The organism is Dyadobacter frigoris, assembly GCF_005280585.1.
Taxonomy (GTDB): Bacteria; Bacteroidota; Bacteroidia; order Cytophagales; family Spirosomataceae; genus Dyadobacter; species Dyadobacter frigoris.
The window spans coordinates 1-57,671 of the sequence record NZ_SZVO01000020.1 but is presented as its reverse complement, the minus strand read 5'-3'; the positions used below and the strand labels follow the sequence as shown (position 1 = coordinate 57,671).

The 57,671-nt window shown below is 39.2% G+C and carries 56 protein-coding genes and 1 other RNA gene (1 of these 57 running past the window's edge); 27 read left to right on the top strand and 30 right to left on the bottom strand.

The features are described from left to right. Nucleotides 1-696: the 5' portion of an alpha-L-fucosidase gene (locus FDK13_RS30340; protein ID WP_137343775.1), read on the bottom strand. 669 nt of this gene lie to the left of the window's left edge; 696 of the gene's 1,365 nt are visible here — the first part of the coding sequence; the start codon lies at nucleotides 694-696; its stop codon lies off the left edge, out of view. A 197-nt stretch (nucleotides 697-893) separates the two neighbouring features. Between FDK13_RS30340 and FDK13_RS30335 the strand changes: the two genes are divergently transcribed. Both FDK13_RS30335 and FDK13_RS30330 read left to right on the top strand, forming a co-directional pair. Continuing rightward, complete coding sequence (locus FDK13_RS30335; RefSeq protein WP_137343774.1) at nucleotides 894-1,532, top strand: ABC transporter ATP-binding protein; 639 nt, start codon at nucleotides 894-896, stop codon at nucleotides 1,530-1,532. After that, on the top strand, nucleotides 1,529-2,611 hold the full coding sequence (locus tag FDK13_RS30330) for a hypothetical protein (protein ID WP_137343773.1): 1,083 nt from the start codon (nucleotides 1,529-1,531) through the stop codon (nucleotides 2,609-2,611). Before FDK13_RS30335 ends, FDK13_RS30330 begins: the two co-directional genes overlap by 4 nt. Before the next feature lie 37 nt (nucleotides 2,612-2,648). Here the strand turns inward: FDK13_RS30330 and FDK13_RS30325 are convergent, their stop codons facing one another. The 3 genes from FDK13_RS30325 to FDK13_RS30315 form a co-directional block, all read right to left on the bottom strand. Next, the gene (locus FDK13_RS30325; RefSeq protein WP_137343772.1) at nucleotides 2,649-3,362 is read right to left on the bottom strand and encodes an SDR family oxidoreductase; all 714 of its coding nucleotides are present in this window, start codon (nucleotides 3,360-3,362) and stop codon (nucleotides 2,649-2,651) included. Between the two features lie 104 nt (nucleotides 3,363-3,466). After that, nucleotides 3,467-3,877 (bottom strand): putative toxin-antitoxin system toxin component, PIN family, encoded by a 411-nt coding sequence (locus FDK13_RS30320; RefSeq protein ID WP_137343771.1) that lies wholly within the window; start codon nucleotides 3,875-3,877, stop codon nucleotides 3,467-3,469. After that, nucleotides 3,874-4,089, bottom strand: a complete 216-nt coding sequence (locus FDK13_RS30315; protein WP_137343770.1) for a hypothetical protein — start codon at nucleotides 4,087-4,089, stop codon at nucleotides 3,874-3,876. Before FDK13_RS30315 ends, FDK13_RS30320 begins: the two co-directional genes overlap by 4 nt. Before the next feature lie 173 nt (nucleotides 4,090-4,262). On the opposite strand from FDK13_RS30315, the gene fabG reads away from it, so the two are divergent. The 10 genes from fabG (at nucleotide 4,263) to trmD (ending at nucleotide 15,060) form a co-directional block, all read left to right on the top strand. After that, nucleotides 4,263-5,009 (top strand): 3-oxoacyl-[acyl-carrier-protein] reductase, encoded by a 747-nt coding sequence (fabG, locus tag FDK13_RS30310; protein ID WP_137343769.1) that lies wholly within the window; start codon nucleotides 4,263-4,265, stop codon nucleotides 5,007-5,009. 309 nt (nucleotides 5,010-5,318) lie between these two features. Beyond that, on the top strand, nucleotides 5,319-7,400 hold the full coding sequence (locus tag FDK13_RS30305; protein WP_137343768.1) for a VWA domain-containing protein: 2,082 nt from the start codon (nucleotides 5,319-5,321) through the stop codon (nucleotides 7,398-7,400). Between the two features lie 104 nt (nucleotides 7,401-7,504). Next, nucleotides 7,505-8,422: a DUF2279 domain-containing protein gene (locus tag FDK13_RS30300; protein WP_137343767.1), complete on the top strand. Its 918-nt coding sequence runs from the start codon at nucleotides 7,505-7,507 to the stop codon at nucleotides 8,420-8,422. 98 nt (nucleotides 8,423-8,520) lie between these two features. Then, nucleotides 8,521-9,504, top strand: a complete 984-nt coding sequence (locus FDK13_RS30295; protein ID WP_137343766.1) for a Smr/MutS family protein — start codon at nucleotides 8,521-8,523, stop codon at nucleotides 9,502-9,504. Next, nucleotides 9,452-10,942 carry a DUF4403 family protein gene (locus FDK13_RS30290; protein WP_229216284.1) on the top strand — a complete coding sequence of 497 codons (1,491 nt, stop codon included), beginning with the start codon at nucleotides 9,452-9,454 and terminating at the stop codon, nucleotides 10,940-10,942. Before FDK13_RS30295 ends, FDK13_RS30290 begins: the two co-directional genes overlap by 53 nt. 103 nt (nucleotides 10,943-11,045) lie before the next feature. Then, nucleotides 11,046-11,441: RNase P RNA component class A (gene rnpB / locus FDK13_RS30285), an RNA gene on the top strand. 55 nt (nucleotides 11,442-11,496) lie between these two features. Beyond that, nucleotides 11,497-13,020 (top strand): OmpA family protein, encoded by a 1,524-nt coding sequence (locus tag FDK13_RS30280; protein WP_137343765.1) that lies wholly within the window; start codon nucleotides 11,497-11,499, stop codon nucleotides 13,018-13,020. Nucleotides 13,021-13,161: 141 nt separating this feature from the next. Beyond that, nucleotides 13,162-13,737, top strand: a complete 576-nt coding sequence (locus FDK13_RS30275; protein ID WP_137343764.1) for a 30S ribosomal protein S16 — start codon at nucleotides 13,162-13,164, stop codon at nucleotides 13,735-13,737. Between the two features lie 92 nt (nucleotides 13,738-13,829). Continuing rightward, on the top strand, nucleotides 13,830-14,396 hold the full coding sequence (gene rimM / locus FDK13_RS30270; RefSeq protein WP_137343763.1) for a ribosome maturation factor RimM: 567 nt from the start codon (nucleotides 13,830-13,832) through the stop codon (nucleotides 14,394-14,396). Next, nucleotides 14,386-15,060 (top strand): tRNA (guanosine(37)-N1)-methyltransferase TrmD, encoded by a 675-nt coding sequence (gene trmD / locus FDK13_RS30265; protein WP_137343833.1) that lies wholly within the window; start codon nucleotides 14,386-14,388, stop codon nucleotides 15,058-15,060. The genes rimM and trmD overlap by 11 nt, the downstream gene beginning before the upstream one ends. A 38-nt stretch (nucleotides 15,061-15,098) precedes the next feature. On the opposite strand, the gene FDK13_RS30260 is transcribed toward trmD, so the two are convergent. After that, entirely contained in the window at nucleotides 15,099-15,542 is a 444-nt protein-coding gene (locus FDK13_RS30260; protein WP_137343762.1) for a GNAT family N-acetyltransferase, read from the bottom strand. A gap of 51 nt (nucleotides 15,543-15,593) precedes the next feature. Continuing rightward, nucleotides 15,594-16,625 (bottom strand): RluA family pseudouridine synthase, encoded by a 1,032-nt coding sequence (locus FDK13_RS30255; protein WP_137343761.1) that lies wholly within the window; start codon nucleotides 16,623-16,625, stop codon nucleotides 15,594-15,596. 59 nt (nucleotides 16,626-16,684) lie between these two features. On the opposite strand from FDK13_RS30255, the gene FDK13_RS30250 reads away from it, so the two are divergent. Then, a complete protein-coding gene (locus tag FDK13_RS30250; protein WP_229216283.1) occupies nucleotides 16,685-17,644 on the top strand; it encodes a 1-aminocyclopropane-1-carboxylate deaminase/D-cysteine desulfhydrase in 960 nt (319 codons plus the stop codon). Between the two features lie 8 nt (nucleotides 17,645-17,652). Here the strand turns inward: FDK13_RS30250 and FDK13_RS30245 are convergent, their stop codons facing one another. The 5 genes from FDK13_RS30245 to rfaD form a co-directional block, all read right to left on the bottom strand. Then, complete coding sequence (locus tag FDK13_RS30245; protein WP_137343760.1) at nucleotides 17,653-18,042, bottom strand: type II toxin-antitoxin system VapC family toxin; 390 nt, start codon at nucleotides 18,040-18,042, stop codon at nucleotides 17,653-17,655. Beyond that, on the bottom strand, nucleotides 18,021-18,236 hold the full coding sequence (locus FDK13_RS30240; RefSeq protein WP_137343759.1) for a hypothetical protein: 216 nt from the start codon (nucleotides 18,234-18,236) through the stop codon (nucleotides 18,021-18,023). Before FDK13_RS30240 ends, FDK13_RS30245 begins: the two co-directional genes overlap by 22 nt. A gap of 100 nt (nucleotides 18,237-18,336) precedes the next feature. Continuing rightward, nucleotides 18,337-20,583, bottom strand: coding sequence for a monovalent cation:proton antiporter family protein (locus tag FDK13_RS30235; RefSeq protein WP_137343758.1), 2,247 nt, complete (start codon nucleotides 20,581-20,583; stop codon nucleotides 18,337-18,339). A 108-nt stretch (nucleotides 20,584-20,691) separates the two neighbouring features. After that, on the bottom strand, nucleotides 20,692-22,143 hold the full coding sequence (sufB, locus tag FDK13_RS30230; protein ID WP_137343757.1) for a Fe-S cluster assembly protein SufB: 1,452 nt from the start codon (nucleotides 22,141-22,143) through the stop codon (nucleotides 20,692-20,694). Nucleotides 22,144-22,299: 156 nt separating this feature from the next. After that, the gene (rfaD, locus tag FDK13_RS30225; protein WP_137343756.1) at nucleotides 22,300-23,265 is read right to left on the bottom strand and encodes an ADP-glyceromanno-heptose 6-epimerase; all 966 of its coding nucleotides are present in this window, start codon (nucleotides 23,263-23,265) and stop codon (nucleotides 22,300-22,302) included. A 188-nt stretch (nucleotides 23,266-23,453) separates the two neighbouring features. On the opposite strand from rfaD, the gene FDK13_RS30220 reads away from it, so the two are divergent. The 3 genes from FDK13_RS30220 to FDK13_RS30210 all read left to right on the top strand — a co-directional run bounded on the left by FDK13_RS30220 (nucleotide 23,454) and on the right by FDK13_RS30210 (nucleotide 25,781). Further along, the gene (locus FDK13_RS30220; protein ID WP_137343755.1) at nucleotides 23,454-23,873 is read left to right on the top strand and encodes a 6-pyruvoyl trahydropterin synthase family protein; all 420 of its coding nucleotides are present in this window, start codon (nucleotides 23,454-23,456) and stop codon (nucleotides 23,871-23,873) included. Nucleotides 23,874-23,875: 2 nt separating this feature from the next. Next, nucleotides 23,876-24,991 carry a lipid-A-disaccharide synthase gene (gene lpxB / locus FDK13_RS30215; protein WP_137343754.1) on the top strand — a complete coding sequence of 372 codons (1,116 nt, stop codon included), beginning with the start codon at nucleotides 23,876-23,878 and terminating at the stop codon, nucleotides 24,989-24,991. Nucleotides 24,992-25,139: 148 nt separating this feature from the next. After that, nucleotides 25,140-25,781, top strand: a complete 642-nt coding sequence (locus tag FDK13_RS30210; RefSeq protein WP_137343753.1) for a response regulator transcription factor — start codon at nucleotides 25,140-25,142, stop codon at nucleotides 25,779-25,781. On the opposite strand, the gene FDK13_RS30205 is transcribed toward FDK13_RS30210, so the two are convergent. From FDK13_RS30205 to FDK13_RS30160, 10 genes are all read right to left on the bottom strand, one after another. Continuing rightward, on the bottom strand, nucleotides 25,778-26,842 hold the full coding sequence (locus FDK13_RS30205) for a response regulator (protein WP_137343752.1): 1,065 nt from the start codon (nucleotides 26,840-26,842) through the stop codon (nucleotides 25,778-25,780). The two genes, FDK13_RS30210 and FDK13_RS30205, sit on opposite strands and share 4 nt — an antisense overlap. A 15-nt stretch (nucleotides 26,843-26,857) precedes the next feature. Beyond that, the gene (locus FDK13_RS30200) at nucleotides 26,858-28,078 is read right to left on the bottom strand and encodes a PAS domain-containing sensor histidine kinase (protein ID WP_229216282.1); all 1,221 of its coding nucleotides are present in this window, start codon (nucleotides 28,076-28,078) and stop codon (nucleotides 26,858-26,860) included. A gap of 137 nt (nucleotides 28,079-28,215) precedes the next feature. Next, entirely contained in the window at nucleotides 28,216-29,580 is a 1,365-nt protein-coding gene (gene hemN / locus FDK13_RS30195) for an oxygen-independent coproporphyrinogen III oxidase (RefSeq protein WP_137343750.1), read from the bottom strand. A gap of 132 nt (nucleotides 29,581-29,712) precedes the next feature. Further along, complete coding sequence (locus tag FDK13_RS30190; RefSeq protein ID WP_229216281.1) at nucleotides 29,713-30,420, bottom strand: sulfite exporter TauE/SafE family protein; 708 nt, start codon at nucleotides 30,418-30,420, stop codon at nucleotides 29,713-29,715. Further along, on the bottom strand, nucleotides 30,420-30,872 hold the full coding sequence (locus tag FDK13_RS30185) for a FixH family protein (protein WP_137343749.1): 453 nt from the start codon (nucleotides 30,870-30,872) through the stop codon (nucleotides 30,420-30,422). The genes FDK13_RS30190 and FDK13_RS30185 overlap by 1 nt, the downstream gene beginning before the upstream one ends. 54 nt (nucleotides 30,873-30,926) lie before the next feature. Beyond that, a complete protein-coding gene (gene ccoG / locus FDK13_RS30180; RefSeq protein ID WP_229216280.1) occupies nucleotides 30,927-32,354 on the bottom strand; it encodes a cytochrome c oxidase accessory protein CcoG in 1,428 nt (475 codons plus the stop codon). Nucleotides 32,355-32,397: 43 nt separating this feature from the next. Then, nucleotides 32,398-33,429 carry a c-type cytochrome gene (locus tag FDK13_RS30175; RefSeq protein ID WP_137343748.1) on the bottom strand — a complete coding sequence of 344 codons (1,032 nt, stop codon included), beginning with the start codon at nucleotides 33,427-33,429 and terminating at the stop codon, nucleotides 32,398-32,400. Between the two features lie 166 nt (nucleotides 33,430-33,595). Continuing rightward, nucleotides 33,596-35,740 (bottom strand): cytochrome-c oxidase, cbb3-type subunit I, encoded by a 2,145-nt coding sequence (gene ccoN / locus FDK13_RS30170; RefSeq protein WP_137343747.1) that lies wholly within the window; start codon nucleotides 35,738-35,740, stop codon nucleotides 33,596-33,598. A gap of 72 nt (nucleotides 35,741-35,812) precedes the next feature. Beyond that, the gene (ccoS, locus tag FDK13_RS30165) at nucleotides 35,813-35,983 is read right to left on the bottom strand and encodes a cbb3-type cytochrome oxidase assembly protein CcoS (protein ID WP_137343746.1); all 171 of its coding nucleotides are present in this window, start codon (nucleotides 35,981-35,983) and stop codon (nucleotides 35,813-35,815) included. 135 nt (nucleotides 35,984-36,118) lie between these two features. Beyond that, nucleotides 36,119-38,569: a heavy metal translocating P-type ATPase gene (locus FDK13_RS30160; RefSeq protein ID WP_137343745.1), complete on the bottom strand. Its 2,451-nt coding sequence runs from the start codon at nucleotides 38,567-38,569 to the stop codon at nucleotides 36,119-36,121. A gap of 192 nt (nucleotides 38,570-38,761) precedes the next feature. Here FDK13_RS30160 and FDK13_RS30155 point away from each other — a divergent pair, with 192 nt between their 5' ends. Next, a complete protein-coding gene (locus tag FDK13_RS30155) occupies nucleotides 38,762-39,697 on the top strand; it encodes an RpnC/YadD family protein (protein WP_137343744.1) in 936 nt (311 codons plus the stop codon). A 6-nt stretch (nucleotides 39,698-39,703) separates the two neighbouring features. Here the strand turns inward: FDK13_RS30155 and FDK13_RS30150 are convergent, their stop codons facing one another. From FDK13_RS30150 to FDK13_RS30135, 4 genes are all read right to left on the bottom strand, one after another. Next, nucleotides 39,704-40,336 (bottom strand): class I SAM-dependent methyltransferase, encoded by a 633-nt coding sequence (locus FDK13_RS30150; RefSeq protein WP_137343743.1) that lies wholly within the window; start codon nucleotides 40,334-40,336, stop codon nucleotides 39,704-39,706. Nucleotides 40,337-40,345: 9 nt separating this feature from the next. Next, nucleotides 40,346-41,257, bottom strand: coding sequence for a UbiA family prenyltransferase (locus tag FDK13_RS30145; RefSeq protein WP_137343742.1), 912 nt, complete (start codon nucleotides 41,255-41,257; stop codon nucleotides 40,346-40,348). A 109-nt stretch (nucleotides 41,258-41,366) separates the two neighbouring features. Next, nucleotides 41,367-42,617 (bottom strand): asparagine synthetase B, encoded by a 1,251-nt coding sequence (locus FDK13_RS30140; protein WP_170982953.1) that lies wholly within the window; start codon nucleotides 42,615-42,617, stop codon nucleotides 41,367-41,369. Nucleotides 42,618-42,712: 95 nt separating this feature from the next. Then, nucleotides 42,713-43,222: a lipocalin family protein gene (locus FDK13_RS30135; RefSeq protein WP_137343740.1), complete on the bottom strand. Its 510-nt coding sequence runs from the start codon at nucleotides 43,220-43,222 to the stop codon at nucleotides 42,713-42,715. A 154-nt stretch (nucleotides 43,223-43,376) separates the two neighbouring features. On the opposite strand from FDK13_RS30135, the gene FDK13_RS30130 reads away from it, so the two are divergent. Continuing rightward, nucleotides 43,377-44,861 (top strand): aminotransferase-like domain-containing protein, encoded by a 1,485-nt coding sequence (locus FDK13_RS30130; protein ID WP_137343739.1) that lies wholly within the window; start codon nucleotides 43,377-43,379, stop codon nucleotides 44,859-44,861. 26 nt (nucleotides 44,862-44,887) lie between these two features. Here FDK13_RS30130 and FDK13_RS30125 read toward each other — a convergent pair whose 3' ends face one another. Further along, complete coding sequence (locus FDK13_RS30125; protein ID WP_137343738.1) at nucleotides 44,888-45,067, bottom strand: hypothetical protein; 180 nt, start codon at nucleotides 45,065-45,067, stop codon at nucleotides 44,888-44,890. Nucleotides 45,068-45,473: 406 nt separating this feature from the next. Between FDK13_RS30125 and FDK13_RS30120 the strand changes: the two genes are divergently transcribed. The 4 genes from FDK13_RS30120 to FDK13_RS30105 all read left to right on the top strand — a co-directional run bounded on the left by FDK13_RS30120 (nucleotide 45,474) and on the right by FDK13_RS30105 (nucleotide 50,394). Then, a complete protein-coding gene (locus FDK13_RS30120; RefSeq protein WP_137343737.1) occupies nucleotides 45,474-45,977 on the top strand; it encodes a hypothetical protein in 504 nt (167 codons plus the stop codon). A 442-nt stretch (nucleotides 45,978-46,419) separates the two neighbouring features. After that, nucleotides 46,420-46,839, top strand: a complete 420-nt coding sequence (locus FDK13_RS30115) for a hypothetical protein (protein WP_137343736.1) — start codon at nucleotides 46,420-46,422, stop codon at nucleotides 46,837-46,839. Between the two features lies 1 nt (nucleotide 46,840). Beyond that, on the top strand, nucleotides 46,841-48,331 hold the full coding sequence (locus FDK13_RS30110) for an IMP dehydrogenase (protein ID WP_137343735.1): 1,491 nt from the start codon (nucleotides 46,841-46,843) through the stop codon (nucleotides 48,329-48,331). Nucleotides 48,332-48,855: 524 nt separating this feature from the next. Then, the gene (locus FDK13_RS30105) at nucleotides 48,856-50,394 is read left to right on the top strand and encodes a DHA2 family efflux MFS transporter permease subunit (RefSeq protein ID WP_137343734.1); all 1,539 of its coding nucleotides are present in this window, start codon (nucleotides 48,856-48,858) and stop codon (nucleotides 50,392-50,394) included. Nucleotides 50,395-50,443: 49 nt separating this feature from the next. Here FDK13_RS30105 and FDK13_RS30100 read toward each other — a convergent pair whose 3' ends face one another. After that, the gene (locus FDK13_RS30100; RefSeq protein ID WP_137343733.1) at nucleotides 50,444-50,818 is read right to left on the bottom strand and encodes a hypothetical protein; all 375 of its coding nucleotides are present in this window, start codon (nucleotides 50,816-50,818) and stop codon (nucleotides 50,444-50,446) included. A 454-nt stretch (nucleotides 50,819-51,272) separates the two neighbouring features. Between FDK13_RS30100 and FDK13_RS30095 the strand changes: the two genes are divergently transcribed. Further along, the gene (locus FDK13_RS30095; protein WP_137343732.1) at nucleotides 51,273-51,770 is read left to right on the top strand and encodes a hypothetical protein; all 498 of its coding nucleotides are present in this window, start codon (nucleotides 51,273-51,275) and stop codon (nucleotides 51,768-51,770) included. Between the two features lie 168 nt (nucleotides 51,771-51,938). On the opposite strand, the gene FDK13_RS30090 is transcribed toward FDK13_RS30095, so the two are convergent. Beyond that, on the bottom strand, nucleotides 51,939-52,754 hold the full coding sequence (locus FDK13_RS30090) for an alpha/beta fold hydrolase (RefSeq protein WP_220417464.1): 816 nt from the start codon (nucleotides 52,752-52,754) through the stop codon (nucleotides 51,939-51,941). A gap of 240 nt (nucleotides 52,755-52,994) precedes the next feature. On the opposite strand from FDK13_RS30090, the gene FDK13_RS30085 reads away from it, so the two are divergent. The 4 genes from FDK13_RS30085 (at nucleotide 52,995) to FDK13_RS30070 (ending at nucleotide 56,432) form a co-directional block, all read left to right on the top strand. Next, a complete protein-coding gene (locus FDK13_RS30085; RefSeq protein ID WP_137343731.1) occupies nucleotides 52,995-53,588 on the top strand; it encodes a Crp/Fnr family transcriptional regulator in 594 nt (197 codons plus the stop codon). A 135-nt stretch (nucleotides 53,589-53,723) separates the two neighbouring features. Continuing rightward, nucleotides 53,724-54,095, top strand: coding sequence for a DUF983 domain-containing protein (locus FDK13_RS30080; protein ID WP_137343730.1), 372 nt, complete (start codon nucleotides 53,724-53,726; stop codon nucleotides 54,093-54,095). Nucleotides 54,096-54,320: 225 nt separating this feature from the next. Further along, complete coding sequence (locus tag FDK13_RS30075) at nucleotides 54,321-55,424, top strand: Fic family protein (RefSeq protein ID WP_137343729.1); 1,104 nt, start codon at nucleotides 54,321-54,323, stop codon at nucleotides 55,422-55,424. Nucleotides 55,425-55,490: 66 nt separating this feature from the next. Further along, entirely contained in the window at nucleotides 55,491-56,432 is a 942-nt protein-coding gene (locus FDK13_RS30070; RefSeq protein ID WP_137343728.1) for a hypothetical protein, read from the top strand. A gap of 84 nt (nucleotides 56,433-56,516) precedes the next feature. Here the strand turns inward: FDK13_RS30070 and FDK13_RS30065 are convergent, their stop codons facing one another. Together FDK13_RS30065 and FDK13_RS36780 are read right to left on the bottom strand one after the other, a co-directional pair. Continuing rightward, nucleotides 56,517-57,272 carry a GDSL-type esterase/lipase family protein gene (locus FDK13_RS30065; protein WP_137343727.1) on the bottom strand — a complete coding sequence of 252 codons (756 nt, stop codon included), beginning with the start codon at nucleotides 57,270-57,272 and terminating at the stop codon, nucleotides 56,517-56,519. A 134-nt stretch (nucleotides 57,273-57,406) separates the two neighbouring features. Continuing rightward, on the bottom strand, nucleotides 57,407-57,671 hold a 265-nt coding region (locus FDK13_RS36780), incomplete at its 5' end, for a transposase (protein WP_170982952.1).

Sequence of the window (57,671 nt, the reverse complement as noted above, 5' to 3'; positions counted from 1 at the left end):
TTCCGAAGTTTGGTCCCATTCTCCGTCTGTCCAGAGAATATCTGGCTGATATCTTGTAACCAGATCCTTCATTTGGGGAATCATATGGTTGTCAACATAACGATTGACATCCGATTTATAGGTTGGATTATACCATTCATAAAGCGAATAATAAAATCCCATATGCAGACCTTTTTCTTTTACAGATTTTGTTAAATCACCCGCCAGATCACGATGGGGACCAACGTCCATGGAATTCCAGTTCCATGATTCTGCACTTGGCCAGAGAGCATATCCTTCGTGATGTTTGGAAGTTAAAACAACATATTTTGCACCTGCTTCTTTAAATAAATCGGCCCAGTCGTCGGGATTAAAAAGCTCGGCTTTAAATTCTCCTGCAAAATCCTGATACTTAAAATTTGGCCCGTAATTTTTTTCCTGAAAAGCGACAAATTCTTTATGGATTTTCAATTTTGGATCCATTAACCGTTGCCAATACCATTCCGAATATCCACTTCCAAAACCATCAGCACCGGATTTTGTTGCCCATGAGGGAACAGAATATAATCCCCAGTGAATAAAAATGCCAAATTTTGCGTCTTTAAACCAGATTGGCGTCTCACGTTTGTCCAAAGATTTCCAGTCCGCCTCGTATTGAGCCTGAGTGTTGGAGCTAACAGCAAAAAGGATTAAAAGAAGCAGAAGATTTTTTTTCATGAGTACCACTACAAAATAAAAAATAATAAAGGTGCTGCAATTTATTAAAAATTTTTAAAAAGTCAGGAAGTTAATTTATTTTGTCGTTCTGGCTATTGCTCTTTATCTTCTACTACTTTAATATAAAACGCAGAATTTTTAATTGCATATCAACGATTTCACTACCTTTGATATGAAATAAAATTATATATAACTTAATGATTCTTGAAATTCAAAATTTAACGCAGCGATACGGATCATTTCAAGTACTGGCAATTCCTTCATGGGCAGTTGATTATGGAATTTACTGGATTCAGGGAGAAAATGGTGCGGGGAAGTCGACTCTATTCAGAACTTTGGCTGGAATGTTACCAAGTTCGGGCGATATTATTTTGGATCAAAAATATAATCTTAAAGATCAGCCGGTCGACTATCGGTTAAGATTAAATCTGGGAGAAGCAGAACCATTATATCCTTCCTTTCTGACGCCGGGTGATTTGATAACATTTGTCGCAGAGGCAAAACAAAGTCCGGTCGGACAAACCGAAATGCTGATTGAAGCTTTGGGAATTAACTATTTGAAAAATTCCTTTGGAAGCTGTTCCAGTGGGATGGTTAAAAAAGTATCTCTTGCCGTGGCTTTCCTTGGAAATCCATCTGTTATCATTTTGGATGAGCCGCTTATTACAATCGATAAGGAAGCCAGATTAGCGCTTTTCAACCTTATCGAAAATTATCATGCAAAAGGCGTTACATTTTTAATTTCTTCACATCAGCTTTTTCAGCAGGAAGGGCTGAATGTCACGGCTAGTTTTGCTTTGAAAAACAAGAATTTAATCCGAATTGAAGCGGTATGAAAGTGTTAATGATTTCTACTGTGCAGGCATTTTTCCGGCAGCGTTCGGGAATGTTTTTCGTTTTGATGGGCTTACTTTTTGGATTTCTGAGCGGGAGAGAACATTACGCTTTCGCCGTGTTTTTTCTTACCGATCCATTTGGAATGCTTTATTTGGGCGGAATCTGGCTTTTGTACACATTATTATGTCTGCACTTTGTTAAAACATTATGGATTCAGCCAGAATATAATTTTATCTATAATTCCAGACTTTGGCCAGTACCAAAACGATTTTTGCGGTTTGGTTTTATGGCACTTGGCTTTTTACAACCCATCTTGTACTATGGCATTTACATGATTTCCATTGCCAAACAGGATCGACTGTTAGGTAAGATCTGGCCGATTTTCGTCTGGTATATTTTACTTAGTTTATTGCTTGTTGTTTTGTCAGAATGGCGAATCCGGAATCCGGTTTTATATCATTCCAAAAATAAAACAATTTTTAACTGGCCTTTCCCAAGACCAGTTTCCTGGATTTACTGGTCGGTCGAATGGCTTTTTCGAGAAAGAGGAATTACTTTGCTCGCCTGCAAAGCCGGCGCGATCGGCGTTGCGATGTGTACCTTGATTTATTACAATACGGATAATTACGATCTCAGATTACCAGCCGTCGGATTGTCTTTGGGTTATCTGTTAAATGTCGGGATTTCTTTTGAACTCTTTCATTGGGAAAATGAAGTTTGGCTTTGGAACCGATCTTTACCCATTTCGACAACCAAACGTTTCATAAGAATTCTCTTGTCACATGCGCTGATTATCATTCCCGAAACTCTGATCGCTGCAAAATATCAGGTCCTTTCTTTGTTTGAAATAATACAGTTGTACGGATTGGGGCTGGCAGTTCTGATGTTATTTCATACTTATCTGTACAAACACGGAGGGATACTTGAAGATCTGCTGAAACCGCTCTTAATTGGTTTCGTGATCCTGACTTTATTGATCTTGTACAAAATTCCGGTCTGGGGACTTGCCGGTTCAGGATTAATTTCTTCTTACTATTTGTATTCGAAGTGGTATGGAAGAAATGAAATTGGTTTGTAGCAAACGGTTTGCATACCGCTTGCTACAAATTGTTAAATTATTTTCCAGGAACAGAAGGTCTTACTTCAATTTTACTTGGTAATGTTCTGGCTGGCATTTTGATAAGATCTGAAACGATCTGGCCGATATCTTCCGGCTGGATTTTCCATGCATCTTTTTCTGACGGCGTATGGTCTGCAAATTCAGTAGCAACAGAACCCGGCATGATCGTCGAAACTTTGATTCCGTCTTTTCTCACATCCATCATCATTGCTTGTGAAAAACCTACCAAACCGAATTTACTGGCGTTATAAGCCGTTCCATCCGGGAAAAAGTTCGTTCCGGCAAGACTGGAAATATTGATAAAATATCCTTTCGTTTCTTTTAAAGCAGCAAGCGAAGCTTTTGCGCTGAAAAATACGCCTGTAAGATTGATATCAATCGTTTCCTGCCATTGTTCCACAGTCAGGTCATAAATGGGAGCAAAGTGACCAACGCCGGCATTGGCGATAACATAATCCAGTTGTCCCCATTTTTCAAGAATCACTTTTACTGCATTTTGCTGCGATTCCAGACTGCGCACATCGGATTCAATACCAATTGCAAAACCGTCGCGGATTTTATTAAGTTTAGCAGCTGCTTCATCAGCACTTTTTTGAGAGCGACTGGTAATGGCAACCTGGATTCCTTCTTTAATAAGCACTTCGGCTACGCCATATCCAATTCCTTTTGAGCCTCCGGTAATCAGGGCCGTTTTAGTTGATTCTGCCATTTTTTGTTGGAAAATATTTTCTGACCGAAAAGGCCAATTAATAATTTAGATTTATAAACAGGGCAACAAAGACAGTGCCAGGAAGGTTTGGGTGGGAAGAATATTTATAAGTTTAAATCTAAAAAATCTGTTAAACTTAGAATGGAAGTTTTCCCAAATTGTTTTAAATCAAGTAAATCAATTTTATTACCGGTAAGTAGATAATCCGCTTCACCGTCCTTGCATAGAGCTAGAAGGAAATCATCTTTTGGGTCTGGACTTAATTTAATTATGGAAGTAGTTTCAATTAAGGTGCCACGTTCATTTATGATTTCCAAGAATAATTGAGTTTGTTCCACATTTACCCATCGACTAAATTTTGGACGGAAGCAAACTTCAAAAAGCTCTTTTAATAGAGAAATGTCGAGAAGAATTTCTAAGGAATGATTTTCTAAAACCTGGTCAAGTCGTTTACGAGAGTTTGAGTTTATCAACGCACTCACATAAAGGTTTGTATCTATAACTATTTTTTTCAAGAAGCTTGACGTTTCTCACGCACTTGTGCTATTTCATCCAGTATGTCCTGCTCTGAAATATCAGTTGATGTTGGAAGTGAATTCGATAAATCTTTCCAGCGTTCAGCCCACGAGGGTTTGCTTGGTTTAACGGATATTAATCCTAAATCAACCAAATCATCTATTAAGCGCCTTGCTTTTGGATTTTGAATTTCAATAATTAATGTTTCCATGGAATTACTTTTTATCAAGTTATGGATATTTGCTTATTGAACAAAATGTATAAAGTAATAATTTATACATTAGGATTAATTCCAAAAACTTTCACCCTCCCAATTTTTGTTCATGCAAGACAATACCCTATTTTTGCGACTCGAAACAATTCTATCCGATTTTTATCCTGTTTATGAGATTAGTAGAAAATAAAGTGGCTTTGGTAACCGGAGCTTCCCGTGGTATTGGACGTTCAATTGCTTTGCGTTTGGCTCAGGAAGGAGCGAACGTGGCATTTACTTATCTTTCCAGTGTGGAAAAAGGTGAAGCTTTGGTAAAAGAACTGGAAGAATTTGGTATCAAAGCAAAAGGATATCGTTCTGACGCGGCCGATTTTCAACAGGCAGATCAACTGGTTACCGACGTTATCGCGGATTTTGGAAAACTGGATATCCTGATCAACAATGCCGGCGTAACCCGCGATGGTTTGCTGATGCGTATGAGTGAAGAAAACTGGGATACTGTAATTAATATCAATTTGAAATCGGTATTCAACCTTACAAAAGCAGCTACTAAAAGTATGATTCGTGCGAAAAGCGGATCAATAATTAATATTACTTCGGTTGTCGGTATTAGTGGAAACGCCGGACAGTCTAACTATGCAGCTTCAAAAGCAGGTATTATCGGTTTTACAAAATCGATTGCGTTGGAGCTGGGATCAAGAAATATCCGTTCAAATGCGGTAGCGCCAGGTTTTATTGAAACTGAAATGACGGATGCAGTAGATTCGAAAGCAGTGGAAGAGTGGAAACAGTCCATTCCAATGAAACGCGGAGGACAGCCGGAAGATGTTGCAGATGCTTGTGTGTTTTTAGCTTCTGATATGTCTCGCTATATTACGGGACAGGTTCTTCAGGTTGATGGGGGGATGCTTACTTAGAAGTTGGAGATCTGACGAAAGTGAATTTGTCAGATCAGGAATAATCTAAATATAAACTAGAAAAGAGCTTCGGCTCTTTTTTTGGTTTTGGGTAAAATCGTTTTACGATTTGCTTTTTCTATTATTTTAAAAGAATGAAAACTGCGATTTCGGGTAGATTTGAATTGTAATTTGGGCTGGTTTGACGATTATTTCATTTTTTGTTCCCTATATTTTATTGTAATATTATTTACTACAATAATGCTTTCTGGAAAACTGTTTACTATATTTCTGTAATACTGTTTACTGCGACACTGCTTACTCACAATTATGCGTTCAGAGCTTATTTTTCAAACTCCATATTGGTTCATTATCTTTTGTTTTCTCGCGGGTGGCGCTTATGCGTTTCTGTTGTATCAACCGGAAGCTTCATGGAGTAAGAAATTGAATTATGCCTTGGCGGCGTTGAGAGGAATTGTAGTGGCTTTTATCTGTTTTTTGCTTTTGAATCCGTTGATTTGCAGGACAGAAAGTACAGTCGATAAAGCCAAAATTGTATTTGCTATTGATAATTCGGAATCGCTTAATGGAGTAGGGCAGCCTGTTTTGAAACAAATTGCAGAAGCTGGGAAAGAACTCAATGACGCAGGTTATGAAGTAAGTGTTCAAACCTTTGACAAGGCAAGTACAGGCTTGGCCGCAGATTCCATTCAATTCAATAGAAACAAAACGGATATCTCCGGGCTGCTGCAAACCGTTAAAAGTAATTTTGAAGGCAGAAATCTCACGGACGTTATTTTGCTTTCTGATGGAATTTCAAATCAGGGCGTTACCCCGACTTTCAATCAGTTTCCTTTCAAAGTGAATACCATTGCTGTTGGTGATACCGTTCCTGACCTGGATATAAGAATAAAAGATGTGGTGAATAACCGGGTAGCTTACCTTGGAAATGATTTTCCGATCCGGGTTGATATTGCTGCAAATGGATTAGCCGGAAAATCTACGACGGTTTCTTTAAAACAAGGAGGGCGAATTATTTTGACTCAAACGGTAAATATTGATCGTCCGACTTATTTCAGATCTTTTGATTTTACTACCTCTTCCAAACAAAAAGGGGTTCAGCATTACACCATAGAACTGGGAAACATTCAAGGTGAATCTTCGGCCCGGAATAACAAAAGAGATGTTTACATTGACATTATAGACGGACGTCAGAAAATTCTTTTGCTCGCTTTGACACCGCATCCGGATGTAAAAGCGCTGCGAAGTTTGATTGAAAGCAATGACAATTACGAGCTTGATGTTAGTATCCTTACTGCCTCGCAAGGAGTTGCGGAAGCAATCGGAAATAAACCTTATGACCTGGTAATTCTGCATCAGATTCCAAATGTGCTTGGGTTAGGTAATCCGCTTGTGCGTAAAATACTGGATGCAAAAAGGCCTGTTTTTTATATTCTCGGCAATCAATCGGCAGTTCCGCTTTTAAATACGTTGAATCGTTCTTTGACAATCAACGTAAATCAGGGACAGTTTGATAAGGTTACAGCTCGATATAATCCGTCGTTTCAGCAAATTAATTTCAATGACGAAAGTATGAAGCTGCTGGAAAGGCTGCCACCACTTTCTGTTCCTTTTGGAGAATACAATGTTTCGCCGGGTACGGAAACAATTTTGTTTCAAAAGGTAGGCTCGCTGAATACCACAAAACCACTTTTGGTATTAAACACAGCAACAGAGCAAAAAACGGCAATTCTTGCCGGGGAAGGAATCTGGCAATGGCGACAAGAAGAATTTGCTTTGACGGGCAAACATGAACTGGTTGATAATCTGTTTCAAAAAGTAATTCAGATTCTTTCTGTTCGGGATGATAAACGTAAGTTCAGAATTTATCCTGTTCGTCCGGAATTTGACGCGGGCGAAGAAGTTGTTTTTCAAACTGAAATTTACAACGATATTTATGAACCGATTTATGGTCAGGAAGTAAAACTGGATATAACCGACGAGAAAGGAAAAACAAAGCAATATACTTACACGCATTCCGCTGAAAATCCGCGTTTCAATATCAGTGGTTTAACAGACGGCGTTTATCGTTTTCAGGCAAGTACTGCGGTTCGTGGTATTCAGGAAAAAATTAACGGCCAGTTTGTTGTCAGAAATGTTGATATAGAAATGGCCAATACTACTGCCGATTTTGGTATGCTTCGCGAGCTTGCTACAAAAACCGGTGGAGAATTTGTCCAACCTGCTTCTTTAAATCAGTTAATTCAAAAATTGAAAACAAACCGTTCGCCCGACCGCCTGGAAAGCAGCGAGGATATGGTTGAGCTGGTTCATTTAAAATGGTTATTTTTCTTAATTCTTGTACTTTTGGGAACAGAATGGGGATTGAGAAAATATCATGGCGGTTATTAAACGGAGGTCATCTTCTTAAAACCTTAAAATTAATGAAGTTATAAATCAACAATTTTCTGATCGGGCAAAAACTAAAATCTTAAAGCTCCTTTCGGTACTTTTTAATGAGATATTTTAAACATATACGCGTTCTTTTTTTTATCTGTTTGCTGCTATCAGGCCAGCGTCTTTTGATGGCGCAGGGAGCAGAAATGGTCACAGATTCCACCACCAAAGTTGTCCCGAATTATAAACTTTTACATGGCATTTTTGCAGCCCAGTCGGTGCTCTATTTAGGTACCATCTATGGACTAAGTAAGTCATGGTACAAAAACCCCCTGACCAACTTTCGGGTACAGGATGACACTTATGAGTGGCTTCAAATGGACAAAATGGGGCACGTTTACACATCCTACCAAATTGCCCGCCACACTGCTGAAATATATAAAAAGACAGGTATTTCAAAAAAACAGATGATGATATATGGCGCTATTTCCGGTGTCATTTTTCAAACTCCGATTGAAATTCTGGACGGCTTTTCACCGGACTATGGTTTTTCTCCGGGCGATATGGTCGCGAATCTAACAGGTTCAGCTATCTATTTAGGTCAAATCGCACTTTGGGATGAAATCAGGATACAACCGAAATTTTCTTTTCATTTTACTTCACTCGCATCCCAGCGCCCTAATCTGCTGGGAAGCAAACCGACTGAACGCTGGCTGAAAGATTATAACGGACAAACCTATTGGTATTCAGGTAGTCCCCGCTCGTTTTTCAAGCATAGTAACTGGCCGCCCTGGTTATGTTTTTCAGTTGGTTACGGTATTCAGAATATGATTTCCGCAGATCCAAAACAGAGTACGGAACTGGGATATCGTCCTTACCGGCAATATTATTTTTCTCTTGATATTGATCTTACTAAAATCAAAACCAAAAGCAAATTTGTAAGAACAATTGCTTTTTTGGCTAACTCGTTAAAAATTCCGGCACCTGCGCTTCAAATAAGTAAAAAAGGACTGGATTTTCGACCGTTATATTTTTGATTGAATATTGAATCAGAGGCTGGATCATAAGAAAGAAGTAACTTTGTGATGACGGAAGTTTTGAAAACATATCGTCATTTGAATTAAATTGAATAATTATGAATATTGGAGATAAGGTAAGACTGGTACATGGCCGTGAAGAAGGAATTGTTTATGCTTTTTTGCCGGGCAATGTTATAGAAGTAGAGATTGAAGACGGTTTCCGTATTCCTGTGTTGCGTAATGAGTTAGTTACGATCTCGCCTGTTGAATCACAACGGTTGAACAGAACTCCGGCCGGACAAACGATAGCACCGCAACGAGAAAGAATTGCACCCCGTCAGGTTGCATTTTCGGAAAAGGGAATTTATATCGCTTTTGTTTCCATTAATGATAAGGCTGTAACACTGCATATTATCAACAATTCAGACTGGACGTTGCCTTTCAGCGCAACCACGCAATTTGAAAATGTGCATATGGGACTTTCTGCCGGTGTTTTGCAGCCAAGAACTTCCCAGAAACTGACAGAACTACAAATGAAAGACTTTGAAAACTGGCCGGTTTTTGCTTTTAATCTATTGTATTTCAGAGAAGGAACTTTTGATGCGTTACTGCCATTTCAAAAGAAAATAAAATGCCGTGCACAGTCTTTTTACAAAAGTAAAGGACCGGCACCGGTAATTGGAAAAGATGCTTTTGTTTTCCAACTGGATGAAGAAAACGTTAAGAAAGAAGAAGTTGTAGTAAAAGCGGATATTCAGGAGCAACTTCGCACAAGCTTAATGGGTGGCTCAACAACGTCTAAAATTGAACTGGAAAAACCGGAAGGTGTTGTTGATCTGCATGTTGAGAAAATCGTTGAAGATCCTTCAAGATTGTCGAAAGACGAAATATTGAAAAAACAACTTGCTACTTTCGAAACGAGTTTGGAACAGGCAATCGGGAATGGAATGGATGAAATTACGTTTATTCATGGTGCAGGAAGCGGCGTATTGCGTGATGAATTGCACCGCAGACTGAGCAAAAATCAGCATGTTCAGTATTTTAAAGATGCTCAAAAAGAAAAATTCGGATACGGTGCAACGCTCGTTAAAATTAAATAATCGCTTTAAGCGTATAACCTGGTTCTTTTTATTGGCAGGAATCGGACTGAGTCAATGGCAATGTCGTCCCAAAACCACTACGCCTAAAAAACCTATGGAGGAATATTTGTATTCAGACACAGAAATTCAGAATGAAAAACATCTGTCGGTAATAAATTTACCCATAGAAATGCCCATTGCTGAGCTGCAATCGCAGATTAATAGCCAGATCAAAGGTTTGATATACGAAGATGACAGCTATGAAGATAATGGTGGCGATAACCTGAAAGCAAAGGTTTGGAAGTTGAGCCCGATTCGTGTTGTTGCAAAAGATTCTACTTTTTTGTTTGAAGTTCCTCTTAAAATCTGGGTTAGCGCAGGTTATAAAGTGAGTCCTTTGGGATTGACTTTATCCGGTTATAAGGATACTGAGTTTTCAATAAACATCCGTCTTATTTCAAAAATCGGTATTTCACCAGACTGGAAGCTGAAATCGGAAACATACGTGGATAGCTTCGACTGGATCACAGAGCCAAATGTGAAAGTGGCTGGCATTAACATACCGATTAAAAGTATGGTAAGCCGTATGTTGAATAGGAATTTTGAAAAGATAACAGATGCTATTGATCAGCAGGTTACGGGTAGTATTGAGATAAAGAAATATGTAGAAGCGGCCTGGTTACTTGCCCGTCAGCCTGTTTTGCTTTCGAAAGAATTTGATACCTGGCTTGTCGTAACACCCACCTCCATTGTGATGACGCCGTTAATGGCAAGTAATAATATTTTACGTGCTTCGATCGGGATTAAAGGTTATACCCAAACGATAACTTCCGCTGTAAAACCAGTCATAAAACCTGCGCCAAAACTTCCTGATTTGCAGATAACAGATAAGGTTTCCTCTGATTTTCGGGTTGGATTAATAAGCCTGGTCTCGTATGAAGATGCTGCACGCCTCGCAACGGCTCAATTTGCCGGACAGAAATTTTCATTTTTGGGAGGAAAATATAACGTTGAAGTTACTTCCATTGAAATGTACGGTCAAAATGAGAGGCTTGTCATTAAAGCCGGTTTGAAAGGAAGTATGAACGGAAGTATATTTTTGAAGGGAATTCCGTATTATGATCCGGTTTCTCAAAAATTGTCTTTAAAAAATCTCGATTATGATCTTGATACAAAAAGCACAATTATCAAGACTGCAAATTGGCTGTTGCAAGGGAAGTTTACCAAAATGATGGAGCAGGAAATGGTCTTCGGAATAGGAAGTCAGATGGCTGAAGCTAAAAAAAGTATCCAACAGACACTTTTAAATTATAAAGTTATGGATGGCGTACAATTGAAAGGCTCATTGGCTGAGATTACTCCGGATAAGGTTTATTTGACCCCAAAACACATTTATTCCGTAGTTTTTGCTCAGGGTAATGTCAATTTGCGTGTAGAAGGATTGCGAAGTTTTGAGTAATTAATTCACTTGTCAAGTAAACAAATGCCATATTTTTTACTTTTTATGGTATATTGACTGCTGATCAAAGGAAAGTATTTCTTAGCTTTGTGGTCAAGTGAAAGGAATAAGCCGTCCTACCGCTGCGGTGAAAGCCGGAGAGGAAAGTCCGGACAGCACAGAGTGCCGTACTTCCTAACGGGAAGGCAGTGGATTGGTGACGATCAGCTGACAGCAAGTGCAACAGAGAATATACCGCCTGGCACATTTTTTTATGTCAGGTAAGGGTGAAAAGGTGGAGTAAGAGACCACCGCTTCAAAGGTGACTTTGAAGGCACGGTAAACCTTACGGGCTGAAAGATCAAATAGGTGTTAATTTGTGGGGCTGCTCGCCTCCGTTTTTCGGAACATTAGCACGGGTAGATCGTTAGAGGTTTTGAGTGATCAAAATCCTGGATAAATGGTAGGAATTCCGGTGAAAACCGGGATACAGAATCCGGCTTACAGGCTTTTTCCTTTTTCTGCTTTTTAGTAAATAATTAATGAATAATTGAATCACATAACTAGTGTTTCCCATGAAGAAAAAGAATCTTTACATTGCTTTAGTTTGTTTGTCACTAATGAGCCTGGATGCGTTGGCTCAAAAAAACCGAACGTATGATGGACCAAATAAGATGAATACATGGTCTATCTCAGGATATGGTGGCATCACAAAATTCTTTGGTGATTTGAAAGAATACGATTTCAAAAGAGGCGATCATGAAAATCTGACCGGTGCATGGGGGCTCTCCATTAACAAACAATTATCTCCAATTTTCGGTGTTCAGCTTACCGGTTACAACGGTTGGTTGCAAGGATCGAAAAAAGGTGTGACGGTTCCTAATCCTTCAAATCCAGCACTTACTAATACTTATGATGCTTATTTTACGAGTCCATCATTCGTTCAGGTATCGTTAGACGGAACTGTTAATCTTAACCGTTTGCTTTTTGGATATAAAAAATTGCGCAGATGGAAAGTAGATGCTCATTTGGGAGCCGGTATTATGTATTATCATACGGATGTTACTGCTACAAACACTGCAACAGGAAAAGTTACAAAACTTTCTTCTAACACAGACGGAAGTTCTAAAACTGCTGGTACCTGGGATCGTAACGGTTCTACATACACTCGTGAGTGGGTAATGCCAGCTGGTTTGGCTGTTCATTATGAACTGTCTCCACGTTTTGATCTAGGTCTGGATTATACTTACACATATGTTAACACAGAAAAACTTGATTTGACTGTTGGTAACAGAACGGATTACGAAACACAAACTGGTTTGTGGACATTCCAGAAAGGTGATTCAAAAAATGACAGATGGGGAGTTTTGCAAATTGCATTGACTTACAAATTGGGTAAAAATGCTGTAATGGCTAAAAAAGGTAAATACGATGCAGGTAGCGGACGTTACCATTTGCGTTGGGCTGATCCAAAAGCTTTGATCCCTGTTCCTTACAATCCGACAATGAACGATGCTGATTCAATTGCAAAAGCAAACATGCCAAAACCAGTTGATCCTCGTCTTTATACTGATACTGATGGCGACGGTGTTGCTGACTTATTTGACAAAGAACCAAATACTCCTGCGGGAAGCGTAGTTTCAGGTGGTGGTGTTGCGATGGATCTTGATAAAATCATCAGAGATGCTATCAAAAATAATTTGCCAAAAGACGAATGCGAGGCTTTATTCAGCAATATCGAATTTGATACTGACAAAGCGATCATCCGTGACGCTTCGAAAGAAACGATGAGCAAAGTGATTGAATTGTTGAATATTCGTACAAACTGCCGTATAGTTCTTGTAGGACATACTGATGCTCGTGCTTCTGATTCTTATAACATGGCTCTTGCCCGTCGTCGTGTGGATGCTGCGAAACGCTTCCTGGTTCGTCAGGGTCTTAAAGACACTAGCAGAATTTTGATCGAGTATTTCGGCGAGTATCGTCCAATTGCTGAAAACACAACAGTTGAAGGACTTCAGTCTAACCGTCGTGTTGAAATAAAGATTTTGCCAAACAACACATTGCGTTCAACATATCCTGCTGGTTTCCAGAAATAACAGGTATTTGACATAAGAAAAAAGGGAGGTGATTATTCACTTCCCTTTTTTTATGTTTAATGATTATTGAACCAAAAATTTTATGTAAATTTGCACCCTGTTTAATTCAGGGACGAGTTCCCTCTCATAACAAATTCAATAATGGCAGTTAAAATTAGATTAGCGCGTCGTGGACGCAAACAAAAAGCGATTTATGATATCGTAATCGCAGATGCCAGAGCACCACGTGATGGTCGCTTCATCGAAAAGATTGGTAGCTACAATCCTGGAACCAATCCTTCATCCGTTGTTTTAGATACAGCTAAGGCTGTTGACTGGTTGCTTAAAGGTGCTCAGCCAACGGATACAGCTCGTTCAATCCTGCACCACGAAGGTGTAATGCTTCGCAAGCATTTACAAGTTGGTGTAATTAAAGGAGCAATTGGTCAGGACGTTGCTGACGCACGTTTTGAAGAATGGAAATTGTCTAAAACTGATCGTAATGTTTCTGCTGCAGATTCATTAACTCAAAAATTAGATACTGCAAAACAATCTAAATTGGATGCAGAACGTAAAGTAAATGAGTCACGTGCAGAAGCAATTGCTAAAAAGAATGCTCCTGTAGTGGTTGAAGAAGAAGTTGCTCCGGAAGAAGTTTCTGACGAAGTTGCTGCTGACGAAACTGCGGCAGACGCTTCTGTGGCAGAAGATACTAATGAAGCACCAGCTGCTGAATAATTTAGTAGAACATACTTTCTTTATGGGTCTGTCGGTTTACCGTGCAGACTCATATTTGTTTTAAGGATACCAATAATTAAATCAATAATACTTTGACACACGATAGCAGTTTTTTGCTGGGCTATATCGTTCGTACACATGGTACGTCCGGGGATGTCGTTATTTTTCTGGATGTAGATTATCCGGAAGATTATGAAGATCTTGATTCTGTTTATTTCGACATAAAAGGGGATTTGGTCCCGTATTTTATTGAGCGTTTTAATTTGCAGAAACAGGCTAAGGCGATTGTAACGTTTGAAGACGTTAACACAATTGAAAAAGCGCAGGCTTTGGTTGGTACATCGCTTTACCTGCCGCTCGATTCTCTTGCTGAATTGGAAGAAGAAGAATTTTATTACCATGAGATCAAAGGTTATACAGTGATCGATGAAGTAAAAGGAGAATTGGGAATCGTTCGGGAAGTTTATTCTCTAAATGGCCAGGATTTAATTTCCATGGATTATCAGGGCGTTGAAGTCCTGATCCCGACAGCCGAAGATATCGTTTTGAAGGCTGATAAAGAAAATAAGAAATTAATAGTGAATTTGCCGGAAGGTTTGCTGGAAGTTTATCTGGAAAACGGTTCTGATAGCGATAATACTCCTGATGATGCGGATTGATATCATTTCCTGTGTCCCCAGCCTTCTAGATAGCTTTTTTGCACACTCAATCCTCAAACGTGCGCAGGAAGGAAAGTATGTGGAAGTGGTTGTTCATGATTTAAGAGACTTTTCCGGGAACAAACACCGTTCAATCGATGATTATGCTTTTGGCGGAGGTGCCGGTATGGTTTTACAAATCGAACCAATCGCCCGTTGTATCCGTGCTTTGCAGGCTGAAAGAACTTATGATGAGGTTATTTATCTTACTCCGGACGGTGAACTGATGGAACAGAAAATGGTAAATCAGCTTTCTCTAAAAGGTAATCTTATTATGTTATGCGGCCATTACAAAGGTGTTGATCAACGTGTCCGTGATATTTTTATTACCAAAGAAATCAGTATTGGAGACTACGTTTTGTCAGGAGGTGAACTGGCAGCGGCGGTTCTTGCGGATTCGATTATTCGTTTGTTGCCAGGTGTTCTAAACGATGAAACTTCTGCTTTAACAGATTCTTTTCAGGATAATTTATTGGCACCGCCGGTTTATTCACGTCCATCAGATTTTGAAGGAAATGTAATTCCGGAAATATTAATGTCTGGTCATGAAGCCAAAATTGAAGAATGGCGATATGATCAATCAATCAAACGGACTAAAGAAAGAAGACCGGATTTACTTAAATAGTAGATCCGGCCTTAATGGCAAATGTATTTTTTATCTGATCAAAAGTCCAGGTTACAGTTGATCCATTCGTCATCAAAGTTTGTACCGTATTTTCGGTAAAAACCGACAGCAGACGTATTCCAATCCAGAACCTGCCACATCATTCCGGTACATCCGGTTTTTTTTGCGGCAACAACCGTAGCATCAAAAAGTATTTTCCCGATCCCGTTTCCGCGCATATCCTCCGTCACAATGATATCCTCCATGTACAATCTCTTTCCTTTCCAGGTTGAATAGCGGTAATAATACAGGCAAAGGCCAATGATCTTAGAATCATCCTCAGCAACAAAAAAATTGAAAAGGTTTTCCTTATAATCACGTGACATTTTATCTACGTTATTACTAACCTGATCCAGCGCTCTTTCAAAAATAGCAAGCTCTTTTACGAGTTCGAAAACGGCGGGTATATCTTCCAGTGTACCTTGTCGGGTAGAAATATTCATGAGTAGGTTATTATTTGAACGATTGAATAAGTGCTTATTGGTTAAATTATACTACTGGTACTTGACAAAATTCTCCCATTTATCAACAATGGCTTGAAAATTTTCAGGGAGCTCCGTATCAAATTGCATCCATTCTTTTGTTGTCGGATGTATAAAACCCAGCGACTTTGCATGCAAAGCCTGTCCGGGTAGTAATTTAAAATTATTTTCTACAAAAACCTTAAAACTGCCAGTGGTTCCGCCACGTAAAACTTTATCTCCGCCATAAACGGAATCATTAAAAATCGGATGGCCTATATGCTGCATATGTGCACGGATCTGGTGCGTTCTTCCCGTTTCAAGATTACATTTGATCAGGGAAACGTAGCGCATTGGTTTTAAAGTCTCATAATGTGTTACTGCATGTTTTCCCTGAGAACCGTCTTCGTAGATATCCATCACACGCCTGTCCTTTACGCTGCGCCCGATATGGCCTGTTATTGTTCCTTTATATTCTTTTGGTTCTCCCCAGATTAATGCGTTGTAAGTTCTTTCAATCGTATGATCTGAAAATTGTTTTGCCAGAAAAGTCATAGCAAATTCAGTTTTCGCAATCACTAACAATCCGGAGGTATCTTTATCAATGCGGTGAACCAAACCTGGCCGGCCTTCTCCACTTCTTCCGGTTGGCAGATTTTGAAAGTGATAAACCAGTGCATTAATCAATGTTCCGGTCCAGTTTCCAAAAGCCGGATGAACGACCATGCCGGTTGGTTTATTGACCAATAGCAAAACGTCATCTTCATAAATAATATCCAGCGGAATATTTTCAGGAATAATTTCGGTATCACGAGGTGCATTGGGAAGCAACAGCGTAATGACATCGAAAGGTTTTACTTTATAACTTGATTTGACAGGCAAACCATTTACTTTTACAGCTTCTGCTTCAATCCCGTTTTGTATTTTTGTACGTGAAGCGTTGGCGACGTGAACATTCAAAAACTTGTCAAGCCGCATGGCCGTTTGCCCTTTGTCGGCAACAATACGGTAGTGTTCAAATAAATCGTCTTCGTCGGCACTGTTATCTATTTCGTCTGCGAGCATTTGATCTGGTGTAATATGAAATGTAAACGGTGGGATTAGCTGATTTTAAATCAGTAATCTTGAAGTTTGCATCAAGAATTTTCAATCTAAAAACAAAATTACCAAAATTCGTGGACTTACTGGTTCCTTCCTTACCAACACCTCTTCAGGAAATATCGGATACGGTTATTTTACGGGCTGGTATCAGACTTTTTATCAAACGTGATGATTTAATCCATCCAACCGTTTCCGGAAATAAATGGCGGAAATTGAAGTATAATCTTCAACAGGCCAAATCCAAAGGTGCGACGACTCTATTAACTTTTGGTGGTGCTTTTTCCAATCATTTGTATGCAACAGCGGCGGCTGGGAAATATTCAGGTTTTGAAACAATTGGTATTGTCAGAGGAGAAAATCCTGGTGAAAAAAAATCATCAACTTTGAAATTCTGTGAAGAGCATGGGATGAAGTTGCATTATGTTTCGCGGGAAGAATATAAACTCAGAAACTCGGAAGATTATTTAAGCTATATCAAACAACAATTTGGAAATCCATTTACGATTCCGGAAGGTGGTACTTCGGAATTTGCGCTAAAAGGTGTGGAGGAAATGACAGTAGAAGTTGATCAGCAATTGGGGAGAATCCCGGATTATTATGCAGTAGCTGCGGGAACAGGCGGAACTGCTGCCGGAATTCTGTCTGCCGGAGCTCATGTGCTGGCATTTTCAGCATTAAAGGGCGGATCTTTTTTGGAAAATGATATTTTGAATCTGGGTGGTGAAAATGATAAGCGCGGACAATTGAAACTATTTACCGATTATCATTTCAAGGGTTATGCAAAATACACACAAGAACTACTCGATTTTATATTGATGTTCAAAAAGCAGCATGGAATTCAGTTGGAGCAGGTTTACACTGGCAAGATGCTTTTTGGATTATATGACTTGATTGAAAAGGGATATTTTAAAACCGGGGATTGTATTGTGGCGGTTCATACGGGTGGTTTGCAGGGGCTTTTGGTGGAGTTGAAGGAGGATTGATTTTGTTTTTATAAATCATAAAGATTGATTAAAGTCAACCCTTCTATATTCTTAAAATCCGAAATATTTCTGGTAATAAGAGAGTAATTATAAATTAACGCCGTTGCGGCAACAATTGCATCGGGAAGTTTTATTTTGATTTTTTTTCTTAAATCAATGGTTTTATCGACGATTTCATCACTCAAATCATAAATGTAAGAATCATTTATAAAATTAGTAAGCAGACTATAATGCTCATCTGTTGTATTGAATCCTAAAATCTCAATTTTGCTGATTACTGACAAATTGGGGATTTCATCAATAACATCTCCAAGAAAATTGAGCCCAGAGATTGGCAGCTTGTCATTTAAAAAGTCTATGACCGCATTGGTATCAATTAGGTATTGCGATTTTCCCATTCTTCCCTGCTTTGAGTTACATATTTTTGAAATTCATTAGCAACATCAGATGGTAACTTACCGGCGTATTTTTCCGAAAGTTTTGGTTTTGGCTGACTGTCTGTTTTCAAAAGTTTAATAATATGCAAATCTTCAAGATCTTCGAGAAGTTTGTAAGCTTTGCTATTTGTTATTTGAACAAGTACTGTTTCCATTTATAAATCGGTTGAATTGATTACATCAAGTTACAATTATTTTGGAGCGTGGGCAAATTTATGCGAATAATGATTAATAGTAACCAATGATTCATTATTCCTACCAAATACTATCCTTCCTCTGAATATAATCCTTAATCAAATCCTTTTCTCCCGCAACCCACAAAACATCTTCTTTCTCGATGATAACGGAAGAATCCGGATTAAGAATTCTCTCGCCGTTCCTTTCCAGCCCAACCACCATGCCATGTGTTGATTCACGGATCTGGCTATTTCTGATAGATTTTCCGATAATATTAAATTCACTTTTAACCTCAATTCTCTGAAGCGTTATTTTATCTTCCTGAGCGAGGTAAGCTTCACCATTTCTGCTGATTTCTACGTGACCACGGAAACTATCCAATTGATCATCAGTTCCAATAACCTCAATTCGGTCATAAGGATATAAAACCTCGGTCGGGCGGGGGAGTTGAATTGTTTTGGTACCACGCTCGATAAGCACAACATTAATTCCAAAAGTTTCACGTATTGCCAATTGCTGCAAACTTTTCCCAATCAAAGACGAATCGGGGCTCACTTCCAAAAAGGCAAAATGTGCGTCCCACGGTAATAATATTTTTTTTGATTTTCCGCTTCCTTCCAGTTGTCTTGCATTAAGGTTTTGAAGGAATCTGTCTTCAATTTTGCTGTAAAATAATTGAAGACGTTGATAGAATATTCCCACGGCCAGTACCATAATCCCGCCGGCAATCATAAGTGCCGTTGGTGTTTCAAAAAATGAATCAAGGAGGAATGCCATCAGAATAATTCCGATTAAAACTCTGGATAATTCCAGAAGTAACAATGGTCCACGACTATATTTTCTGCTTAGCCAAAGTGCGGAGTAAGCTTTTCTATTGGATCTTTTAAAAATTAACGCCCAGATAAAGGGGGAGATAAATAAAAAGGTTAGTCCGAAAAATGCAGATAGTGTTACATAGGTTTTAGGAACCCGCTGGAAAACCTGTGGAGCAATCTGGCGCGACATAATTGACACGATGCCGATAATAACCACTGAATTTAAAATAACGGTTTGTGCGTAAGATTGAAGGATTAAATTCCAGTGTGTGGTTTTGGCAATCGTAGCAGTACTTGTGCTGTAACGATTCAATCGATTTCTCCATGACTCTGGCAAATGTTTGTCAAACCATTCATAAAATGGCTCTGATGCTTTCATCATATAAGGTGTGGTGAAAGTTGTGATCACGGAAACACCAACTGCGATCGGATAAAGAAACTCACTGGTAACTTTTAACGACAATCCAAGGTTGGCGATGATAAAAGAAAATTCGCCAATTTGAGATAAACTCATACCGGCCTGAATTGATTTTTTTAAAGGCTGACCGGAAATGACGGCGCCCATGGTAACATAGGTTGTCTTTCCTAAAATCACTACAAAAACTAAAATCGCAGTTGGTACAGCGTACTCAACCAACAATTTTGGATTGATCAGCATTCCAACGGAAATAAAGAAAATAGCTCCGAAAAGATCTTTTACAGGTTTAAGAAGATGTTCGATTTTCTCTGCGTGTGTAGTTTCTGCCAATATTGAACCCATGATAAAAGCGCCCAAAGCCGCTGAAAATCCGGCCTTGGTTACCAGAAAAACCATCCCGAAACATAAGGCAATGGAAGTAATCAAAACACTTTCATCATTCATCAGATTTCGGAAACGACGGAGCAGGGTAGGGAAGATGAAAATTCCTCCCAGAAACCATAAAATAAGGAAAAAGAAAAGTTTTGCGATAGATTCCAGCATTTCCATTCCGGCAAATTGCTGACTGATCGAAAGTGTTGAAAGTAAAACCATTAATAAAACAGCAGTCAAATCTTCAATAACCAGTATGCCGAAAACGACGCTGGTGAATTGCTGGGTTTTTAAACCGAGCTCTTCAAAAGCGCGGAAAATAATGGTTGTTGACGATATGGCTATAATTCCTCCCAGAAATAAACTGTCAATTTTACTCCATCCCAATAATTGTCCGGTTACAAATCCGGTTACCAGCATTAAGGTGACCTCAAAAAGTCCGGTAATGGCGGCTGTACTACCAACTTTCACAAGTTTTTTAAAACTGAATTCTAAACCCAGATTAAAAAGAAGAAAAATAACACCGATTTCTGCCCAGATTTCAATGGTTTTGATATCAGTGATGGTTGGGAAAATCGTGAAGTTAGGACCGACTAAAAGGCCGGCAAGAATGTATCCTAAAACAATGGGCTGTTTTAATTTTTTGAAAATGATGGTAATAATACCAGCCATTGTCAGGATTAACGAAAGGTCTACAATTAGCTGTGGAACATGGGTCATTGGGTACTGGTATTTCGCGGAAAATATAATAATACCAATAAAATACAAAAAGCCTTTGATGATTCAAAGGCTTTTTGGCAATACTTGAAAAAATGAAATGCAATCAGCTTATCCTACACTACCTTCCAAACTGATTTCCAGAAGCTTTTGAGCCTCTACTGCAAATTCCATTGGAAGCTGATTTAAAACTTCTTTTGCGTATCCATTTACAATTAGAGCAACCGCCTGTTCCGTAGGAATTCCGCGTTGGTTGCAATAAAACAATATATCTTCTCCGATTTTCGAAGTAGTCGCTTCATGTTCCACCGTTGCCGACGGATTGCTGACTTCTATGTACGGGAAAGTATGAGCGCCGCATTTGTCGCCCAATAACAATGAATCGCATTGAGAAAAATTACGTGCTTTGTCTGCCTTTTTAAATACCTGTACTAATCCACGGTAAGAGTTCTGGCTTTTTCCGGCCGAGATACCTTTTGAAACAATACGGCTTTTGGTGTTTTTACCGATATGGATCATTTTTGTTCCGGTATCAGCCTGTTGCATGTTATTGGTAACAGCAACAGAATAGAATTCACCAATCGAATTGTCGCCTTTCAAGATTACAGATGGGTATTTCCAGGTAATCGCTGAACCGGTCTCAACCTGAGTCCAGGAGATTTTTGAAAATGCGCCATCACACAAACCGCGTTTTGTGACGAAGTTGTAGATACCACCTTTTCCTTCTTTATCGCCAGGGTACCAGTTTTGAACGGTAGAATATTTCACATTTGCATTTTCATGGGCGAAAATTTCCACTACAGCTGCGTGCAGCTGATTTTCATCACGCATCGGTGCAGTACAACCTTCCAGGTAACTAACATGGCTGTCAGCATCTGCAATGATTAATGTACGTTCAAACTGACCAGTTCCTGCCGCATTGATACGGAAGTAGGTCGAAAGTTCCATCGGGCATTTAACACCTTTGGGAATATATACGAATGATCCGTCAGAAAATACTGCTGAATTTAACGCAGAATAATAGTTGTCTTTTGGTGGAACAACAGAGCCAAGGTATTTTTTTACCAAATCCGAATGTTCACGAATCGCCTCACTAATTGAGCAGAAAATAATTCCTTTTTCTCTCAGTGATTCTTTAAACGTAGTGAAAACAGATTCTGAATCCATAACGGCATCCACCGCAATAGAAACACCTGAAAGTCTTTTTTGCTCATTCAATGAAATTCCCAGACGCTGGAAAGTATCACGTAATTCGGGATCTATATCGTCCAGGCTTTCAACAACTTTTTTCTTCTTTGGTGCAGAATAATATTTAATTGCCTGAAAATCAATTTTTGGATAATGCACATTTGGCCATTTCGGCTCAGGCATTTTCAGCCACATCGTAAAAGCCTTCAAACGCCACTCAAGCATCCATTCAGGTTCATTCTTTTTTGCGGAAATAAACCGTATAGTGCTCTCATCCAAGCCCATAGGAGCCTCGTCTGCTTCAATATCAGTTACAAATCCGTATTTGTATTCCGAACTGGTGATTTCCTCCAACAATTCTTCTTCTTTGCTCATAGTCTTATTTATATCACGCTGTAGTTGTTGTACTAGTAACACACAGAAATGACATTGAGTTTATAGATAGACTCAAAAATACGTAAAATTCTGGACAAAGTTATGACCAGGATCATAACTTGTATCCAGAATTAGGTTATTTAGACGGGTGAAATATTAAAGATAACTTCCTGAGGAAAGATAATCTTTCACATATTCGCCAACACCTTCTTCTAATGTATGAAATGGTTTTGTGTATCCAATCGCGTGCAATTTACTCATATTTGCCTGCGTAAAATACTGATATTTATCACGAATATCGGCTGGTGTATCCACATATGAAATGTCCGGCGTTTTATCCATGGCCAGGAATGTATTAGTTACCAGATCTTTGAATGTGCGCGCCTTTCCGCTTCCAAGATTGTATATGCCTGAATCTTTGCGGTGGTGCATAAAAAACAGACAAACCTCGATCAGATCCTTTACGTAAATAAAGTCGCGCATTTGCTCGCCATCTTTAAAGTCAGGATTGTGCGAACGGAAAAGTTTCATTTTATCCGTAGCCTTAATCTGGTTGAATGCATGGAAAATAACCGAGGCCATACGTCCTTTATGATATTCGTTTGGTCCGTATACGTTGAAAAATTTCAAACCAACCCAGAAGAAAGGTTTTTTCTCCTGCTTCAAAGCCCAGATGTCGAAATCGTTTTTAGAATCACCATAAGGATTCAACGGTTTTAGCTGAGGAATTAAAGATTCATTGTCGTCGTAGCCAAGTTCTCCTAATCCGTAAGTAGCTGCTGATGAAGCATAAACCAGCGGAATTTGATATGCCACGCACTTTTCCCAGATTTGTTTGGAATAGTCAAGATTGAGCTCGTTAAAGATATTTACATCGAACTCCGTAGTATCGGTTCTGGCACCGATGTGAAAAATGAACTCAACATCTTTGTTGTTTTCATCCAGCCATTCAAATAAAGAACTACGTTCAACGCGTTCCTTAATTGTCTTTCCTTCCAGATTCTCTGCCTTTTCAATTTTTGAGAAATCGTCAACGGCAATAATGTTACTAAAGCCTTCCTGGTTGAGTCTGCTGATCAGACCGCTCCCGATAAATCCGGCTGCACCTGTTACTATAATCATAATAGATTATTTGTTTAATGAGGTTAAACTGTAAAAAGAATGCCAGATAAGAGTAATTCTTTTGTTCAATCTACTCATGAAATTTTCTTTTTAAATTGTATTTTTTTTAGTTAACTGCTAATATTTTTACAAAACTACCGATACAAGGTGTAATTTTGTAACATTATTAGAAAGGGAAGGGGAAATTTATGATTTACGTAACGCGAAAAGAGCATTTCAATGCAGCCCACCGGCTTTTTAACCCGGCTTGGTCAGAAGATAAAAATCAGGAGGTATTCGGGCCTTGCGCCAATAATAACTGGCATGGACATAATTTTGAATTAATAGTAACGGTAAAAGGTAAACCGGATCCTGATACAGGGTTTGTGATTGACTTGAAAGTTTTGGGAGATTTGATAAAAGATAAGGTTGTTGATAAAGTAGATCATAAAAACCTGAATCTAGATGTGGATTTCATGAAAGACAAAATGGCTTCCTGTGAAATTTTCGTGACAGAAATTTGGAAAATCCTGGCGCCGGCGATTCAGGAAGTGGCACCAACGTCACAATTGCATTATATCAAACTGGTGGAAACACCGAAAAATTTTGTAGAATACTACGGCGAATAAGTATGAAATACTACCTCATTGCCGGCGAACGTTCGGGTGATTTACATGGCGCAAATCTGATAAAAGGAATAAAATCCAATGACCCGGAGGCTCGGTTTCGTGGCTGGGGCGGCGATATGATGGAGGCAGAGGGAATGGATTTGGTGACGCATTATAAGGATACTGCTTTCATGGGTTTTCTGGAAGTGGCGATGAATATCCTTAAAATTACCGGTTTCCTGAAAAAATGTAAAAAGGATATTCTTTCCTATCAGCCAGACGTGATTGTGCTGATCGACTATCCCGGATTTAACTTACGGATGGCTGCATTTGGTAAGAAAAACGGATTTAAGATCTTCTATTATATATCTCCGAAAGTCTGGGCGTGGAATCAAAAAAGGGCTTGGAAAATTAAGGAAAATGTTGATCACATGTTTGTCATCTTTCCGTTTGAAATTGATTTCTACAAAAAATTTGATTTCGAAGTGGATTACGTTGGCAATCCTTTGATGGACGCGATTGAGGCTTTTAAGCCTGATCCGGATTTTAGAAAAAAGAACAAACTGGATACTAGTCAGCCTGTTATAGCTTTACTTCCCGGCAGCCGGCGGCAGGAAATAATCAATATGCTGGATTTGATGTTAACCGTTCAGCCGCATTTTCCGGATTATCAATTTGTTGTAGCGGGTGTAAGAAATCTTCCTGCATCTCTGTATGAAAAATATGAAGCACTGAAAAATGTTTCTGTTGTTTACGAATCAACTTATGATTTGTTGTCGATATCGGAAGCTGCGCTTGTAACGTCTGGTACTGCAACGCTGGAAACGGCGTTATTAAATATTCCGGAAGTAGTTTGCTACAAAACGAGTGGCTTTTCTTACGCGGTCGCTAAAAGATTGATCCGTGTACCATTCATTTCTCTTGTTAACCTGATCATGGAAAAGGAAGTTGTTCGGGAGCTTATTCAACATGGACTGAATGAAAAACAGCTTGTTGATGAATTAAGGTCAATTCTGAAAAACGGAGAAAAAAGGAATGTCCAGCTGGAAAATTATGCAAAGCTTCATAAACTTGTTGGAGGATCAGGAGCTTCACAGAAAGCCGGGAAACTAATAGTAAAGTATCTATATGATTTGTAAAATAAGTTTGTAGATATCCTGCTACGTAATTTGAGAGATTCTGCTACTTATTTCTATGGAAAAGTAAATTATCTTTGCACACCGTGCAAGGAATATCACCTTTAGAAAGGTGCCGGTATAACCATATCTCCTTTATTAAAATTTGACTATGCATCAGGTACTTTTAGTTAATCAGGATTTGGGTATGCATTCGGATTTATGTTTGCTTTTTCAGGAGAACGATTACGAAAGTGTACTTTTGGATGAAGTTGAAACAGGAAGTGAAGCGTTAAGGAAAGTTTTGGATGATTCTTACGATATGCTGATCCTGAATCTTGATTTGCCAAATACGAATATGCTTGGCCTGATCAATAAATTAAGACTTTTAAATCCGGATTTGCCTATCCTCATTTATTCTTCGGAACTGGAATATATTTTCATAAAACGTTACCTTACTAGCGGCGTTAACGGCTATTGTTTCTTCCAAAATGATGATGCAAGCGAGATATTAAAAGCAATTGGTGTAATCAGTACCGGAAAATGGTACATAAGTCCTGAAATGGTGGAGCTCATTGTTGAACAAGCGCTGTACAGTAAAAAAGCAGATCGTTTTGATAATCTGGATGAACAGGAATTTGAAATATTTACACATTTAATTAAAGGAGAAACGGTGGCAAATATTGCCAAAATCATGTGCGTTCATTTGCCGACAGTTTCTGTTTACAAAACCAGAATTCTGGATAAGCTGAGAATTACTAATTTGATTGAACTGAAAAATATAATCAAAATGCCATTGCAGCAGGAAAACTAGTTTCTCATCCGGATCAGTTTTTCGTAGTCCAGCACCGTTATCAGGCTGCCTTTCATATCCACAAGTTTTTCTTCCTTAAAATCAGATAAAGTCCGTATCACCGTTTCTGTTGCTGTGCCTACCATTGAAGCGATATCTTCACGGGTAATGGCCATCGAAAACGGTTTGGAACGATCTTCCTGATAGCGCTGAACGAGCATAACCAAAGCCTGGGCAACACGTTTTCTTACAGAATTATAAGCAAGTTGTAACAAGCGCTCTTCCCTGTCTTTAATTTCATTGGAAAGCATTTTGATAAACTTTGTAGCCACTTCTCTGTTTCCCTGTAAAAGGTTAAAAAAATCATCTTTCGGTATCATCGCGACTTCCGATTTTTCAAGTGAAATTGTCGTTTCCTGATAAGATTCGCCTTGAAGTAAATCCAGATACCCGAAAAAATCGCCTTCCTTGTACAATTCTGTGATATACTCTTTTCCGTTATCGTTAGATTTATATGCTTTTACTTTTCCCTTTTGAAGAAAGAAAACGTTGGAAGGAAAACTGCCCTCAGTATAAATAGTCTCCTTTTTTCTCAGCGTTTTAGTCTTTTTATCATCCGCCAGTTTCGTGATCAGATCAAAAGATTTTGCCTCATGAATAAATTCGTCCAGACCTTCCGCCGTGCGCGTAAATTGTCCTTTTAATCTCTCGCTTTTTTTAAGTCTGATTTCAACGGCATTCAACAATTCCACATCGTCATATGGTTTGGTCAGATAATCATCCGCACCCATCGTCATGCCTTTGCGGTAATCATTTTTTTCTGCCTTGGCTGTAAGAAAAACGAAAGGAATATTGGCTGTATGATCGTCCTTGCTTAACAAAAGAAGAACTCCGTAACCATCCAGTTCAGGCATCATTATGTCACAGATGATCAGATCCGGTTTTTCATGATGAGCAAGTTGAACGCCTTCTTTGCCATTACGCGCAGTCAGAACGTGATAATTTGCCAACTCCAGAATTTCGGCTGTATTTTCACGCATTTCCGGATTATCTTCAATCAGTAATATTCTTTTGTTTTCCATTATGGCGTTGATGTATTAATTAGCGGGTAAGTGATCCGGCAGTTTGATATTAAAAGTAGTTCCTTTATTAACCTCGCTGGAAAATGAAACCTCACCTCCCATCAGGCTGACATAATTTTGCACAATATTTAATCCCAAACCAGTTCCCTGAGCATTTCCTGCATTGTGTGCACGGAAAAAACGGTCGAAAATATGCATCTGATCACTTTCAGGTATTCCGATACCCTGATCTATGATTTCAATAAAAATGGTTTTTCCATCTGCCTTAATATTGAAACGGATCCATTTTTCCGGCTCCGAATACTTAATGGCATTTGAAATCAGGTTGAAGATTACGTTCCGGAGCAATTGCTTGTCAATCCATACTCCCTTATTTCCGGAATGCGCAAATGAAATTGTCTGGCCTTCTTTGCATAATCCTTTGATTTCTTCAATCAGTCCCTGGCAAAAATCGGGTAAATCGGTATAAACCGGAACACTGTGAATTCTGCCTTCTTCGAGCTTCCCGATTGACATAAAATCATTCAAAATCTCTGTCAGGTTAGTAACCGCGGATTTTATCCGCTGCACGTGTTTCTGTCTTTTTTCCTCTTCTTCGGTTTTAGCATATCTGCCAATCAGCGAAGCTGAAGAAAGAATAGTGGCAAGCGGCGTACGGAATTCATGCGAAGCAATGGTCACAAACTGACTTTTCATATTATTCAGTTCACGTTCTTTTTTCAAAGCACGCATGACTTCTTCCTGCGATTGTTCAATTTTATAGATTGCCTTTGCCAATTCTTCTGTACGTTGATTTACGCGTTCTTCCAGTTCTGCATTCAGTTTCTGAATTTCCTGATTTGCTTCCTGAATAATATTTTCCTGCTTTTTTCTTTCCGTAATATCAATAACAAAACTTACAACAAACTGACCTTCACTGGTTTTGAAAGGACTTAAACTCACTTCAACCGGAAACTCACTGCCGTCTTTTCTCCTTGCGAAAAGTTCAAGAGAGCTTCCCATTCCGCGCGCATGAGGTGATTCCAAATAGTTGTCACGGTGATGTATGTGTGCCTTTGTCAGCCTTCTCGGGATAAGACTTTCAATTTTCTGATCTGCAAGTTCTTTGTCTTCATAGCCAAAAAGTTCGAGCGCCTTGGGATTCAACATCACAATTACTCCTTCTTTATTGACCACTACAATTCCTTCAGTGGCATGTTTAAAAAGTGCGTCGAGCATTTCAATGTGCCGTGTCATGGCTTCGGTATGTTTTTCTAAATAAGTAGTACTAAACATACCAAGTTACAGGACATAGTTGAAGGGAACAAACGAACACTAAAGAATGATTGAATTGTTGAATGAGTGAATGATAGAATGATGGCTCAAAATGCAACTCAAACCGTTTGACTAAATTGGGTGGTTGCCGGTAATTCTGACCATAATTTTGCATCAAAGGCCATGCAGACATTTCTCACGAAAGCTTTTCCGGTTGAGGTTACACGTAATCGATAAGGCTCAATTTCAACCAGTTCATCAAATTGCAATTCGGATAAACGTTCCAGCGCTTTATAGAGATCATCGCAAACTTCATCTTCATTTTTCCATGTTGTTTCAAATTGCGTCATGATCCTGAGAATGTGTTTTCGCAAAATAAGATCCTCTTTTGTCAGTTCATGACCTTTGATAATCGGTAAATGACCGGCCTTGATTTTTTCATAATACGCTTCAACATTTTTTTCATTCTGAACATATCCAGTCCAGCTATCACTGATCGAAGAAGCGCCCAAACCAATCAGCAGTTGCGTATGCGTATCAGTATAGCCCATGAAATTCCTGTGCAGACGACCATCTTGTTGCGCTTTGTAAAGTTCATCTGTTTCCAGTGAAAAATGATCCATACCAATATCATGATAGCCTGAAAGTTCCAGGGCATTTCGGCCAGTTTCGTAAATGGCCATTTTTTTATCAGGATCTGGCAAATCACTTTCGGTATATTTTCTCTGTCCGGGTTTTATCCAGGGAATGTGCGCATAGCTGTAAAAAGCAATGCGGTCAGGATGAAGCTGAACTACACGCATAATGGTTTCCATCATCGTGCAGACTTTCTGCATCGGCAGGCCGTAAACAATGTCATAATTCACAGAAGTATAACCAATTTCTCGGGCTTTTTTTGTCAAATGGCTTACCTGTTCATAGGTTTGCTGACGGTTAATTACGGCCAAAACCAAAGGGTTAAAGTCTTGTACGCCAATACTTATTCTGCGGAAACCAACATTGAAAAGCGCTTGCAAATGTTCATCCGTTGTATTTCCCGGATGCGCTTCAAAGCTGAATTGGGCTTTTGGATGAACCTCTGCATTTTTTAATAAACCTTCGATCAGTTTTGTCAGATTTTCAGGATTGAAAAAAGTTGGCGTTCCTCCGCCCAAATGGATTTCCCTGATGACAGGTTTTGTTTCGACAAAAATGGAAAAATACAATTCCCATTCTTTTAAAACCGCATTGATATAAATTTCTTCTACTTTATGATTAATCGTAATCCGGGTATTGCAGCCACAATAAGTACACAGACTTTCGCAAAAAGGTAAATGTATATAAAGGCTGATTCCCTCTTTTTCGTTAGAAATTGTGAAAGCTTCTTTGGCAAGTTTTTTCCAGTTCTCTTCCGTTGGCGGTGTTTTTTGCCAGTAAGGAACGGTTGGATAGCTTGTATATCTTGGCCCGGGAGTATTGTATTTAAAAAGCAAATCCTTATCCATGGCAGTCGTGTTTTGAATTAATTTCTATACATCAAAACTAGTCAGGTGCTACGGCTAAAAACATGACAGAAATCAGCTTGAAAACTTACTTTTGAAAGGATTTTCGAAAATTGAGAGTTTGGAATAAAGTTATTATTTACCGTGACAAATCGGAATCGAATTATCATTGGCGGAATTTTTAACCGGATATTCGATCAGTATCCCTCTCATAACCAGTAAAATACCAGCTATCGCCAGCATGATTGGTGTAATTTTTCGTACATTTGAACGGAGTGAAACAGAAAACCATTGTTTGAAAAAACCAACAGCCATCATTGCTGGCAAGGTACCAATCCCAAACATAAGCATATACAAACCACCGCTGAGAGAATTTCCGGTAGCAATCGAGCTGATAAGTGCCAGATAGACCAGGCCGCAAGGAAGTAATCCGTTTAAAATTCCCAGCAAAAACCAGCTTTGCATTTTCCGGCTTCGCAGCATTTCTCCCATTTGTCTTTTCAAATGCTGAATAAATTTCTGCCAGAATTTTGGTGGATGAAAATAGGTATCCAGGCGTGCAGGCCAGAGCACATAAAGCACCATCAGTATTCCTGCAAAAATGGAAAGATAGCGGAGATAGCCAATCCAGGCAAATGAGGAACCGAGTGAACCCAAACCGATTCCCAGAGCCGCATATGTAAAAGTTCGGCCGGTATTATAAAAAGCTAAACCTGCAAATTGCTGAAACTTGTCTCCTTTTTGAACGGGCAATGCCAAGGCAATAGGACCGCACATGGCTATGCAATGAAAACTGCTCAGTAATCCCATTGACAACGCGAGATATGGAAGAGCATTATACATCAGAATCCATTTTTGGTAATCACGACTACGCCCTCATTCCAGTAAGATTGTTTTCCGTTTTTCCAGTCGATTTGTAAATAATAACGGCCAGACTGGATTTCTGAGGCGGCTATTAACTGAACGTTGTTTTTTGCCTTTATTGGAAAAGTACGATCCTTAGTATTATCGGATGGACAGTACAATTTCACATTCCCTGACAGCGTGTCTTTAGAGAATTCCCTTGGATAATGAATCATAATTCCATGCTCTTCCACTTGCCAGGTTAGCGGATTATTTAATGCTTTTGCCAGGTTTACTTTATTTATTTTATCCTGAAATTGAAGTTCTTCTTCATAATACTGATCCGTTACAAGATCAATTTTCTGGCTGGCGCTCATGCCTACCAGCAAAAGTATCATGACCACAAATCCGGCATAGAGTATTGCGATGCCTGCGCCCCAGTTAAATTTCATGATGTTGTTCGTTTAAATATTTCAATTATGATTTCGGAGCAAAATACTTTTCAATCATTCTTCCGGTGCCATGAAAGTGGTTTCAAAAGTTTCCAGTTTTTCTTTTCCCTGAAAAACAGAAAGTTTGAGTTTTGTCTTTCGGCTTTTTAATTCTGTTTTTGGAATAATAATGAAAACTGTCCCTTCCGACATGCCAGCTCCATCCAGCGTCAGGTCAGGTTTTCCTGCAAAGAGCAAAGTGCCTTTTGGCGAATCGAGATGAATAACCGGTTTTACAATCTGGTTTGTTTTGTTGAAAATTTTGAAAGTGTACAAATTGCTGATCGTACCATCCCTATTTTCAATATATTGACTGCCAGGTGCACGGAATAAAGTTGTCTGCGTATCATTTCTGGAAACTACCAGATATCCCAGCGCCGACCATAGCAAAACAAGTACAACAATATAACCGCGTGTACGATTTGTTATCAGTTTGTTGACACCGTTAACGATTGCATTTTCGGAAGTATATCGTATCAGACCTGTGTCAAAACCAACTTTATCCATCATGGAATCGCAGGCATCAATACAGGCGGTGCAGTTTACGCATTCCATTTGGGTACCATTCCGGATATCAATTCCTGTCGGGCAAACGGCTACACATTGAAAACAGCTGATGCAATCCCCGGCAGCGCGGTCGTGGCCTTTATGTAACTTTTCGCGAGGTTCCCCGCGTTTATAGTCATAGGCAACAACAATGGAATTTCTATCCATCAAAACCCCTTGCAAGCGGCCATACGGACAAACAACAGTACAAGCCTGATCGCGCAGCCAGGCAAAATTGAAATAAAAAACCGCTGTAAAAATGATAATTCCTGAAAAGAGAGGCACATGCTCACTTATAGGTTCACTGATGATTTTTGATACTTCATCAACACCGATAATATAGGATAAAAGCAGATTGGAGATCAAAAACGAAACAAGCAGAAAAACAGCGTATTTGGTTGTTTTTTTGAGAATCTTATCACTTGTCCAGGCCGCTTTGTTAAGTAATTTTTGTTTGCCGCTATCACCTTCAATAAAGTATTCGATTTTCCGGAAAACCATTTCCATAAAAACGGTTTGCGGACAAGCCCAGCCACACCATAAACGCCCGAATATAGTTGTAAACAAAACAATAAAAACCATAAAGGACAACATCGTAAGCCCGAAAAGCCAGTAATCCTGCGGCCCGATGAACAATCCAAAAATGATAAATTTTCTTTCAAGGACGTTGAAAAGCAAAAGAGGCTGGTTATTATACTTTAAAAAAGGCGTTACAAATAATAAAGTAAGAATAACGACTGTAAACCATAAACGCCGGTTATGCCAGGCTCCTTTTGGCTTTTGCGGATAAAACCAATTCCGTTTTCCATCTTCATTAACTCCATTGAAGTGATCTCTGAAAGAATCGTCGGCCGGAGGTGTGGAAAGAGATATTGGATTTGGCGTAATCATTTTCATTAGTCCAAAAGGACGTTAATTATTATTAAAAGAAAACTCTCAACTATTTAACCGCTATCGTACTATCCGAAGACACTTTCCCTTCTTCAAATAATTCACCCTGCGGTTCTTTGGGGTTTGCCGGTTTGGTTCCTTTTAGCGATAATACAAAACTGGCTACTTTTTGGATATCCGTTGCAGAAAGCTGCTTTTCCCAGGAAATCATACCTTTTTCGGGGACGCCGTATTTGATTACTTTGAACAAGCTTTTAATATTTCCACCGTGCAGCCAATATTTATCCGTAAGGTTTGGCCCAACACCGCCACCGCCTTCACCACCGTGGCAAGCGGTACATTTTTCCTGGAAAATAGCTTTTCCACCGTCAATTCCGGCCTTTTCTGTAAGCTGGGTTACCGTATTTTCATCCATGCTTGAACCCACCTTTTCCAGATAAGCTTTTTTCTCAATGTCAGCCATGGCTATTTCTTTATCCAGTTCTGCAATTTGCAAATCACCCATGCCGCTGAAATAATATGCTGAATAACCAATCGCGATTAAGACAGTTGCCAGAAATAAGGATTGAAGCCAAGGTGGCATACGATTATCGAGCTCCTGAATTCCGTCGTAATCATGGCCTTCTATCAGGATTGTTTTTTCGTCACTTAACGCAACACCAAGACCGGCAAATTTTTTGAACCAGCTTGTTTTAGGGGCTGTTTCGGGATTTGAATTTGTTACTTGTTTTAAAATGGAAAGCGCATTTACCAGTAAAATAACGACCAGAACCATTATGAAAAACAATAATCCCAGCAGCATTATAAGTAAAATATCAGTGCCGGAAAGTACACGAAGTTCCTCTTTTGGTTCCTGAGCAAATGCAGACAAAGAGCAAGTCATGAAAAGTATTATTGATAAAATTCCTTTTTTGATACTTCCATCGTTTAATGGAATGTTTTTCATTTTGTTAATGGATTTATTATCCAGTTTGAAAACATAAAACAGAAGTGCGACAAAGAAGACAAAGAATATGATGAGGGAAATGAGCGGAAAAATGCCCACACCTGCAATGGTTTCAAGATAGTTTCGGAATTTCATGATGATTGAATATTATTAATGATCGTTGGGGCGACCCTCGTGGTCGCCCTTTTTTCGACGTTCTGGGAATTGGTCCGGTTGGGGCGATCCTCGTGGTCGCCCTATTTTCGGCGTCCGGGAACTGGTTTGGTCGTCGCCGGGCTCTGGGCAACCACAAGGGTTGCCCCTACCTTTTTATATCCGTCCCCAATCTTTGCAGGTATGCAATCAATGCAATAATTTCTTTATTTTCATTGGCTTTGATCCCGCTTTGTTTCAATCTTGACTGGATCCCCAGCGCCTGTTTATGCAATTCAGCATTAGCAATTTTATCATAACCTTTTTCATAAGGAACACCAAGTGTCTGCATTGCACGGATTTTTCCGGGAGTTGAAGCTGTGTCCAGATCATCTTCCAATAACCAGCCATAACGAGGCATGATGGACCCTGGCGACATAGAGGTTGGATCTTCCATATGGTTGTAGTGCCATGAATCAGGATATTTTCCACCGATTCTGTGCAGATCCGGGCCGGTGCGTTTTGAACCCCATTGATGCGGGTGATCATAGACAAATTCCCCGGATTTTGAATATTCTCCATAACGTTCAATTTCGGAACGGAAAGGACGAATCATTTGCGTGTGACAAACATAACAACCTTCGCGAACATAAATATCACGTCCCTGAAGTTCAAGTGGGGTGTAAGGTTTTACACTGGCAATGGTCGGAACGTTGGACTCGATCATGAAAGTTGGAATCATTTCGATCATACCGCCAATGGAAACGACTAGCAAGGCAACAATGGTGATCGTTAAAGGTTTCCGTTCCAATAATCTCTGATGCCAGAATTCTTTTTTCTCAGCATGCCAAACAGCAGCCAGAGGCATTGCTTTCGCCTTTTCGTAAGGAACCAGATTGCCTTTTAGTGCAGTCATCCACAAGTTGTAGATCATCACAATAAAACCAATAATATATAACGTGCCGCCAATACTTCTTAGGAAATAAAGCGGTGCGAGCTGCGTTACGGTTTCAAGGAAATTCGGATATTTTAACAAACCTTCGGGTGTAAATTCCTTCCACATAGAGCTTTGCACCCAGCCAGCCCAGTACATTGGAATGGTATAGAACAGAATCCCTAGCGTCCCGATCCAGAAATGGAAACTTGCCAGTTTGGTAGAAAATAATGGGCGGTTGTATAAGCGAGGGAAAAGCCAGTATAGCATACCAAATGTCAGGAAGCCGTTCCATCCTAACGCTCCCACGTGTACGTGGGCAACGATCCAGTCGGTATAATGGGCAATGGCGTTAACATTTTTGAAAGCCAGCATCGGTCCTTCAAATGTTGCCATACCGTAAGCGGTGATCGCAACAACAAAGAATTTCAAAACCACATCTTCCCGAACTTTGTCCCAGGCGCCGCGCAAAGTCAAAAGTCCGTTCATCATTCCGCCCCATGAAGGAGCAATAAGCATCACGGAAAATACGGTTCCGAGTGTTTGCGCCCAGTCAGGCAGAGCAGTATAAAGCAAATGGTGAGGACCAGCCCAGATGTAAAGGAAAATTAATGACCAGAAATGGACGATGGAAAGTCTGTATGAATAAATCGGACGGTTGGCTGCTTTTGGCAAAAAGTAATACATCAAACCTAAATAAGGTGTGGTCAGGAAAAACGCAACAGCGTTGTGCCCATACCACCATTGAACCAAAGCATCCTGAACGCCAGCGTAAAGAGAATAACTTTTAAAAAGGGATACCGGAAGTTCCAGATTATTAACCACATGGAGCATCGCAACGGTAACAAATGAAGCAATGTAAAACCAGATGGCAGCATAAATATGTTCAACACGACGGTGAATTGTTGTCATCACCAAATTGGTAAGTCCTGATAACCAAACGACTGCGATTGCTATATCAAGCGGCCATTCCAATTCAGCATATTCCTTGGCGCTGGACAATCCCATGGGCAAAGTAATAGCTGCGCCTATAATAATGAACTGCCAGGCCCAAAAGTGGAACCGACTTAAAACAGGGCTCCACATAGGCGTGCGCAATACCCTTGGTGCAGAGTAATATAAACCAGTAAAAAAACCGTTTCCTACAAATGCAAAAATAACAGCATTGGTATGCAGCGGTCTTATTCGGCTGAAAGTAGTATATGGTAAATCCATATTTAAGTTGGGAAATACAAGCTGGAAGGCGGCTAACAGGCCGACAAGCATACCGATAAGTCCGAACAGGATCGTCGCGATAGCAAAGTTTCGTACGATTTTATTATCATACTGAAACTCGTCCAGCTCAATGGATGCGATGCCTGGATTGGGAAGGTTTGACATAATTTTGAGAGCAGAATGGTGAATTGATATTGGTAATTATTGGGTAGAGTAAGATAAATCCGTGGTTAGCTTTTAGGTTGTTTTGGATTGGTTTTGATTCGTAATTCCGTCATCCAGGAGTATGCGCATGGCCGGTGTACAATCATCATCAAAATGACCTTTCCGGACCGACCAAATAAATGTGCTGAGAAAAGCTAAGGCCACAAACAGGCTGACGAGAATCAAAACATAAAGGGCGCTCATGGGAATTGTTTTTAGTTAATTTTATTGATAATCAGTATTTTAAAATAAAATTGGGTCCTGTGTTTCATGAACCAAAACTACCTGAGTTGTTGGCGGCAAACGATGATTTTTGAATGGGTTTTTAACTGATGTTCATCAGTTTTTTATCCATTTTCTGGCAGAAATATTAGTTGCAGCAGTGGTAAAAAGTACAATGGTTATTGAACTGACCGGCATAAGAATGGCAGCTATCACCGGTGACAATTTTCCTGCAACTGCAAACGACAAACCGAACAGATTATATAGAAGCGATATAGCAAAACTGATCTTGATAATGCGCTGACCGGATTTAGCGAGATTTATAAAAGAGGGAAGTTTTCCCAGTTGATTTCCTTCCACAATGGCGTCGCAGGCAGGGGAGAAGTTGTTGATATCATCTGATACGGCTAACCCAACATTACTTTGACGAAGAGCTCCTGCATCATTCAGTCCATCTCCGATCATCAAAACATTACGTCCTTCTTTTTTTTGTAAATTTTCAATGAAACTAAGTTTTTCTTCCGGTTTTTGTTCAAATAATAAATTGGTGTCTTTTCCGAAAATTGGTGATAATATAGGGCGGTCTGTCTGTTTGTCTCCCGATAAAAGATAAGTTTCAAAACCTTCTTTTTGAAGTATATTTACAGTTTTTGCGAGTTCAGGACGATATTTGCTTTTCAGGGTGAAATGTCCTCTTATTTTTTTATCAATAGAAACATAAACATGAGAAGCATTATCCGTTTTTTCTGTCGGATTTGTATTTTCAACCCATTTGGAAGACCCTAGTTTCACTTCGATTTTTCCCCAGAAAGCTTTAATTCCTGCTCCTCCGGTTTCTTCAAAATGTATGAGCATTCGCCTGCTTCCGGTAATATTTTCAAGTTTTCTAACAAGCATTCTGCTCAAAGGATGAGAAGATTGCATAGCTAATGTTTTCACTATAACAAGTTCATCTTCTGTGAGTTTATTTCCAATAAATTCGATTTCGGCTTCGTTTGTCTGTGTGATGGTTCCTGTTTTATCAAAAACAATAGTATCAATATGTGAAAGTCTTTCAATAGCATCTGCGTTTTTTGGATAAAAACGGTATTTACCAAAAAGACTTAATAAATTTCCATTGGTGAAGGTCGAGGAAAGCAACAATGCACATGGACATGCTACGAGTAATGAAGTTGTAAAAGCTCTGAAAGCCGTTTCATGCTGGTTTAAAATAAAGAACCAAAACAGGAAAGTAAGACCCGAGATAATGAGTACTACCGAGGAAAAATATCGGTTAATCCGGGCGGTAAGTGTCTGATTTTGATCCTCTTTTTCTCGGGTAAAAGTATCATTGTTCCAAAGCTGGGTAAGGTAACTTTGTGATACCTTACGAAGAACTTCCAATTCAACAGACAATCCTGTCTGTTTTCCGCCGGCGTAGATGGTATCACCTTTGTGGCGTTCTATGGGTTCGGCTTCTCCGGATACAAAACTGTAATCGATCAATGCCCTGCTACTTATCAGGACAGCATCTGCCGGAATTAACTCCTGGTTTCTGACAAGCATTATATTGCCCGGAGCAAGCTCAGTGATGGGTACCCGGTTTTCTTTTCCGTCTTTTATTACAGTAACGGCGACAGGGAAATAAGATTTGTAATCTCGGTCAAAAGAAATGCCCGCATAAGTTTTATCCTGAAAATATCTTCCAATCAGCATGAAAAACACAGCACCGGTAAGTGAATCGAAATACCCCGGACCGGTTTTGGACATAATTTGATAGATACTGGTCAGGAAAACACAAAGCAGAGCCAATGCGATAGGAGCATCAATATTGAGATATTTTCCTTTTAGCGCTGACCAGGCAGATTTGAAAAAATCAGCTGCGCAATAGAAAAATACCGGCAGACTTAATACGAGATTGATGATGCTGAAAAGTGTTCTTAGATTCTGATCCGATGTACTTTCACCAAGGTGGAAATATTCAGGGAAACTCAGAAGCATAATATTACCAAAAGCAAAACCGGCAATCCCGATTTTATACAAGCGGGTTCTGTTCCATTTTTGACTCTGACTTCCTTCAACATCGTTCATACTGATGTAGGGTTCATAGCCAATTTTAGTAATGAGTGCAGCTAATTCGCTTAGTTTAATTTGTTGAGAATCAAAGGTTATTCTTACTTTCTTCTCAGGGAAATTAACAACAGAACTTCGTATGGCAGGATTGAATCGGTTTAATTGTTCCAAAAGCCATATACAAGAACTACAATGTATTTTAGGTATCAGCCAATTGACGCTTGAAAGCTTCCCATCGGTAAATTCCAACAATTTTCCAGCCACTTCTGGCAGATCCAGATAATCAAATTTGCCCTGGAAATAAGATATATCTGGAGATATTCCCTGGGCACCATCAATAGAATAATAACTGCACAGATTATTCTCTTTCAAAATATCATAAACCGTCGAGCAGCCTTCACAGCAAAACTCATGATCGTCTGAATGAATGATTTCATCTCTGCATTCTTCTCCGCAGTGATAACAGGTAGGTCTGGTCTGTATTTGTTTGTCAATAATCAATTCGTTGGATTTCATAGGTCGAGTAAGCGTGTTGAAAACCAGAGTTTAAAATAACATAAAGTGTAATGTGACACTTGTTTAAAATGTTAGTCAAAATTGGCGGATTTGAATGGGAGAGAAGATGACCTGTATCTCTATACTGAGTGACGTTCGTCAGTTTTCGTAATTCTTTTCATAAAATAAGTGACTTATACTAGCTGTTGATCTATGCGTAAAAAAAATGATATACTGCTGAAAAGTGCATTTGAAGAGGCTTTTCCCGATTTGCTGCGGTTCTTTTTTGACGATGCGGACAACATTTTCAACATGGGGCGCGGTTTTGAATTTATGGATAAGGAGTTGAGCGAATTATTTCCTGAACTGGAAAAGCATGGCGGAAGCCGGTTTGTGGATATGCTTGTGAAAACTTTTTTGAGTAGTGGCGAAGAGGAATGGATATTAATTCACATCGAAATTGAGGCGGTAGCGGGGAAGAATTTTGCAAAAAGAATGTTTCAGTATTATTACAGAATTCTGGACCGTTTTGAGGTTGAGATAGTGGCTCTTGCTGTTTTTACGGGTCAAAAGAATCAAAATCAGGCTGCTTTATATCAAAAGAATTTTTTGGGGACAAGGATTACATATGAATTCAATGCTTACGGAATTCTTCGGCATAGTGAAAAACAGCTGTTAGATATGAATAATCCATTTGCACTAATTGTTCTGGCTGCACAAAAGGCATTGTTAATGGGAAAAGTTCCGGAAGAAGAGTTGGGGGATCAAAGGCTGACGATAGCAAGGGCGCTTATCCAAAGCAAGCAATATGACAATGAACAAATAAGACGTTTTCTCTATTTTCTGAAGACATTTGTATACATAGAGAATTCTGAAATAAATAGTAAATTTGATCAGGAAATCAATTTGTTAACCGGTAAAGAAACTACCATGGGAATTATTGAAACGATTAAGATGCTGGCGAAGGAAGAAGGTATTGAGGAGGGCATTGAAAAAGGACGTGAAGAGGGGTTAGAAAAAGGTAAAATAATATTTGTCCAAAATCTTCTCACAAATTATGACTTCGATGTCGATAAAATTGCAGTTCTGGCAGATGTGTCGGAGGATTTTGTACAGAAAGTGAAAAATGATTTGAAGAATAACCGGTAAAGAATTTTACATCAGTATTTTCTTATAAGTTATCGACCTTACAAATTTTCCATAAAACCACCTATCAGAAATTTTGCTATATTTTTCTGTAAAGTAAAAATCCATATCCACTAGTTCGGAAGCTTCAACTTTACTTAATATTCCAAAAAACAAATACATTGTTTTTAAAAGTAGTTTTTGCCAGATTTTTGTCTGGTATTTAGTTGGAACGAAATCGGTATAAAGCCATAATCCATCTTTTTTTAACTTTTCGTTTAATCCGGAAAAAAGAATCTCAATTTTGTCATTTTTGAAAAGGTCAAAAAAGAAAGGCGTTATGATCACATCAAATAGTTTTTCAATTTGATAGCTTTCGATAGGCGCATTAATGAATGAAATGTTATTGTTTTTACGGATTCGATTTTTAGATAATTCAATCATTTTGGAAGAGGATTCTACATAAATAATTTCCAATCCGGATGGATGTATTTTCGAGATTTCTTCAAGAATCCACCCTGTTCCACCACCGACGATAAGAATTCTGCTCTCTGGTGAAATCTGGAAAAGTAAGCTTACTTGTGCTCTCACCAAAGCATCTCCAAAAACCAGCCGGCTGATAAAATCATATGGACGGGCAACTATGTCGAAATCAGTATCCATTGTTTTTATCTATTTAATAAATTGAGTACCGGCGATGCCACAAATTGCTTTTACCAACAAAAGGCCGTCAATGACGATGAGGTAGTATAGAATATTTTTATGCCTCAGCATGGACCAGGCGACGGTCAGCATTAGAATAAAAGGTGTCAGATTAAATAGCAGAATTACCGTTTGGAAATGCCTGAAATGTGCAAAAAGCAACAGAGCAAAGACACCGATGGTCAACAGGGGGATCAAGACGAAAAAGATCGTTTTTTCTAAACCATAGCGAACGACAAACGTTTTAAGCTGTTGATTGGAATCGTCTTCGTAGTCTTTCAAATCAAACATGATGGCGTTTACTGTGCAGAACATCCAATTTTTCATAAAAAGCCAAAGTGCAAAGACCGGATCGACATAGTACGTGCCGCGTTCAATCTGTAAAACAACCAACGGCAACAGATTTACGGAACAGGCCCAGACAAATCCAATAATGAATGCTTTAAGCCAGCCGGTATTTCGAAGGTTTAATTTTATAAAAGATTTTGGGATTAAGCCGTAATAGAGAATTGAAGCAAGGCAAATAACGCTGACAACTACCCAGTACGCCACTGGTAATCTTAGAATATTTTCACAATACCTGAGACACAAAACCAACGATAAAATCGTACAAATGCAAAGTAGAACAGGTTGGCTCCATTTGATGAAATCATGATGTTTGGCGTACCAGATTGTTCTGGGATTTATGGAATTGTTAGCACTGGTAATACCTGAATAAGCATAAGTATAATACATCACCGTTCCGAAAAACAGTAACAAATAATACAAAGAGGAATTAAAATGAATTTGAAGCTGAAAAGCAGTTTCCAAAGAAAGCGCAACAGCCAGCGTGCCGACAAAGTAATTTCCGAAAAAGATAAATTCCACAAATTTTCTTCCCACTTGTAATGCTATTTCCGGTTGCTAATTTTTGTTCCGGTCCTTTTAGATAATCATACCGGAACATTTTTATCTGGGAAATATATTAATTTAAAGTGGCTGTCACCAATTTTCAGGTTTTTCTCTTTTTCTTCCGGGCTGAGGGAAAAAGAACATTGTTAAGGATCAGTCGGTAACCCGGAGAATTGGGGTAAAGATTAAGGTCGGTCGCCATTCTCCGGTTGCCGCCACGACGCCCTTCCGGATCATGTCCACCATAAAACGTCCATTGGCCGCGGCCCAGTTCTCCGTATATGTATCTGTCTGACTGGCTGCTTGTTCCCATCACCAACACGTTTGGTTTGACGGTATATTTGGTAAATGCGTTAGTCTGTCCGAAAAATTCCCGGATCAGGTTTTCATGATTCTGCACGAGCATAGCAGGAATTACATCCCATTTTGCAGAAAAATCAAAAAGTGAAAAATAATCTTCATTTTCGCTGTACCAGGATCGCCCACCGGTTGCGTTAATATCCGAAAACGCACTTCCATCATCATCGTCCAGATGAAGTTTGAAATTTTGAAAGGCAAATGTTTGGGAATAATCCAGTTTTGATTGAGCGTTAGGATCTACACCGTCGCCATCAATGCCATCAACAATATCAATTCCTTCGGCAGCCAGGGCAATATCAAAAGTCTCTGCACCAGAACACATCGCAAACAAAAATCCGCCACCGGCACAAAATTCTTTAATTGATTTGGCAACGGCCAATTTCATTTGTGATACCTTGGTATAGCCATAACGATTTGCAATGGCCTCTTGTGCCTTGATATCATTTGGCGACAAGCGCCTTAAATTTCTTCCAAATTGACCCGTAAAATCTTCATGATGCAAGTGAATCCAGTCATACTTTGGGAGGTCGCCTTTTAATATTTCTTCGTCATAAATAACTTCAAAAGGAATTTCAGCATATTTCAAAACCAACAGTACTGCATCCGTATTTTCGAATTCCGAAGCGCTTATTTTTATTGGAGAATAAACGGCAATTTTAGCAGCAGTATGCAGTTTTATTACCTCCATATTAACATTGGGGTTACTGATCTGGCTTATGATCTGCGCCTCCGAAGCATCAGATAAAACATCAAAGGAAATTGCCCGCAGCTTACATTCTCTTTCAATGGCTTTGGAATATTGTACCATGAAACTGCCTCCGCGATAATTTAAAAGCCAGTCCAGTTCTACATCATCTTTAAGAATTGCATACGCCAAACCATAGGCTTTGAGATGATTAGTCTGCGTTTTGTCCATTGGTATCAACAGAAAATTCGCCAGGCAAGCGGGCGAAAGAAGAACCAGCAGCATAGGGAGAAATCTTCTGATCATAGCCAATACCGTTAGAATTGCTAAATTAGATCCTGAACTGTATCAAATTTAGCGAATAAAAACTGATTTATCCAGCTGTAATTCAGGTAACTATATTATTCTTTGTGATTTTGACAAGTAAGTTTTGATACATCATATCCTTTCGCCTCACAGCGCGTAACAATGTCGGAATAAAGTTTTTTATCGATCGATTTTTTTCGACTCATGATGAACAAAAATTTATGTTCAGGATGGCCAACTACCACGTAGGAATAATCCGAAGCAAGTTCTATAACCCAATAATCGATTTTGAATGGCCAGAGAAATTGTGCCTTCATTTGGGCGTTATTGGTGCCAGGCACCTGATAAACTTTTGAAGACACGGCATGAACTTCATCACTCCCTTCTTTTTTATAGGACGTAACTACATCGTAATATTCCCCCTTTCTATTCCAGGTATATTTCCCCGTTGTTTCTTTACTCCCTTTATCATAAGTAGACGGAATTGAATAAAGGGAATACCAGGTTCCGGCATAATGGTTAATATCCACCTTTTCAACCGTCGCATTTGGAAGTTTGAAAGCGCATAAAAAGCAGACGAAAAGTATGGATGTTGATAGTTTCATAATGAAGTGCGTTTTTCGTAATATACGGTTTCATGTTTCGTTTGGATGAATTGTACTTTAAAATCCGAAACTTTTTTATTTATGTTTCCATGATCTAAGTGATCTTTTAGTGGATATTCTCAGCCGGACTCTTATAATTTATTAATTTTGCGGAATGAGTAGTCCGGTTCAAATTCCCTTCAAAAGCATGGTCGTCATTGATCGGCTTTTAGATACGCCAGTGTATTTGCAGATTGTCCACCAAATGATCAATGCGATTCAGCGCGGGGTGTTAACTCCTGGTATCCAGCTACCCGGATCTCGTACGTTATCTCAGCAACTGGACGTTCATCGTAAAACGATAATTGCCGTTTATGATGAACTGAATGCGCAGGGTTGGACCGAAATTCAGCCTAATAAAGGAACCTTTGTAAGTAGTAAATCGCCGGCAAGGAGGTCAGATTCTTTAAAATATAATACCGAATTTTTAACCAGTTATCCGGCAAAAACGGGTTTTGGCTTCAAACAAAATATATTACTCGATAAACCTTTCGTTAGTACTGATTCGGCACTTGAATTTACAGACGGCCTTCCTGACATACGCCTGGCTCCATTGGACCGATTGTCAAAAGTTTATGGTGGAATTCTTAAAAGAAAAAGCAGTCACAAACATTTTGGTTATTCCCATGTTGAAGGGAATGAATTTTATAGGGAAACGTTGGCGCATTACCTTAATAATACCCGTGGGCTGCACATTACTCAAAATAATATACTAACCACCAGAGGTATACATATGAGTATTTATCTGGCATCTAATATGTTAATTGATAAGGGTGATCTGGTTATTGTCGGTGATCTTAGTTATTATGTTGCCAATATGATATTTCAGGAAGCCGGTGCAAGTATAATTCCGGTTACGGTGGATGAGGATGGAATTTCTGTTGAAGCAATTAAGAAACTTTGTGAAACCAAAAAGATCAGAATGTTATACCTGACTCCGCATCATCATTATCCGACGACGGTGACTTTGAGTGCGGAACGAAGGCTGGAACTACTTAGCCTTTCGGCTCAATATGGTTTTATAATTCTGGAAGATGATTATGACTACGATTTTCATTACAACAGCAGCCCGGTATTGCCGTTGACCAGCGCGGACAGGCATGGAATGGTTGTTTATATTGGCTCTTTTTGCAATTCCCTTGCGCCGGGTTTTCGTTCGGGGTATCTGGTGGCTCCGGAAAATCTGATTCAGGAATTAGGTAAGTTTCGCCGTATTGTTGACAGGCAGGGTGATATGTTGATGGAACAGGCTTTAGGTGAATTGCTGGAAGAAAGAGAAATTCAGCGGCATCTTAAAAAGGCATTGAAAATTTATCAGGAACGAAGAGATTCTCTGTGCGATTTGTTAACTTCTGAATTGGGTGATTTTGTATCATTTTCGGCTCCGCCCGGAGGTTTGTCTATCTGGACAAAATGGAATCCCGAACTAAATCTGATGCGCATCAGCAAAAACTGTCTGGCGCAAAATCTTCATTTACCGCAAAAACTTTTGTATCAAACTGAAAGTGTAACGGCTATGCGCCTGGGCTTTGGAAACCTGTCGGTGGAAGAAATGACAGAAGCCGTCGGGATTTTAAAAAACGCGGTCAAAAAGGGATAATCAAAAATCGTATTGAAGGGTTATAGTTATTTTTCACTATCCCCTGACGAAGATTTTTCTTTGTCACTATTTTGCTTTTTATCCAGCATGCCTGAAATCCATGAAGCCAGCACAAAAGGCGAAAGAAGTATAGCCGTGACCACAGTAGCCACAAACCAGATCAATCCAACAATTCCTTTTATGAAAATAATGAAAAATTTGCTCATCAACGGGTGAGGGAAATAGTCTTTTTTGATTACAAATCTTATGAGTTAATTCTTTCCCTGTCTGCTGTTTATAGTATTTCAGACCAGGTAAAAAAAGACTTTCTTTCGTTGAGTGTCGGTTAAACAAGTGGAGGGTAAATGTACTAACTATTTGATTATAAGTAACATATTTTGAGTTGTCGGTTGATTTAGAAAATATAAAACGGGTTTTGCTACTACACGATTTGTAGCCAGCCTAGACTATATTGTTGTAATTAAGAAATGTATATTTGAATAGTTTTATTAAAAATCATTAAAATTATAATATTTTAATTGCGCTTTGTATTATCTTCGAGATCATAAATTTTTTCGTAGAAAAAATTCTATTATATATTTGCATAATGTAGAACCTCTAGAATTTATAAAAGTGAAAAATCATTTATTAATTTTTGTCATTTGTTGTATTTCAACACGGTTTGTCTCCGCCCAGGATGTTATAGTCAAACATGATGGTGAGAAATTAAATGTCAAGGTTAACTACGTAACAGAAAGTACTATTGTTTTTACAGATCCCCGAGATTCCCATTCAGATAAGTTAGGTAAGGCAGAAGTTGAGAAAATTGTGTATAAATCCGGACGTATCGAGCCGATTTCGGATAAAGTAGAGGTGCATGGAAAAAAAGACTGGGAAAAAATTGTAGTAACCAGCAATCCTCTTTCCGTTGTAGGCTTGATAAAAAAAGGAGAAATTCACATTAAATCAACCCATCAGATTCATGGTATTTCAAATATTGAATCCCGCGATATTGAAAAAATGAAAAAACAAGCTGCTGAAATGGGAGCTCATGTAATTGTGCTGAACAGCTACGACGCCCGTCAGGAATCTTTAAAAAGTAATGAACAAATTGTAGCGGCTTATGGATATGAATAAACCGTTAACTGTTTATCTGATCTATGAAAATTAATTGTGAACTGTTTCTGTGTGACAGCTTTTTTTACGTATAAGGCGTCAGGTTAAATTTTGTGTAACTGCAAAGATTTTTGGAAACAGATAATTACGAAATTATTAACAACCTAATTGGACTTTCCTGACCTTTAATGCTCATTTTAGCGGTCAGTTTCTATTTGGAAAATGAGCAGATAACTTATTTTACAGCAGCATAAAAAGAATTCTGACATTTTCTCTCCAATTGATCGAGGAAATTATCTTAAAAATAACTACTTTTGCATCCATTATATGAAGAACGCTTAACAATGAGTCGCAATAACACCTGATGTTATCGAATTCATGCAATGTAAAGCTTCCGTGGAAAAATGATAATTGACGTAAGTGAATTTTTTTTCGGAAAAGATGTTCTCTATAAATATATTTTATGGAAACAGGGTTCAATATTGTTGAAGTACCCGGTTCAAAGAGCCGGAAAGTTGCAGGAAAAAAGCAACAATGGTACAGGACGGCAATTTTGAAAAGGGTTTCTCAGTATTATAATATCCTTCATTTCAGTGCTTTCCAGAAAAATGTTCCGGTAAATTACAATGTTTGGGGTCTGAAATTGTTTCCATACTTATTGGTTCAATCCGGCACAGGAAACAATTTAATTTTCTTCACAGATTCAGAAGTGAAATCTGTATTCAGTTTAAAACTTCAAAAAACAGCTCGTTTTTTCTTTTTCGGTTATACTATCTTATTAGTTAAATCTTATTTTTCTTCATTCTATAATGAGAAGAAAATGGATTTTGCAGCTATTGTTGTAGTATCTGGCGGGAAGGGCGATAAATTTAAAAACAAATAAAATGGCTCAGTATTTAAACGAAACATCAAGAACTTTTAGCGAATACCTGTTAATTCCGGGTTTGACAACCAAGGATTGTGTTCCTAACAAGGTGTCATTGAAAACTCCTTTGACAAAATTCAATAAGGGAGAAGTATCCGATATTGAACTAAACGTTCCTTTTGTATCAGCCATCATGCAGTCGGTGTCAGACGACAACATGGCCATTGCACTGGCAAAAAACGGTGGACTTTCTTTTATTTTTGGTTCTCAATCGATTGAAGAACAGACAGAAATGATCAGAAAGGTAAAAAATCATAAATCTGGTTTTGTTATCAGTACTGCTAATCTTACGGAAGAACATACATTAAAAGACGTAATTCTTTTAAAAGGAAAAACGGGACATTCGACCATCGCGATTACGGATAACGGAAAAGCTGAAGGCAAATTACTAGGTATTGTAACGAGCAGAGATTACCGTGTTACGAATGATAGTCTGGATAAAAAGGTGAAAGAATTCATGACACCTTTTTCGAATCTAGTAACAGCTGAACTTGGCATTTCTCTAAAAGAAGCGAATGATATTATTTGGGAGCACAAGCTTAACAGCCTTCCGGTAATTGATGAGAATAACAATTTTAAGTTCTTCGTTTTCAGAAAAGATTATGACAATCATAAGGATAATCCTTTGGAATTGTCTGATTATCAGAAGAAACTGATCGTTGGCGCTGGTATCAATACAAGAGATTATAAAGAGAGAGTACCTGCTTTGGTTGAAGCTGGTGCTGATGTTTTGTGTATCGATTCGTCAGACGGATTTTCTGAATGGCAAAAAGAAACGCTTGAATACATCAAAAGTAAATTTGGTGAAAAAGTAAAAGTTGGCGCCGGTAATGTAGTGGACAAAGAAGGCTTTTTATACCTGGTTGAAGCAGGGGCTGATTTTATCAAAGTTGGTGTTGGCGGCGGATCTATTTGTATTACAAGAGAAACAAAAGGTATCGGCCGCGGGCAGGCAACTGCGCTTATTGAAGTTGCAGATGCCCGCGATGAATATTTTAAAGAAACCGGAGTTTATATTCCGATTTGTTCTGATGGTGGAATTGCCCAGGATTATCATATGGTGCTTGCCCTTGCCATGGGTGCGGATTTTCTGATGATGGGAAGATATTTCGCCCGTTTCGACGAAAGCCCGACACGTAAATTGATGGTTGGTGGAAACTACGTTAAGGAATACTGGGGAGAAGGTTCCAACCGCGCACGTAACTGGCAACGTTACGACATGGGTGATACGGCAGACGGATTGAAATTCGAAGAAGGGGTTGATAGTTATGTTCCTTACGCAGGTACTTTGAAGGATAATCTGGCTGTTACAGTTGGTAAAATTAAATCGACGATGTGCAGCTGTGGGACAATTTCAATTGCATTATTAAAAGAAAAAGCGAAAATTACATTGGTATCTTCTGTAAGTATTGTTGAAGGCGGCGCGCATGATGTGATTGTAAAAGAATAAATTTTTAGAATATTTTGATTGAGCTGGCCAGGCAGGTTTTGATACTTGTCTGGCCAGCTTTTTTAATTTCGATTTTTCCCCCGGAATCCCCCGGAATAAATTCCGGGGCTACCATATCGTTCGTGCCGATGGCACTTTTCTATCAAAAAAATGCCATCAGCATGACCGACGAAGTAACCGTGGGTTTTAGCCCGAGGATCCAAAAATAGCACAATAATTAAAAAATGCCATCGGCATGACCGACATGGTATCCGTGGGTTTTAACCCACGGAATGCGGGAATATATTTTATCCATAAATGCCGTAGGCATGGCCGATATAAATGCCAATGATTTAACCATTCTAACATATTTACCCAAAATATTTGTTAAATAATACCAAATGGTATATTTTTGTATTCGAATGAAAAATAGATAACAAACACAAAATTTTTCATTTTATGCAAATAAAAAAATCATAAAAATCACATTTAACCATATCGGCTTTGAGAAAGATGTTAAATTAAATATACCGATCGTTATTATTATGAAAAGAACAATTCTTCTGATTACCGTGATTGCGGCTGCCGTCATGGAATTAATCGATACATCAATCGTAAATGTTGCCCTGTCGCATATGAGCGGCAACCTGGGTTCGACGCTCGAAGATACATCCTGGGTGATCACTTCCTATGCCATCGCGAACGTGATCATCATCCCGATGACCAGCTTTTTAGCTTTAAAATTAGGCCGAAGAAATTACTACATCGGATCCGTCATCGCTTTCACATTCTTTTCATTCATGTGTGGCCAGGCTTCGGGGATCTGGATGCTGGTTTTCTTTCGGTTTATGCAAGGACTTGGCGGAGGCGCGTTACTCTCTGTTTCCCAGGCCATTGTTTTTGAATTATTTCCAAAGGAAAAACAAAATGTCGCCAGTGCAATATTTGGTGTGGGTGTTTTTCTCGGCCCGACAATTGGCCCTACCTTAGGCGGTTTTATCACTGAATATTATTCCTGGCCCTGGATTTTTTACATCAATATTCCAATTGGAATTACGGTAGCTTCACTTTGTTACGTTTTACTGGGCGAACCTAAATTCAAACAAACTGCCGGAAATATAGACTGGACCGGTATTTTATTATTAGCCGTTGGTATTGGTTCTTTACAAACAGTTTTGGAAAGAGGAGAAATAGACGACTGGTTTGACGCAACTTATATCATCTGGTTAAGCGTGGCGGCATCGCTGGGATTATCATTATTTATCTGGTGGGAATTGAAAATCAAAAGTCCGGTGGTTAACCTGCGGGTTTTGAAAAGTAAAAATCTGAGTATCGCAGCAGTCGTTACATTTATTTCCGGAATCGGGCTTTTTAGCTCAGTCTTTTTAACCCCGGTTTTTGCACAGCGTTTATTGAATTTTACACCATCACAAACAGGATTGCTTTTATTACCAGGCGCTTTTCTGGCTATCGGAGGTTTAATTATTTCGGCAAAATTATTACAAAAAGGTGTTTCACCTTTATTTATGATTACAACAGGAATGATGCTTTTTGTTCTATTCAGCTGGCAAATGTCCCGGTTAAATTTGAACGCAAGTGCCCATGATATTACCATATTCCTGATTTTTCGCGGTGTCGGGCTTGCAATTGTAACGGTGCCGCTTACGGCCCTTGCCGTTTCAGCACTTGAACCGAAGGATATTCCGCAGGGCGCAGCACTTAATAATATGATGCGCCAGCTTGGAGGTTCGGTTGGGTTGGCTATGGTGAATACGTATTTACATAACCGTAATGCACTTCACCGTTCTGATCTGGTCTCTAATATTACAGAGTACAATCCGCTTGCGATGCAGCGCCTTACAGGGTATACCAATTTCTTTATGAGCAAAGGTTTTACCACATTTGATGCCAATAAAAAAGCTATGGGGCTAATTGATGCCGGGATTGGACGCCAAAGTAATTTGCTAAGTTTTAATGATGCTTATTTGTTGGTTGGAGCTGTTTTCCTTTGTGCCCTGCCGTTACTATTTTTAGTTACAAAGAAAAAAGGTAGCAAGCCACAGGTTATTTTGTCGGATCACTAAAAATGACTACCTGAATTGACCAGGTGAATATTCAAAACAAATTGTGAGTCTAAATATCTTTGAAATGGGGATCGTAAAAAGTTTTCCAGGCTTTTATCGTTTCTTCAATGGATTCTGGCGGGCTGGATAAATAATCCTTGATTTTTGTAAGATTAACAGAAGTGGAATGGCTGGAAGAGGATCTTACCAGACTTGTCAAAAGTTTGTCGATAGCTGATGAATCCGTTTGCCAGTTTGGACTGTATTTTCGGTACCAGTTTTCGTTCAAAAATGCAAAACCCTCATAACTGTACGCATTGACAATTCCGTCAGGATCAATGATGATCGCTTCGGTAGGGCTTTCTTTTTCAAGTTCGGCATATTTCTCATTGAAATTGGTGATGCCTTCGCCCAGTATGGCAATGTTTCTTAGTGCCTTAATCATGATTCGGGATTTGTTGAGAGGTGATTATTTATTTTGATTGTATTAGTTACCAGACATAATTATCATGCCGACAAAGTTGCTTCGTGTTTTTTTAATAAATTATCAAACGGCTAAGTACTCAACTGCTAAAAATTAAGGGAATCAGGATTTTATTCCAGATTCCCTTTTTGGTGTTAATAGAGCGAGGTTTTACATAAAACCTTTAAGAATCGGACTTGAAAAGAATGCCAGCCGTTAATATTTTCAACGGCAAAATTTGCGTTTTTTAGTATTTAAGCGAATTTTTCCTTAGGTAAAGATACCACGGTAAACCGTTATTTCAAACAGTAATATTTTTTCATTAAGATTGATTTTGTGATATTATTAACAATGAAAGGAGCGGATTGTTTACTTTTGAATGTTATTATTTCCTGAGCTGTTTTCACAAACGGTATCCATTTTTACAATTTTTAAAATGATTAAGATTTCGCAGCTTCCTTTAATTACTACCGCTGATCAGTTTCATGCAGCAAAACAAATTCTACTGGTGGATGTGCTGTATGTTGGTGATGCGCCAAGAACGATGCGGGAATATATCAAAACAAGTCACGGCGGATTTGTTTACGAAAAGAAAACTTACATGCCGATTACTTTAACCGGAAACCCCGAAAGTCTGATCGCTAATGCTGAAAAAGGTATTCATTTTAAATTTGATAAAGGGTTTGAAAATGTTTATTTCCTGGACGGAAACCTGGATTCAGCAATTTGGCACCGCAAATTATATGATATGACTGCCTACGCCAATCAGCCAGCTATTGGCTTTGAACGCGAAGTGGATTTTATTATTGAAAGATATTTATCAGGTTATGTAGAATATCCAAAACCGGAAGCGACACTGTTGAAGTTACCAGCAAAAATGCCTGCCATTGGTACAAAAGCAATGCGCGGATTAAAGCCGGTTGTTCGGAAATAGTTGTTTTGAGATTTTTGTGCAAAGGGTTTTGGTAGATTTTAATAGGTTTTTTTACCCGTCCGACGGGTAAGCAAAGATTCATTAGAGCAAAAAAACAAAAAATCAAACAAGAAAAATCCTCCCAAAACCAAAGTTCTGAGAGGATTCTTACTTCCAAAAATACTAAGATTACTTAATAGCAGCAATCTCTTCAATAATAGCTGAAACTTCATTGGGCTGAGAAAGGTGCGCCGTGTGTCCGCTGGTCAAACTGTAAATTTTTTTAACCGTAGTCGTTTTAATCATCTGATCCTGCAAGTTGATACCAATCGCATGGTCATTGATCGTACGAATGTAAAACTTCGCAACACTTCCAAAGTTTGCGTCAGTCAGCGTTACTTTATTCGTCAATGGCAAAAGTGGTTCTGTTCTGTTTTTTGACAGTAAAAGCTTTTTAATCTCAGCGCTTCCATCCTGACAGAAAATGTTGATCAAACTATCCGCTTTCACAGCAATTGTTGACTGGTCGACACTTACTTCCAATGCATTCGGTAAGTGAGTTTGTTTATCATTACCGGAGATTTCGAATAATGATTGCTGGTTTTGAGGAAGAAAAGCGGCCAAATAGACAAGTTTGGCTATTTTGGCGGGAATCTTTTCCGCAACAGCAGAAATCACCATGCCACCCATACTGTGCCCGACCAGAATAACCTTGGAGGATTGGGCTTCGATAGCCGAAATTACTTTTGCACTGTAACTATCGAGTGTTAAACCGGCAACAGGCGTAGTGTCATCTCCGTGAGCGGGCAATTCCACCGCAACGACGGTAAAACCCTTTTTCTCTAAATTGCTTTTAACAGTTGTCCAGGCATAAGCGCCCTGCCACGCTCCATGGACTAAAATAACGGTTTCTGTTTTCTTTTCCGGTGCAGGACTTGATTCTGAATTACAGGAAGTGATTGCCATAGTAAGCAAAATTGCCAAAGATGTGATGATCGTTTTCATTGAATTTAAGGATTATGTTTTGATAAATTATTTGTTTGTGTTTTGATAGGTCAAAGGTAGAAGTGGGCTTCAGCAATAATTTTCACCTATGTTAAAAAGTGATGGAATGGTATAAAATATAATTTTTGTGGAAACGAGTGCGGGAAATAAGTGGTATCTTAGTTCTATGAAACACTGGGAAAACCAGTCGTTTCCAATTTGAAAATCCACAGATTTATTTCTTAAAATCGAAATTTTACAATGCTTTTAGGCCACAAGGAAATCCTACACAATAGCCTTAGCCAGTTTGCGCAGCTTGGAAAAGAAGATATGCGGTTGGCCGATCATATGTGGACACACCGCACAATTGAGAAAAACGAATATTTCAATTTCCGGAATTCAGTGTGCCGACAAATCGGATTCATCGTAAAGGGATTGTTCCGGGTTTATTACACGGATTTAAAAACAGAAACGGAGCATAATATTTATTTCGTCCCCGAAAATACATTTCTGGTTTCCCTTAAAAGTTTCCTTACCCAAACGGCTTGTCCATATAGCATCGAAGCACTTGAAGATTCGGAGCTGATGGTAATCAGTCATGAAAATTTATTGTCGTTATACCCGCAATCACACGCCTGGGAGCGTTTTGGGAGACTTTTGGCGGAACAATATTATGTTTACAGTCAGACCAAAGCCGAAGGATTGTTAAGCCAATCAGCCGAAGATCGTTACGTTTCCTTATTAACCGAATTCCCGGAAGTTGCCAACCGCGTTTCTTTGGGACACGTAGCTTCTTATCTCGGAATAAAAGGCCCATCATTAAGCAGAATCCGCGCTCAAATGGCCGGAAAATAGGTCATATATATTTTGATTAAGCAAAGAATTTTCTAACGAGCCACCCGTCCGACGGCTTTTTCCGCCGTCGGACGGGTCAAACCGGGTAACAAACCAAAAATTTAAGAACACCCATGATCAATTTAAAAAAATAAAATGTCCAAAATAGTAAACGTCATCAGGATGAAATGTCCGCGTTGCCATCAGGGAAACCTGTTCATCAAGCGGAATCCGTACAGCCTGAAAGACGGCTTGAAAATGCCGGATAATTGCCCCGTTTGCGGACAGGATTTCAAGATTGAACCCGGTTTTTACATCGGTGCCTTATGGACAAGTTTTCCAATAGTCATTTTCCTGATGACACTCTTGTCGGTTCTTTTACTTGTTTTTGTAAAAATGCAGCTCGAATGGTTTTTTGTTGCGATCACTATTATTCTGTTCTCCTTACAACCTATAATCATTCGTCTGGGAAGAGCGATCTGGATTAATATTTTTGTTGATTATGAAGAGAATGCGGAGAATAAGTAAGTTAATCTCCGCATTTTTGCGGAGATTAAAATTGTTTCAGTTTTTATAATTAAATCTGACTTGGGTGTTTTTTTTGTATAACTTACTGTTTATGAGCATTTTGTAAGTACTGAATTGCTTTGCAAGCAAAAGGTTAAAATTGTAAAATATTAACAATGCGGAGAATAAACTTGCTAATCTCCGCAAATTTGCGGAGATTGTTTGTGTAATCACCGCATACAAGTCATGAGCTTATACATCCATCAAAGAAAAAACTGGCCCCAATTTAGTTGGGACGAAGCTGAGCTTTCGACAGTTTTGGGAGAGGTGCGGTATATCCAGGGGAAAATCGCCGGGCGAATGGAAGCTTTTGGTTTTTCGTCAAAATCCGAAACCATACTTAAAACGCTTACCGAAGATGTGATGAAATCTTCCGAAATAGAAGGCGAAGTTCTTGGCCGTGAAGAAGTTCGTTCCTCAATCGCAAGACGGTTGGGTATAGAAATCGCTGGCCTCGTTCCTTCCGACCGGAATGTGGATGGCGTCGTGGAAATGACGCTGGATGCTACTCAAAATTATAAAAATGAATTAACAAAAGATCGGTTACTGGGCTGGCAATCTTCCTTATTTCCTTCCGGCCGAAGCGGTATGTATCAGATATTAACCGGGAAATGGCGGGATAATGAGAAAGGTCCGATGCAGGTAGTTTCCGGTCCGTTGGGAAGAGAAACGGTACATTTTGAAGCACCGGATGCCACGCGCATAGAAGACGAAATGGAGCAATTTTTGTCATGGTTTAACAGTTCTGTTAACATAGATCCGGTTATAAAATCCGGAATCGCTCATTTGTGGTTTGTTACGATCCATCCTTTTGATGATGGAAACGGCCGGATCGCGAGAGCCATAGCGGATATGCAGCTTGCGCGTACTGAAGGCAGCGGTGAGCGGTATTACAGCATGTCGTCGCAAATTAGAAAGCGGAGAAATGAATATTATACGATACTGGAAAAAACACAAAAAGGCAATCTGGATATAACGCCCTGGCTACAATGGTTTTTATCCTGCATGAGGGATGCTTTGCACGTAACCGAAGAGACGCTGAATGTGGTTTTGCAAAGAGTTGCATTTTGGGACAAATATGCCGGAACGTCACTTAACGAACGTCAACGACTCATGATAAAAAAGATGCAGGAAGATTTTTTCGGGAAATTAACTTCATCCAAATGGGCCAAAATAGCAAAATGTTCGCAGGATACGGCCGGTCGGGATATATCAGATTTAATCGCAAAAGGATTATTAGCAAAAGATGGCGGCGGAGGCAGAAGCAGCGGATATTTGCTGGTTTGGTGAGTTATTGAATAAAAAATGTCTAAAACGAGATCAGGATTTACTTATAAGATATTAGTATAAAACGATATGGAAATCACTTATTATTTAAACGAGATAGAAGAAGACAATTTGTTTTGCAGTATCAGTGAGGACGGGAAAACGGTTTCTTTTCCAGTGGGTTACACTGTGGAGGCGGATGAATGGGATGAGGGAAATGCGGAAGTTTCACCGGACGATCCTTATTTTTATTCGCTTATGAGCTTTAAAAACTATCTCGAAGAAAGATATGAGACGCTGTCTTATGGAAGCGAAGGTGATGTTTTGAATGTGTTAAAAAGCGAAGTGGAAGCGATCACGGCCGAGGCAGGTATTAAGGGAATTGCGCGTAACATGTTTGACAACGAAAATACTCCGGAAGGAATACCGGCTTATGATGAATTTATTGATGCATTTGAGAAATTCTCAGGGCTTGAAGATGATGCGTACGAAGCGCTTGTGATTGACAATACGCTGGAATTTGGGACGGAAGATGGTGACGATTTTCAAATGGATACCGTAGCGGGACTTAAAACCCGATTGAGGTCTTTCATTGAAAAGAAATCCTACGCCGAAATAGGTACCATGACCAGTAAATTTATCTGGAGTAAAATTTACAACGATGCCGGCGGAATTGAAAAGCATATTTTCCTCCCCGAAATGCTCCTGGAATGGGAAATATTCTGGGATAGTGAATACGAAGAAATCAAAAATGCAGGCGGCGATACAACGAACCTTGACAAAACAAAAGAAAAATCATGGCGACAAGTTCAGGTTTTTATGGCTTGTTACAGCGATTCTGTTGATATTATCCAGCTCGCATTTGAGATCGACGACATGGAATTATATCCGATGATCGTGACCGTCATGCTGAGAATTTTTGATGCAGAAGTTTGTTATGACGAATATTGCGAGGCAGAATTTGGTGGTGAAGACTGGGAAGAAATCGACAGTAATGGTGTGAAGTTTTTTGTTAAAGAAGGAGATTTCTGAGGTGATAAACTGAAAGTCACCGCAAAAACTACGAAATAATTTGAAAGCGAAAAGGCAGATTGGAAAAAGGAAAATGCGCTAAAATCAGAGCATCCTTTTTTCAATAGCCTTCGCCCAAAACTTACCCAAAACAACCACGCCTTCTTCATTCGGATGCAGATAAAATGTTCCCTGCTGGCCTTTTTCAGGTTTCAATAATTTGTGATGGTGTTTTTTGAAATACTTAAAAGCCTTGGTATCACCCTTGAAAACACGTCCAGGATCAGAAGATTTATAGTCTGAAATCATGCCGTCAATCTCCGGAATATAAGTTTCCAGCCTGTCAAGGCCTTCTTTCAGATATTTGGAGCCGTTGTAGGTATTGGTACTGTACCAGATTGGATGATGCACAATCACCTTGCTGCCCGGATATTTTTTCAGCAGTTCCGAAATAATGGTCTGCATATTTTTCTTATAATCTTCCCTGGAAACCGGCGAACCATTCGGCCCCTGTATGGCACTGTCATTTGTCCCCAGTTTCATGGAAAAAATCAGTTGATGATCTTTTTTAAGAAACAGACTATCAGCCGCCTCAATCACCTTTACAAAATACTTCCCACTACCCGGCAGCCAATCCAAAGTCGTAGATCCGCTCCTTCCCAAATTAGCAAAAACCACATTTTCTATCCCTTTCTTTTCTTTCAGAAAATTAACGCTGTGCGTTGGTGGAGGAAACCCATTTGGGCCTCCTTTGCCCTGGGTGATGCTATTGCCGATGAAGACGATGGCGAGATTTTGGGCTTTTTGGGCTTGGGTGGTGAGGGTGATCAGGAGGAGGAGTAGGGTGGGGGTTAGGTTCATGGGTTTACAAAGGGTAGTTAATAAATTAAATTACTAAAGTTAATATTTTGATTAGGAATAATTGCCTTGTCTTTTGTAGCCACTTATATATAAATTTATATACTTAGGGTCTGCTGAATATGTCTTCTTTTGTCTTACGCTGCGAGCTTGAGCTGTGGTTGACGATTCCGCAGCCACGGCTCAAACTTCATCTGTCTTGCTGAATAAGTAACTAGCACCACATGGCACAATAGTGCTTCCCCGGCCAACTTGACCAGGTTCAACACTAGGATGATGGATGCAATCCAGGATTGGCTTGTTGCTTGTAATCTTGCCTTTATCCGGTTTAGGCCATAAGCTGTTTTGGCTTGGCCAAACTTCCCCTCGATTGGATTGCGTTCCCCTGGACTTACGTGTTTC

Coding starts and splice junctions, on each gene's coding strand:
- FDK13_RS30080 (WP_137343730.1), top strand. CDS start 53,724: ATGTCCAAAATAGTAAACGTCATCAGGATGAAATGTCCGCGTTGCCAT.
- FDK13_RS30160 (WP_137343745.1), bottom strand. CDS start 38,569: ATGAAATCCAACGAATTGATTATTGACAAACAAATACAGACCAGACCT.
- FDK13_RS30175 (WP_137343748.1), bottom strand. CDS start 33,429: ATGAAATTCCGAAACTATCTTGAAACCATTGCAGGTGTGGGCATTTTT.
- FDK13_RS30185 (WP_137343749.1), bottom strand. CDS start 30,872: ATGAAATTTAACTGGGGCGCAGGCATCGCAATACTCTATGCCGGATTT.
- FDK13_RS30085 (WP_137343731.1), top strand. CDS start 52,995: ATGCTTTTAGGCCACAAGGAAATCCTACACAATAGCCTTAGCCAGTTT.
- FDK13_RS30275 (WP_137343764.1), top strand. CDS start 13,162: ATGGCAGTTAAAATTAGATTAGCGCGTCGTGGACGCAAACAAAAAGCG.
- FDK13_RS30135 (WP_137343740.1), bottom strand. CDS start 43,222: ATGAAACTATCAACATCCATACTTTTCGTCTGCTTTTTATGCGCTTTC.
- FDK13_RS30305 (WP_137343768.1), top strand. CDS start 5,319: ATGCGTTCAGAGCTTATTTTTCAAACTCCATATTGGTTCATTATCTTT.
- FDK13_RS30140 (WP_170982953.1), bottom strand. CDS start 42,617: ATGATCAGAAGATTTCTCCCTATGCTGCTGGTTCTTCTTTCGCCCGCT.
- fabG (WP_137343769.1), top strand. CDS start 4,263: ATGAGATTAGTAGAAAATAAAGTGGCTTTGGTAACCGGAGCTTCCCGT.
- FDK13_RS30315 (WP_137343770.1), bottom strand. CDS start 4,089: ATGGAAACATTAATTATTGAAATTCAAAATCCAAAAGCAAGGCGCTTA.
- FDK13_RS30335 (WP_137343774.1), top strand. CDS start 894: ATGATTCTTGAAATTCAAAATTTAACGCAGCGATACGGATCATTTCAA.
- FDK13_RS30295 (WP_137343766.1), top strand. CDS start 8,521: ATGAATATTGGAGATAAGGTAAGACTGGTACATGGCCGTGAAGAAGGA.
- FDK13_RS30115 (WP_137343736.1), top strand. CDS start 46,420: ATGGAAACAGGGTTCAATATTGTTGAAGTACCCGGTTCAAAGAGCCGG.
- FDK13_RS30070 (WP_137343728.1), top strand. CDS start 55,491: ATGGAAATCACTTATTATTTAAACGAGATAGAAGAAGACAATTTGTTT.
- FDK13_RS30105 (WP_137343734.1), top strand. CDS start 48,856: ATGAAAAGAACAATTCTTCTGATTACCGTGATTGCGGCTGCCGTCATG.
- FDK13_RS30110 (WP_137343735.1), top strand. CDS start 46,841: ATGGCTCAGTATTTAAACGAAACATCAAGAACTTTTAGCGAATACCTG.
- FDK13_RS30090 (WP_220417464.1), bottom strand. CDS start 52,754: ATGAAAACGATCATCACATCTTTGGCAATTTTGCTTACTATGGCAATC.
- FDK13_RS30100 (WP_137343733.1), bottom strand. CDS start 50,818: ATGATTAAGGCACTAAGAAACATTGCCATACTGGGCGAAGGCATCACC.
- FDK13_RS30245 (WP_137343760.1), bottom strand. CDS start 18,042: ATGGGAAAATCGCAATACCTAATTGATACCAATGCGGTCATAGACTTT.
- ccoN (WP_137343747.1), bottom strand. CDS start 35,740: ATGTCAAACCTTCCCAATCCAGGCATCGCATCCATTGAGCTGGACGAG.
- FDK13_RS30210 (WP_137343753.1), top strand. CDS start 25,140: ATGCATCAGGTACTTTTAGTTAATCAGGATTTGGGTATGCATTCGGAT.
- ccoG (WP_229216280.1), bottom strand. CDS start 32,354: ATGAAAATGATTACGCCAAATCCAATATCTCTTTCCACACCTCCGGCC.
- rfaD (WP_137343756.1), bottom strand. CDS start 23,265: ATGATTATAGTAACAGGTGCAGCCGGATTTATCGGGAGCGGTCTGATC.
- FDK13_RS30240 (WP_137343759.1), bottom strand. CDS start 18,236: ATGGAAACAGTACTTGTTCAAATAACAAATAGCAAAGCTTACAAACTT.
- FDK13_RS30280 (WP_137343765.1), top strand. CDS start 11,497: ATGAAGAAAAAGAATCTTTACATTGCTTTAGTTTGTTTGTCACTAATG.
- sufB (WP_137343757.1), bottom strand. CDS start 22,143: ATGAGCAAAGAAGAAGAATTGTTGGAGGAAATCACCAGTTCGGAATAC.
- FDK13_RS30190 (WP_229216281.1), bottom strand. CDS start 30,420: ATGTATAATGCTCTTCCATATCTCGCGTTGTCAATGGGATTACTGAGC.
- FDK13_RS30130 (WP_137343739.1), top strand. CDS start 43,377: ATGAGTAGTCCGGTTCAAATTCCCTTCAAAAGCATGGTCGTCATTGAT.
- FDK13_RS30150 (WP_137343743.1), bottom strand. CDS start 40,336: ATGGATACTGATTTCGACATAGTTGCCCGTCCATATGATTTTATCAGC.
- FDK13_RS30325 (WP_137343772.1), bottom strand. CDS start 3,362: ATGGCAGAATCAACTAAAACGGCCCTGATTACCGGAGGCTCAAAAGGA.
- FDK13_RS30075 (WP_137343729.1), top strand. CDS start 54,321: ATGAGCTTATACATCCATCAAAGAAAAAACTGGCCCCAATTTAGTTGG.
- FDK13_RS30220 (WP_137343755.1), top strand. CDS start 23,454: ATGATTTACGTAACGCGAAAAGAGCATTTCAATGCAGCCCACCGGCTT.
- FDK13_RS30155 (WP_137343744.1), top strand. CDS start 38,762: ATGCGTAAAAAAAATGATATACTGCTGAAAAGTGCATTTGAAGAGGCT.
- FDK13_RS30205 (WP_137343752.1), bottom strand. CDS start 26,842: ATGGAAAACAAAAGAATATTACTGATTGAAGATAATCCGGAAATGCGT.
- FDK13_RS30330 (WP_137343773.1), top strand. CDS start 1,529: ATGAAAGTGTTAATGATTTCTACTGTGCAGGCATTTTTCCGGCAGCGT.
- FDK13_RS30125 (WP_137343738.1), bottom strand. CDS start 45,067: ATGAGCAAATTTTTCATTATTTTCATAAAAGGAATTGTTGGATTGATC.
- FDK13_RS30300 (WP_137343767.1), top strand. CDS start 7,505: ATGAGATATTTTAAACATATACGCGTTCTTTTTTTTATCTGTTTGCTG.
- ccoS (WP_137343746.1), bottom strand. CDS start 35,983: ATGAGCGCCCTTTATGTTTTGATTCTCGTCAGCCTGTTTGTGGCCTTA.
- FDK13_RS30260 (WP_137343762.1), bottom strand. CDS start 15,542: ATGAATATTTCTACCCGACAAGGTACACTGGAAGATATACCCGCCGTT.
- FDK13_RS30065 (WP_137343727.1), bottom strand. CDS start 57,272: ATGAACCTAACCCCCACCCTACTCCTCCTCCTGATCACCCTCACCACC.
- FDK13_RS30255 (WP_137343761.1), bottom strand. CDS start 16,625: ATGCTCGCAGACGAAATAGATAACAGTGCCGACGAAGACGATTTATTT.
- FDK13_RS30290 (WP_229216284.1), top strand. CDS start 9,452: ATGCTCAAAAAGAAAAATTCGGATACGGTGCAACGCTCGTTAAAATTA.
- trmD (WP_137343833.1), top strand. CDS start 14,386: ATGCGGATTGATATCATTTCCTGTGTCCCCAGCCTTCTAGATAGCTTT.
- FDK13_RS30235 (WP_137343758.1), bottom strand. CDS start 20,583: ATGACCCATGTTCCACAGCTAATTGTAGACCTTTCGTTAATCCTGACA.
- hemN (WP_137343750.1), bottom strand. CDS start 29,580: ATGGATAAGGATTTGCTTTTTAAATACAATACTCCCGGGCCAAGATAT.
- FDK13_RS30095 (WP_137343732.1), top strand. CDS start 51,273: ATGATTAAGATTTCGCAGCTTCCTTTAATTACTACCGCTGATCAGTTT.
- FDK13_RS30200 (WP_229216282.1), bottom strand. CDS start 28,078: ATGACACGGCACATTGAAATGCTCGACGCACTTTTTAAACATGCCACT.
- lpxB (WP_137343754.1), top strand. CDS start 23,876: ATGAAATACTACCTCATTGCCGGCGAACGTTCGGGTGATTTACATGGC.